The 56,049-nt window shown below is 61.9% G+C and carries 55 protein-coding genes (2 of these 55 running past the window's edge); 34 read left to right on the top strand and 21 right to left on the bottom strand.

Features of this window, described 5'->3' with window-relative positions:
* Window positions 1–492: the end of an ABC transporter substrate-binding protein gene (locus J2Z31_RS05580; RefSeq protein ID WP_209600863.1), read on the top strand. Its footprint begins 609 nt before the window's first position; only the last 492 of its 1,101 coding nucleotides appear in the window; its start codon lies beyond the left edge, outside the window; its stop codon occupies window positions 490–492.
* A 42-nt stretch (window positions 493–534) separates the two neighbouring features.
* Here J2Z31_RS05580 and J2Z31_RS05575 read toward each other — a convergent pair whose 3' ends face one another.
* Complete coding sequence (locus J2Z31_RS05575) at window positions 535–1,518, bottom strand: LacI family DNA-binding transcriptional regulator (RefSeq protein ID WP_328243216.1); 984 nt, start codon at window positions 1,516–1,518, stop codon at window positions 535–537.
* 181 nt (window positions 1,519–1,699) lie between these two features.
* On the opposite strand from J2Z31_RS05575, the gene J2Z31_RS05570 reads away from it, so the two are divergent.
* The 3 genes from J2Z31_RS05570 to J2Z31_RS05560 are packed head-to-tail and all read left to right on the top strand — an operon-like array spanning window position 1,700 to window position 4,459.
* The gene (locus J2Z31_RS05570; RefSeq protein ID WP_209600861.1) at window positions 1,700–2,188 is read left to right on the top strand and encodes a TRAP transporter small permease; all 489 of its coding nucleotides are present in this window, start codon (window positions 1,700–1,702) and stop codon (window positions 2,186–2,188) included.
* Entirely contained in the window at window positions 2,185–3,465 is a 1,281-nt protein-coding gene (locus tag J2Z31_RS05565; RefSeq protein ID WP_209600860.1) for a TRAP transporter large permease subunit, read from the top strand. The genes J2Z31_RS05570 and J2Z31_RS05565 overlap by 4 nt, the downstream gene beginning before the upstream one ends.
* Before the next feature lie 16 nt (window positions 3,466–3,481).
* Window positions 3,482–4,459: a TRAP transporter substrate-binding protein gene (locus J2Z31_RS05560; protein ID WP_209600859.1), complete on the top strand. Its 978-nt coding sequence runs from the start codon at window positions 3,482–3,484 to the stop codon at window positions 4,457–4,459.
* Between the two features lie 140 nt (window positions 4,460–4,599).
* Here J2Z31_RS05560 and J2Z31_RS05555 read toward each other — a convergent pair whose 3' ends face one another.
* The 5 genes from J2Z31_RS05555 to J2Z31_RS05535 form a co-directional block, all read right to left on the bottom strand.
* Window positions 4,600–5,616 carry a LacI family DNA-binding transcriptional regulator gene (locus tag J2Z31_RS05555; RefSeq protein WP_209600858.1) on the bottom strand — a complete coding sequence of 339 codons (1,017 nt, stop codon included), beginning with the start codon at window positions 5,614–5,616 and terminating at the stop codon, window positions 4,600–4,602.
* Window positions 5,617–5,733: 117 nt separating this feature from the next.
* Window positions 5,734–6,066: a hypothetical protein gene (locus J2Z31_RS05550; protein ID WP_209600857.1), complete on the bottom strand. Its 333-nt coding sequence runs from the start codon at window positions 6,064–6,066 to the stop codon at window positions 5,734–5,736.
* Complete coding sequence (locus tag J2Z31_RS05545; protein WP_209600856.1) at window positions 6,063–6,950, bottom strand: NAD(P)-dependent oxidoreductase; 888 nt, start codon at window positions 6,948–6,950, stop codon at window positions 6,063–6,065. The genes J2Z31_RS05550 and J2Z31_RS05545 overlap by 4 nt, the downstream gene beginning before the upstream one ends.
* Window positions 6,947–7,483, bottom strand: a complete 537-nt coding sequence (locus J2Z31_RS05540; RefSeq protein ID WP_234939255.1) for a gluconokinase — start codon at window positions 7,481–7,483, stop codon at window positions 6,947–6,949. The genes J2Z31_RS05545 and J2Z31_RS05540 overlap by 4 nt, the downstream gene beginning before the upstream one ends.
* The gene (locus tag J2Z31_RS05535; protein ID WP_209600855.1) at window positions 7,452–8,207 is read right to left on the bottom strand and encodes an SDR family oxidoreductase; all 756 of its coding nucleotides are present in this window, start codon (window positions 8,205–8,207) and stop codon (window positions 7,452–7,454) included. Before J2Z31_RS05535 ends, J2Z31_RS05540 begins: the two co-directional genes overlap by 32 nt.
* An 85-nt stretch (window positions 8,208–8,292) precedes the next feature.
* On the opposite strand from J2Z31_RS05535, the gene J2Z31_RS05530 reads away from it, so the two are divergent.
* The 3 genes from J2Z31_RS05530 (at window position 8,293) to J2Z31_RS05520 (ending at window position 11,320) form a co-directional block, all read left to right on the top strand.
* The gene (locus J2Z31_RS05530) at window positions 8,293–9,240 is read left to right on the top strand and encodes a 2-hydroxyacid dehydrogenase (RefSeq protein WP_209600854.1); all 948 of its coding nucleotides are present in this window, start codon (window positions 8,293–8,295) and stop codon (window positions 9,238–9,240) included.
* Window positions 9,241–9,250: 10 nt separating this feature from the next.
* Window positions 9,251–10,282: an L-idonate 5-dehydrogenase gene (locus tag J2Z31_RS05525; RefSeq protein ID WP_209600853.1), complete on the top strand. Its 1,032-nt coding sequence runs from the start codon at window positions 9,251–9,253 to the stop codon at window positions 10,280–10,282.
* A 141-nt stretch (window positions 10,283–10,423) separates the two neighbouring features.
* Entirely contained in the window at window positions 10,424–11,320 is an 897-nt protein-coding gene (locus J2Z31_RS05520) for an SMP-30/gluconolactonase/LRE family protein (RefSeq protein WP_209600852.1), read from the top strand.
* A gap of 8 nt (window positions 11,321–11,328) precedes the next feature.
* Here the strand turns inward: J2Z31_RS05520 and J2Z31_RS05515 are convergent, their stop codons facing one another.
* The gene (locus J2Z31_RS05515) at window positions 11,329–12,228 is read right to left on the bottom strand and encodes a GNAT family N-acetyltransferase (RefSeq protein WP_328243196.1); all 900 of its coding nucleotides are present in this window, start codon (window positions 12,226–12,228) and stop codon (window positions 11,329–11,331) included.
* Window positions 12,229–12,538: 310 nt separating this feature from the next.
* On the opposite strand from J2Z31_RS05515, the gene argE reads away from it, so the two are divergent.
* From argE to J2Z31_RS05475, 8 genes are all read left to right on the top strand, one after another.
* The gene (gene argE, locus J2Z31_RS05510) at window positions 12,539–13,663 is read left to right on the top strand and encodes an acetylornithine deacetylase (protein WP_209600850.1); all 1,125 of its coding nucleotides are present in this window, start codon (window positions 12,539–12,541) and stop codon (window positions 13,661–13,663) included.
* Window positions 13,664–13,681: 18 nt separating this feature from the next.
* Window positions 13,682–14,605 carry a 2-hydroxyacid dehydrogenase gene (locus tag J2Z31_RS05505; RefSeq protein WP_209600849.1) on the top strand — a complete coding sequence of 308 codons (924 nt, stop codon included), beginning with the start codon at window positions 13,682–13,684 and terminating at the stop codon, window positions 14,603–14,605.
* 24 nt (window positions 14,606–14,629) lie between these two features.
* Window positions 14,630–14,983 carry a cupin domain-containing protein gene (locus tag J2Z31_RS05500; RefSeq protein WP_209600848.1) on the top strand — a complete coding sequence of 118 codons (354 nt, stop codon included), beginning with the start codon at window positions 14,630–14,632 and terminating at the stop codon, window positions 14,981–14,983.
* A 255-nt stretch (window positions 14,984–15,238) separates the two neighbouring features.
* Complete coding sequence (gene bfr / locus J2Z31_RS05495) at window positions 15,239–15,724, top strand: bacterioferritin (protein WP_209600847.1); 486 nt, start codon at window positions 15,239–15,241, stop codon at window positions 15,722–15,724.
* Between the two features lie 501 nt (window positions 15,725–16,225).
* Window positions 16,226–17,689, top strand: coding sequence for an aldehyde dehydrogenase family protein (locus tag J2Z31_RS05490; RefSeq protein ID WP_209600846.1), 1,464 nt, complete (start codon window positions 16,226–16,228; stop codon window positions 17,687–17,689).
* 106 nt (window positions 17,690–17,795) lie between these two features.
* Window positions 17,796–18,839 carry a tartrate dehydrogenase gene (locus J2Z31_RS05485; protein WP_209600845.1) on the top strand — a complete coding sequence of 348 codons (1,044 nt, stop codon included), beginning with the start codon at window positions 17,796–17,798 and terminating at the stop codon, window positions 18,837–18,839.
* A 17-nt stretch (window positions 18,840–18,856) separates the two neighbouring features.
* Complete coding sequence (locus J2Z31_RS05480; RefSeq protein ID WP_209600844.1) at window positions 18,857–20,314, top strand: NAD-dependent succinate-semialdehyde dehydrogenase; 1,458 nt, start codon at window positions 18,857–18,859, stop codon at window positions 20,312–20,314.
* A gap of 102 nt (window positions 20,315–20,416) precedes the next feature.
* Window positions 20,417–21,415, top strand: coding sequence for an aldo/keto reductase (locus J2Z31_RS05475; RefSeq protein WP_209600843.1), 999 nt, complete (start codon window positions 20,417–20,419; stop codon window positions 21,413–21,415).
* Window positions 21,416–21,439: 24 nt separating this feature from the next.
* Here the strand turns inward: J2Z31_RS05475 and J2Z31_RS05470 are convergent, their stop codons facing one another.
* Both J2Z31_RS05470 and J2Z31_RS05465 read right to left on the bottom strand, forming a co-directional pair.
* Window positions 21,440–22,714, bottom strand: a complete 1,275-nt coding sequence (locus tag J2Z31_RS05470) for an NAD(P)/FAD-dependent oxidoreductase (protein WP_209600842.1) — start codon at window positions 22,712–22,714, stop codon at window positions 21,440–21,442.
* A gap of 130 nt (window positions 22,715–22,844) precedes the next feature.
* Window positions 22,845–23,513: a haloacid dehalogenase type II gene (locus J2Z31_RS05465; RefSeq protein ID WP_209600841.1), complete on the bottom strand. Its 669-nt coding sequence runs from the start codon at window positions 23,511–23,513 to the stop codon at window positions 22,845–22,847.
* A gap of 312 nt (window positions 23,514–23,825) precedes the next feature.
* Between J2Z31_RS05465 and J2Z31_RS05460 the strand changes: the two genes are divergently transcribed.
* From J2Z31_RS05460 to J2Z31_RS05430, 7 genes are all read left to right on the top strand, one after another.
* Window positions 23,826–24,662: a GNAT family N-acetyltransferase gene (locus J2Z31_RS05460; protein ID WP_209600840.1), complete on the top strand. Its 837-nt coding sequence runs from the start codon at window positions 23,826–23,828 to the stop codon at window positions 24,660–24,662.
* A 13-nt stretch (window positions 24,663–24,675) separates the two neighbouring features.
* Window positions 24,676–26,052, top strand: coding sequence for an aspartate aminotransferase family protein (locus J2Z31_RS05455; RefSeq protein ID WP_209600839.1), 1,377 nt, complete (start codon window positions 24,676–24,678; stop codon window positions 26,050–26,052).
* 231 nt (window positions 26,053–26,283) lie between these two features.
* Window positions 26,284–26,451, top strand: coding sequence for a hypothetical protein (locus tag J2Z31_RS05450; protein ID WP_209600838.1), 168 nt, complete (start codon window positions 26,284–26,286; stop codon window positions 26,449–26,451).
* A 124-nt stretch (window positions 26,452–26,575) separates the two neighbouring features.
* Window positions 26,576–28,186, top strand: coding sequence for an ABC transporter substrate-binding protein (locus tag J2Z31_RS05445; RefSeq protein ID WP_209600837.1), 1,611 nt, complete (start codon window positions 26,576–26,578; stop codon window positions 28,184–28,186).
* A gap of 95 nt (window positions 28,187–28,281) precedes the next feature.
* Window positions 28,282–29,232: an ABC transporter permease gene (locus J2Z31_RS05440; protein WP_209600836.1), complete on the top strand. Its 951-nt coding sequence runs from the start codon at window positions 28,282–28,284 to the stop codon at window positions 29,230–29,232.
* On the top strand, window positions 29,229–30,092 hold the full coding sequence (locus J2Z31_RS05435; protein ID WP_209600835.1) for an ABC transporter permease: 864 nt from the start codon (window positions 29,229–29,231) through the stop codon (window positions 30,090–30,092). Before J2Z31_RS05440 ends, J2Z31_RS05435 begins: the two co-directional genes overlap by 4 nt.
* Complete coding sequence (locus J2Z31_RS05430) at window positions 30,092–31,744, top strand: ABC transporter ATP-binding protein (RefSeq protein ID WP_209600834.1); 1,653 nt, start codon at window positions 30,092–30,094, stop codon at window positions 31,742–31,744. The genes J2Z31_RS05435 and J2Z31_RS05430 overlap by 1 nt, the downstream gene beginning before the upstream one ends.
* Window positions 31,745–31,886: 142 nt before the next feature.
* On the opposite strand, the gene J2Z31_RS05425 is transcribed toward J2Z31_RS05430, so the two are convergent.
* Window positions 31,887–32,483, bottom strand: coding sequence for a TetR/AcrR family transcriptional regulator (locus tag J2Z31_RS05425; RefSeq protein ID WP_209600833.1), 597 nt, complete (start codon window positions 32,481–32,483; stop codon window positions 31,887–31,889).
* A 174-nt stretch (window positions 32,484–32,657) separates the two neighbouring features.
* Here J2Z31_RS05425 and J2Z31_RS05420 point away from each other — a divergent pair, with 174 nt between their 5' ends.
* Window positions 32,658–33,068 (top strand): RidA family protein, encoded by a 411-nt coding sequence (locus tag J2Z31_RS05420; protein WP_209600832.1) that lies wholly within the window; start codon window positions 32,658–32,660, stop codon window positions 33,066–33,068.
* A gap of 174 nt (window positions 33,069–33,242) precedes the next feature.
* On the opposite strand, the gene J2Z31_RS05415 is transcribed toward J2Z31_RS05420, so the two are convergent.
* The gene (locus tag J2Z31_RS05415) at window positions 33,243–33,719 is read right to left on the bottom strand and encodes an Lrp/AsnC family transcriptional regulator (protein ID WP_209600831.1); all 477 of its coding nucleotides are present in this window, start codon (window positions 33,717–33,719) and stop codon (window positions 33,243–33,245) included.
* Between the two features lie 231 nt (window positions 33,720–33,950).
* Here J2Z31_RS05415 and J2Z31_RS05410 point away from each other — a divergent pair, with 231 nt between their 5' ends.
* Complete coding sequence (locus J2Z31_RS05410; RefSeq protein WP_209600830.1) at window positions 33,951–35,276, top strand: NAD(P)/FAD-dependent oxidoreductase; 1,326 nt, start codon at window positions 33,951–33,953, stop codon at window positions 35,274–35,276.
* Window positions 35,277–35,284: 8 nt separating this feature from the next.
* On the opposite strand, the gene J2Z31_RS05405 is transcribed toward J2Z31_RS05410, so the two are convergent.
* The 8 genes from J2Z31_RS05405 to alr all read right to left on the bottom strand — a co-directional run bounded on the left by J2Z31_RS05405 (window position 35,285) and on the right by alr (window position 43,405).
* Window positions 35,285–36,322 (bottom strand): L-idonate 5-dehydrogenase, encoded by a 1,038-nt coding sequence (locus J2Z31_RS05405; protein WP_209600829.1) that lies wholly within the window; start codon window positions 36,320–36,322, stop codon window positions 35,285–35,287.
* A 14-nt stretch (window positions 36,323–36,336) separates the two neighbouring features.
* Window positions 36,337–37,743 carry a TRAP transporter large permease gene (locus J2Z31_RS05400; RefSeq protein WP_209600828.1) on the bottom strand — a complete coding sequence of 469 codons (1,407 nt, stop codon included), beginning with the start codon at window positions 37,741–37,743 and terminating at the stop codon, window positions 36,337–36,339.
* 3 nt (window positions 37,744–37,746) lie between these two features.
* Window positions 37,747–38,319, bottom strand: coding sequence for a TRAP transporter small permease (locus J2Z31_RS05395; protein WP_209600827.1), 573 nt, complete (start codon window positions 38,317–38,319; stop codon window positions 37,747–37,749).
* A gap of 66 nt (window positions 38,320–38,385) precedes the next feature.
* Entirely contained in the window at window positions 38,386–39,360 is a 975-nt protein-coding gene (locus tag J2Z31_RS05390) for a sialic acid TRAP transporter substrate-binding protein SiaP (RefSeq protein ID WP_209600826.1), read from the bottom strand.
* 37 nt (window positions 39,361–39,397) lie between these two features.
* The gene (locus J2Z31_RS05385) at window positions 39,398–40,141 is read right to left on the bottom strand and encodes a FadR/GntR family transcriptional regulator (RefSeq protein WP_209600825.1); all 744 of its coding nucleotides are present in this window, start codon (window positions 40,139–40,141) and stop codon (window positions 39,398–39,400) included.
* Window positions 40,142–40,592: 451 nt separating this feature from the next.
* On the bottom strand, window positions 40,593–40,973 hold the full coding sequence (locus tag J2Z31_RS05380) for a RidA family protein (protein WP_209600824.1): 381 nt from the start codon (window positions 40,971–40,973) through the stop codon (window positions 40,593–40,595).
* A gap of 26 nt (window positions 40,974–40,999) precedes the next feature.
* On the bottom strand, window positions 41,000–42,250 hold the full coding sequence (locus tag J2Z31_RS05375; RefSeq protein WP_209600823.1) for a D-amino acid dehydrogenase: 1,251 nt from the start codon (window positions 42,248–42,250) through the stop codon (window positions 41,000–41,002).
* 21 nt (window positions 42,251–42,271) lie between these two features.
* Window positions 42,272–43,405, bottom strand: coding sequence for an alanine racemase (gene alr / locus J2Z31_RS05370; protein WP_209600822.1), 1,134 nt, complete (start codon window positions 43,403–43,405; stop codon window positions 42,272–42,274).
* A gap of 124 nt (window positions 43,406–43,529) precedes the next feature.
* Between alr and J2Z31_RS05365 the strand changes: the two genes are divergently transcribed.
* A complete protein-coding gene (locus tag J2Z31_RS05365) occupies window positions 43,530–43,994 on the top strand; it encodes an Lrp/AsnC family transcriptional regulator (RefSeq protein ID WP_209601077.1) in 465 nt (154 codons plus the stop codon).
* A gap of 52 nt (window positions 43,995–44,046) precedes the next feature.
* On the opposite strand, the gene J2Z31_RS05360 is transcribed toward J2Z31_RS05365, so the two are convergent.
* The gene (locus tag J2Z31_RS05360; protein ID WP_209601076.1) at window positions 44,047–45,567 is read right to left on the bottom strand and encodes a sulfatase-like hydrolase/transferase; all 1,521 of its coding nucleotides are present in this window, start codon (window positions 45,565–45,567) and stop codon (window positions 44,047–44,049) included.
* Between the two features lie 177 nt (window positions 45,568–45,744).
* Entirely contained in the window at window positions 45,745–46,557 is an 813-nt protein-coding gene (locus tag J2Z31_RS05355) for a glycerophosphodiester phosphodiesterase (RefSeq protein ID WP_209600821.1), read from the bottom strand.
* Between the two features lie 201 nt (window positions 46,558–46,758).
* On the opposite strand from J2Z31_RS05355, the gene J2Z31_RS05350 reads away from it, so the two are divergent.
* From J2Z31_RS05350 to J2Z31_RS05310, 9 genes are all read left to right on the top strand, one after another.
* On the top strand, window positions 46,759–48,132 hold the full coding sequence (locus J2Z31_RS05350; protein WP_209600820.1) for an ABC transporter substrate-binding protein: 1,374 nt from the start codon (window positions 46,759–46,761) through the stop codon (window positions 48,130–48,132).
* 77 nt (window positions 48,133–48,209) lie between these two features.
* Complete coding sequence (locus tag J2Z31_RS05345; RefSeq protein WP_209600819.1) at window positions 48,210–49,160, top strand: carbohydrate ABC transporter permease; 951 nt, start codon at window positions 48,210–48,212, stop codon at window positions 49,158–49,160.
* 1 nt (window position 49,161) lies between these two features.
* Entirely contained in the window at window positions 49,162–50,262 is a 1,101-nt protein-coding gene (locus J2Z31_RS05340; protein WP_209600818.1) for a carbohydrate ABC transporter permease, read from the top strand.
* A gap of 5 nt (window positions 50,263–50,267) precedes the next feature.
* Window positions 50,268–51,332, top strand: coding sequence for an ABC transporter ATP-binding protein (locus J2Z31_RS05335; RefSeq protein ID WP_209600817.1), 1,065 nt, complete (start codon window positions 50,268–50,270; stop codon window positions 51,330–51,332).
* 47 nt (window positions 51,333–51,379) lie between these two features.
* Complete coding sequence (locus J2Z31_RS05330; protein ID WP_408022006.1) at window positions 51,380–52,252, top strand: glycerophosphodiester phosphodiesterase; 873 nt, start codon at window positions 51,380–51,382, stop codon at window positions 52,250–52,252.
* A gap of 82 nt (window positions 52,253–52,334) precedes the next feature.
* Window positions 52,335–53,714: a two-component system sensor histidine kinase MctS gene (gene mctS / locus J2Z31_RS05325; protein WP_209600815.1), complete on the top strand. Its 1,380-nt coding sequence runs from the start codon at window positions 52,335–52,337 to the stop codon at window positions 53,712–53,714.
* Entirely contained in the window at window positions 53,711–54,343 is a 633-nt protein-coding gene (gene mctR, locus J2Z31_RS05320; protein ID WP_209600814.1) for a two-component system response regulator MctR, read from the top strand. The genes mctS and mctR overlap by 4 nt, the downstream gene beginning before the upstream one ends.
* Window positions 54,344–54,471: 128 nt before the next feature.
* Window positions 54,472–55,020 carry a TRAP transporter small permease subunit gene (locus tag J2Z31_RS05315; protein ID WP_209600813.1) on the top strand — a complete coding sequence of 183 codons (549 nt, stop codon included), beginning with the start codon at window positions 54,472–54,474 and terminating at the stop codon, window positions 55,018–55,020.
* A gap of 15 nt (window positions 55,021–55,035) precedes the next feature.
* A protein-coding gene (locus J2Z31_RS05310; RefSeq protein ID WP_209600812.1) for a TRAP transporter large permease crosses the window boundary here: on the top strand, window positions 55,036–56,049 show its 5' portion. The gene runs 537 nt beyond the window's last position; 1,014 of the gene's 1,551 nt are visible here — the first part of the coding sequence; the start codon lies at window positions 55,036–55,038; the stop codon falls past the right edge of the window.

The raw sequence follows: 56,049 nt of genomic DNA, 5'->3' as shown, positions 1-56,049 counted from the left end.
ATGAAGGCGGAGATCGAAGCGCTCGGCGGCACGGTGCTTGAATATGTCGACACACCGATCGCGGAAACCTCGCAGCGCATGCCACAGCTGACCACTTCGCTTCTGCAGAAATACGGCGACCAGTGGACGCATTCGCTGGCGATCAACGACCTTTATTTCGATTTCATGGGACCGTCCTTGGCTGCGGCCGGCAAGGGAGGCACGGATGCGCCGATCAATGTCGCCGCCGGCGACGGCTCGGAATCCGCCTACCAGCGGATCCGCGCCGGCCAGTTCCAAAAGGTGACGGTTGCCGAACCGCTGAACCTGCAAGGCTGGCAGCTCGTCGACGAGTTGAACCGCGCCTTTGCCGGTGAGAAATGGTCCGGCTACCTCTCACCGCTGCACGTAGTGACCGCCGATAATGTCGAATTCGACGGCGGACCTAAGAACGCCTTCGACCCGGACAACGGCTACCGCGACGAATACAGGAAGATCTGGGGCAAGCCGTGATCTCCCGAGCTGGGGCGCCGCGAATGGCGCCCCATTTTTGCGTCAGATCATCACGGTCGTATTGCCCTGAACTACCCGCAACGGCGCCTGCCACCGCCCTTCCACACGCTCGCCCGAGAGCATCTGCAAAAGCGCCCGAGCCGCCACCGATCCGATTTCCATGCGCGGCACATCGACAGTCGTCAGCCGGGTTCGCACCGCATTTGCCAGCGACGTCCCATTGAATCCGACTACGGACACTCTGTCCGGCACTCGAATGCCTATCTCGTGCAGATAGGACAAGCCGCCGAGTGCCATTGCATCGTTCAGGAAATGGATCGCCTCTATCTGCGGATGCGTTTCCATCAGATTGCCGGTCAGGACGCGCCCCGTCTCGGCCTGCCGCGGCATGGATTCGGAGGTCATGCTGATGAGATCGATTCCCTTGGCGCGGAGGGCTGACTGAAGCGCCAGGTGCCGACGGCGAGCGCATAGATCTCGGTTAAGCTCCGCGCCAACATAGGCGATGCGCCGCATGTTCCGTTCAAGAAGATGCTCTGCAACCAGCCTCCCCGCCTCCTCGTGGGAAAGCCCGGCGCTGAAATCGTGCTCTGCATGGTCGCCGTCCCACAGGCGAATTACGGGGCAGTTCCGCCGTTCAAGCAGGCTTTGCGCATCCAGACTGCGCATCATGCCGCCATTGAGGAGAAGACCAGCCGGGCGGAAGGACAGCATCTCCCGCAGAAGATCCGTCTCGATCCCCGGATCAAAAAGCGACTCCCCGATAAAGGTTTGAAAGCCGCAAGGTCGCAACACGGAATTCACGCCGCTCAGCACCTCGGAAAAGACAACGTCAGCGATCGAGGGAATGATGACCGCGACCATGCGGCTCTTGCGTGAGCTGAGCGAGCCGGCGAGGCTGTTGGGCAAATACCCAAGATCGTGCGCGGCCTGCCGGACATTGTGTTGAGTCTTTTCCGAAATGCTCCCGGCGCCACGCATCACCTTGGATGCGGTCATGGTGCTGACGCCCGCTCTCTGAGCCACGTCGCGTAGGGTCACGACCCTTTTACCTTTCCCCTCCACCCCTCCGGTCCTCACTTCCAGATCGTCGCTTGACGACAATCGTTGTTATCGATAACATCGTCCTAGGTTAGCGATAACCCTCGCGCAATGCAACCGCGGCGATGGTTTCCGCAGGGGGAATGTTCATACGGGAGGAATGTCGATGGGACGACTCGTGTCGATCCTATGGGCGTGGATCGATGCGATCATCGCGGCGCTGCTTGCCGCCATGATCGCGCTGGTCTTTGCCAATGTCGTGCTACGATATGGGTTTTCTTCAGGAATTCGCAGTTCTGTCGAATTGTCGCGGCTCGGTTTCGTCTGGGTGGTGATGTTCGGTGCAGCTGTGGCTCTGCGGCGTGGGGAACACCTGGCTGTGACTGAGTTTTCGGCGGCTTTCTTTCCGCGTGCCGTCCCGACGTTGCAAAGGCTTTGCTGGCTCGTCGTCCTCGTGGCGGCTCTGATGCTTGTCTGGGGCGCGGCGCGCCAGACGCTTGCCAACTGGCATAACATCTCCCCGCTGACGGGATTGCCGACGGGGTTGCTGTATTTGCCCGGCGCAATCGCCGGCGTGCTGATGACCGCCACCGCGATCGCTCGCCTGATCCATCCGGTTGAAGCAAATACCGGAGCTATCGGAGAGGGACGATGACGCTGGCGCTATTCCTCTCCGTCCTCATCGTCAGCATTCTTGTCGGCCTGCCGGTCGCCTTCGCACTGCTGTTGGCGGCGATGGCACTGATGCTGCATCTCGACCTCTTCAGCGCCGATGTCCTGGCGCAGGCGCTGATCAACGGCGTCGATAGTTTTCCGCTGCTCGCGGTGCCCTTCTTCCTCGTTGCCGGTGAGGTCATGTCGCAAGGCGGCCTGTCGACGCGGATCGTGAAACTGGCGATGACACTTGTCGGGCATCGCCAGGGCGGCCTTGGCTATGTCGCCATCATCACCTCGGTCCTGCTCGCTGGCCTCTCCGGCTCCGCGGTCGCGGATGCAGCGGCGCTCGTTTCGATCCTCTACCCCATGATGCAGAAGTCCGGCTATCCTGGCGCGCGCTCGCTGGGACTTCTCGCCGCCGGCGGGATCATCGCGCCGGTCATCCCGCCCTCCTTGCCGCTGATCATCATCGGCGTCGCGGGCAATATCTCCATCGCAAAGCTCTTTCTCGGCGGCATCGCGCCTGGGCTGATGATGGGCGCGGCCCTGATGGTTGTCTGGACCATCATGATGCGAAACGAGACGGTGGAAACGACCCCGCGCGCAAGCGCAGGCGAGCGGTTTCAGGCATTGCGCGAAGGCATCTGGGCGCTCCTGCTTCCGATCATCATCATCGGCGGCATCCGTTTCGGCATCTTCACCCCGACCGAGGCCGCCGTGGTCGCGGCCGTCTATGCGATCGTCGTATCCGCCCTCATCTATCGCGAGCTCAGCCTGCACAGCTTCTTCGAAATTCTCGTCAGCAGCGCGCGCTCAACAGCGATGGTGATGTTTCTCGTCGGCGCGGCGATGGTCGCCGCCTGGCTGATCACCGTGGCGCAGTTGCCGCAGCAATTGGCCGAACTGCTCGGACCGCTCGTCGATTATCCGCGCCTGCTAATGGCCGTGATCATGATCATCGTGCTCTTGGTCGGCATGGTCATGGATCTAAGCCCAACGATCCTGATCCTGGTGCCTCTCTTCATGCCGATCGTCAAGCTCGCCGGCATCGACCCGGTCTATTTCGGGCTGATGTTCGTCATCAACACTTCGATCGGCCTGATCACGCCGCCGGTCGGTACCGTGCTGAACGTCGTCTGCGGCGTGGGGAAAAAGCCGATGAGCGCCGTCGTGAGCGGAACCGTCCCTTTCATTATCGCCTACCTCGTGCTTCTCGCACTGTTCGTCGCCTTCCCGGCCTTGATTACAGTGCCCATGCGTTTCTTTGCAGGCTAACCAGGGAGGAATAGCCATGAACACCGTGATGAAAACAATCGGGCTTGCCGCGGCTCTGACGCTTTCGGCCATCCCCGCCTTCGCGGAAAGCGTGCTGAAGCTCGCCCATGCGGCGCCGGAGACAGACCTCCAGCAGACCATGTCGACCTATTTCAAGGAGCAGATCGAGGCCCGCTCGGGCGGCTCGATAAAAGTCAACATCTTCCCGCATGGCCAGCTCGGCAATGACGCGCAAATGATCGACGGCGCCCGCTCAGGCATCATCGACATCGCGATCTCGGGGCTCAACAATTTCACCGGCCTCATCCCCGAAGCAGGCGCCTTCGAACTGCCCTTCATGTTCCCCTCCCGTGACCTTGCCTACAAGATCCTCGATGGCGAGATCGGCCAGGGCGTCGCCGCCAAATTCGAACCGGTTGGCCTCAAGCTGCTCGGCTTTCCCGAAAACGGCTATCGCAACATCACGAACAATCGCGGCCCTGTTCATACACCGGAAGATCTCAGCGGCCTTCAGATGCGCGTGAATAATTCAAAGGCGCTCAATGATATGTTCGCCCTTGTCGGAGCCAATCCGCAGCAGCTTCCCGTAGCGGAACTCTATACCGCACTCGAGACCGGCGTCGTGGATGCCCAAGACCATCCGATCGGCATCGTCGTCTCGTTCAAGTTCAATGAGGTGCAGAAGTATCTGTCGCTCACCCAGCACGCCTATTCCGCGCTTGCCATGGTGATGAATATCGACAAGCTCAAAGGCCTGAGCGATGCAGAGCAGAAGATCATCACGGACGTCGCGGCCGAGGCCGTCGCCAAGCAGCGCGAACTGAGCCTTGCCAAGGAGGAGGAGATGATTACCGAGTTGGAATCCCAAGGCATGACCGTTAACCGTGATGTCGACGCCGCAGCCTTCCAGACTGCCGTCAAGCCGGTCTGGGAAGGCTTCATCGACGAAAACGGCGACAGCCTCGTCAACGCGATCGTTGCCGCCTCGAAGTGACGCAGGAATGGGGCGGACGGTCCAGCGTCCGCCCCGCTTTCATTCGTCAAACAGCCGCGCAAAGCGTTAGAGTAAACAACCGCTTGTAGCGGATTCTTCAGATGGGGGCGGGACGAGCTGGTCACCGCTCTGGCGCGGTATCAGAGGCTGCTTTGCCTGAGGATCAAATCAGGACGGATCGTTACCCGCCCGGGCTCGCCCAGCTTGCCGTCGAGCACGTCGAGGATCAGTTTTGCGGTCTTCCCGCCGATCTCACTGGCGAAGGCGTTGATCGTCGTCAGGCTTGGCACGCAGATGGCGCCGATCTCATAGTCGCCGAAGCCGCCGATGGCGATCTTTTCCGGCACGGCAATTCCGCGCCGTTGGCACTCGGTGATCGCTCCGTAGGCGGAAAGATCGGAAACGCAGATCACCGCATCCGTATCGGGAAAGCGCTCGAGGAGTTGGCCCATCGCATTGGCGCCCTCGCGCATCGAGATCGGCGGCGGCCCCGCCGCGATCAGGCGCGGCGCATCCAGGCCGTGATCCTTCATCGCCGCGATGAAGCCGGCCCTGCGATCGGCGCCGCGTGTATCGCGGGAGGCATCGCCGCCAATGAAGGCGATGTTGCGGTAGCCGACGGCAACGAAATGGTCGACCATCTCGCGCACGGCTTGAGCATTGGAAAAGCCGACAACATGGCCGATCGGCTCTTCTGGCAGATCCCAGGTCTCGATCACCGGAATGCCGGCATTCGTGAGGAGCTTGCGCGTGCGCGGCGTATGTTTTCCACCCGTAACGACGATCGCTTCGGGTTTGCGCCGCAAGAGCTGCTCGACAAGCCGCTCCTCCTCCTGGACATCGTAATTGGTGTAGCCGAGCAGGATCTGCAGGCCACGCTCGGATACGCCATCGGAGAGCGCCCGGACGGTGTCGGCGAAGTTGGCATTGTTGATCGACGGGATCGTGACTGCGATGAAGTCGGTCCGTTGTGAGCGCAGGTTGGAAGCGGTGCTGTCGAAAACATAGCCGAGTTCGTCGGCGGCGCGCAGGACCGCCTCGCGCGTTTCCCGGCTGACCGAGGCCTCACGTTTGAATGCGCGGGAAACCGTCATCGGCGAAACACCAGCGCGGTGCGCGACGTCCGCCATCGTCGGAGGCTTGCGGATGTTGTGCATATTCGTCCATGTTATCGTTACCAGCCAAGTACACCCACATCGAGGGCGGAATGCAAGCCCCTTCTGCGCCGCCGCCGCAAGGAAGAACGCGGCGACAGATACGTCGCCGCAACTCGCCTAGAGCCGGAACTCGTTTGCCTGCGTGATGTGGTGATGAATGCGACCTTCGAAGAAGCGCGCCAGCACTTCCTCGGTGGCAGCCTTCGCCGCGGCCCGGGCCGGGCTCGCCAGGGCCTTTTCGACCGTATCAAGGTCCGGATAATTGATCGCAAGAATCATCGGAATTTCCGGGGCACCCTCGTCGCGGGCGTCGGCAAAGGTGACGCGCACGTCGAGAGCGCCGGGAAAGGCCTTCCATTTGGGCAGGATATTTTCCAGGACGGCAGCCCGGAAGGCGTCGGTCTCGCCTTCCTTCACCTTTCCCTCGAACAGCGCATAACGTGTAATCATCCGAACGTCTCCTTGCTGGGTCCCTTGAAATATTCCATGAGCGCAGCCTGGTCCTCGCCACCGAGGCCGGCGGCGGTCAGCATCCTGTGCACTTCGGCGCAAACGGCGGTCAGCGGCATTGCCGTGTTGGTCCGTCGCGCGAGGTCCTGTGCGCCGTTCAGATCCTTGACCATGTTGTCGATTCGGCCGGTGCGCCGGTAATCCCTGGCGACGAAGCGGGGCATATATTCCTGCAGGATGGCGCTGTCGGCGCGCCCGCCCTTCAGCGCCTGCGGGACCTTGATTGCATCGATGCCGGCGTCGAGCGCGAGCTGGGTGGCCTCGGCCACCGCAAGAAAATTGAGCCCGCAGAGCACCTGATTGATCAGCTTTGTCGTCTGGCCCGCGCCGGACGGACCCATATGGGTGTAGTTGGAGGCGACATGCCTGAGCACCTGATGGGCATCCGCCACATCCTGGTCCTTGCCGCCCGCCATCAGCGTCAACTCTCCGATCAATGCCTTGGGGGCGCCTCCGGAAAGAGGGCTGTCGACCCAGCGCAGGCGCGTTTCCGCGGCTTGCGACGCCATCGCTTTCGTCGATTCCGGGTCGATCGAGGACATGTCGATGATGAGCGTTCCGGGTCTGGCGCCTTCCGCAACTCCGCCCGGGCCGAACACTGCCGCTTGGACGATCTTCGCCGAATTGAGGCTGAGAATCACATAGTCGGAGCGGGAAGCAGCCTCTGCGGCGCTCGCCGCCGCGACGGCGCCCTTGTCCACCAAATGCTGGACTTTGTCGCGATGGAGGTCGAAAACCATGAGCTCGTTGCCGGTTTCGACGAGGCGAGTGCCGATGGCGCCGCCCATGGCACCGGCGCCGATCAAGGCGACTTTATTGCTCATTTTCCCATTCCTCTGAGTTGGCTGGCGATGCTCTCGACGACTGCATCGAGCGGCTGGTCGATATCCACGCTGATGGCATTCTCGTCCGATCCAGGGGGCTCGAGCGCCGCGAACTGGCTTGCAAGCAGCGCAGACGGCATGAAGTGACCTTTGCGGGCGCTCATCCGCTCCTCGATGACCTCAGGCGAGCCGGCGAGGTGGACGAAGGCGACCGGACCTCCGACGATCTGTCGGATATGATCGCGATAGGCGCGCTTCAGCGCCGAACAGCCGATGATCGTTCTTCCCGCGCCGGAGGCAAGCGCCTCGCCGACCCGCGTCAGCCAGGGCCAGCGGTCGTCGTCGCTCAAGGGAATGCCCTTGCTCATCTTGTCTATATTTGCAGGCGGATGCAGATCGTCGCCGTCGAGATAGTCGGCAGCGATGCGTTTGGCGAGCGCGGCGCCGACCGTGGACTTGCCGCAACCGGCAACGCCCATCAGCACCATACGTTGGGGAAGATCAGAGAGAGGCTGTGATACCGCCGTCGACATAGAGCACGTGTCCGTTCACGAAAGAGGATGCATCCGAGGCAAGGAAGATACAGGCGCCGACCAGTTCGTCCACCTTGCCCCAGCGTCCGGCCGGCGTCCGCTTTTCCAGCCAGGCGGAAAAGGCGGGATCGGCTACGAGGGCGGCATTGAGCGGCGTGTCGAAATAGCCGGGGGCGATCGCATTGCATTGGAGCCCGTATTTCGCCCAGTCGGTCGCCATCCCCTTCGTCAGATTGCCGACGGCGCCCTTGGTCGCCGTATAGGGTGCGATGCCTGGTCGGGCGAGCGCCGTCTGCACGCTGGCGATGTTGATGATCTTGCCGGCACCGCGCTTGATCATGTGCCGCGCGACAGCCTGGCCGACATTGAAGACGGTCGAAACATTGGTCCGCAGCAGCTTCTCGAAGGCATCGGCGGGGAACTCCTCAAGCGGGGTGCGGTGCTGCATGCCGGCATTGTTGACGAGAATGTCGATGGCGCCGACCTCCGTCTCGAAGCGGTCAACAGCAGCTCGCACCGCCTGATGGTCGGTGGCGTCGAACGGAAGCTGGCGCGCGCCGGCGATCCGCCCCGCCGCGTCGGCAAGCTTTTCCTCGTCGCGCCCATTGAGGATCACCTCGGCTCCGGCATCGGCAAGCCCGTGGGCCAGAGCGAAGCCTATCCCCTGTGACGAGCCGGTAACGAGCGCCCGCCGCCCTCTGAGATCAAACAGTTCAAGGCTCATTTTTCCTCCCGCATTCATCTCGACAAGCTTGTTTGATCTGTTTATGTTATCGATAACATTGAATGTCAAGGGACGGAGAAACGAATTGAGAAAACCACATATTCTCCAAGTCGGCCCCTATCCGGAGTGGGACGAGGTGCCGCTGAACGAGGCTTTCGCGGTTCATCGCTATTTCGACGCTTCGGACAAGGCGCGCTTCCTCGCTGAGGTCGGCCCACAGGTTCGCGCCATTGCCACACGCGGCGAACTCGGCGCCAGCCGAGCAATGATCGAGGCCTGCCCTGCCCTCGAGGTGGTGTCGGTCTATGGCGTCGGTTTCGACGCGGTCGATCTCGTTGCCTGCCGCGAACGCGGCATCCGCGTGACGAATACGCCGGACGTGCTGACCAATGACGTGGCTGATCTCGGCGTCGCGATGATGCTCTGCCTCTCGCGCGGCATGATCGGGGCGGAAAGTTGGGTCAAGGACGGAAGCTGGGCGAAGAAGGGGCTTTATCCGCTGAGACGCCGCGTCTGGGGCCGCCGCGCCGGCGTGCTCGGCCTGGGGCGGATCGGCTATGAGGTGGCCAAGCGCCTGAAAGGCTTCGACATGGACATCGCCTATTCCGACATTGCGCCAAAGCCCTATGCCGCCGAATGGCAGTTCGTGGCCGACCCCGTGGCCCTCGCGGAGCGGTCAGACTTCCTTTTCGTAACGCTCGCCGCCTCGGCCGCAACCCGCCATATCGTCGGGCGCGAGGTCATCACCGCCCTCGGCGGCGAAGGCATGTTGATCAATATCTCCCGCGCCTCGAATATCGACGAAGAGGCGCTGCTCGAGGCGTTGGAGAACGGCACCCTCGGATGCGCGGCGCTCGACGTTTTCGAAGGCGAGCCGGCTCTGAACCCCCGATTTCTTTCGCTCGACAATGTGCTCCTTCAGCCGCACCATGCGTCCGGCACAGTGGAGACGCGCAAGGCCATGGGGCAATTGGTGCGGGATAATCTGGCCGCGCATTTTGCCGGCGAACCGCTGCTGACGCCGGTTCTTTGAGGAGGCCGAGATGAAAGCAATCGTCGTTCATGGGCCGAAGGACCTGCGCATCGAAGACCGGGCCGAAGACGTGCCCGGCGCAGGCGAAGTGCGGCTTCGCCTCGCCGTTGGCGGGGTCTGCGGAAGCGACCTCCATTATTACAATCACGGCGGCTTCGGCGCCGTCCGACTGCGTGAGCCGATGATCCTAGGCCATGAGGTTTCGGCTCATGTGGAAGTGCTTGGGCCGGGCGTCGAAGGGCTTGCCATCGGAGACCTCGTCGCCGTTTCGCCGTCGCGGCCCTGCCGGTCCTGCCGTTACTGCCAGCAAGGGCTCCACAACCAATGCCTGAACATGCGCTTTTACGGCAGCGCAATGCCCTTCCCCCATATCCAGGGCGCTTTCCGTGAGGTGCTGGTCGCCGATGCCCAGCAATGCGTGCCTGCCGCAGGACTGACGCCAGGCGAAGCGGCCCTGGCCGAGCCGCTCGCCGTGGCGCTCCATGCCACGCGCCGCGCCGGCGAAATGCTGGGGAAGCGGGTGCTGGTGACCGGCTGCGGCCCGATCGGCGTGCTGGCCATCCTTGCAGCGCGCCGCGCCGGCGCAGCTGAGATCATCGCGACCGATCTTTCCGACTTCATGCTCTCATTAGCACGGACCGCCGGGGCCGACCGCGTCATCAACACGAAGGACCAGCCGGACGCTCTCGCTCCCTATTCGGCGGACAAGGGCAGCTTCGACGTGCTTTACGAGTGCTCCGGTGCGGCGCCAGCGCTGGCGGCAGGAATAGCGGCGCTGCGCCCGCGCGGCGTGATCGTGCAACTGGGTCTCGGCGGCGACATGAGCCTGCCGATGATGGCGATCACTGCCAAGGAACTCGAACTGCGGGGATCCTTCCGCTTTCACGAGGAATTCGCAACCGGCGTCGGGCTCATGCAGAGAGGGCTGATCGACGTCAAACCGCTGATTACCCACACCTTGCCGCTTTCGGAAGCCGTTACCGCTTTCGAACTGGCGAACGACCGCGGCCTGGCGATGAAGACGCAGATCGCCTTCTCCTGAACGACAGGCAAAAGATCGGGCGCCGCGGCAAAAGCCACGCCGCTCGTGCAAAGGTGATCGGGGTTGCATTTGCGCTCCCTGCCCTGCAGTGATGCTCTCCGCAAGCAATCGAGATACGATCGGGAACAGGAGGAAGTCCGGATGTCGTTCTTCGAGGTGGTCGACGACCGTTTCCGGTCCTTCGTCATGGGCAATTCGCCCGTCAAGCAGATCGCGACCGGCTTCGATTGGGTCGAGGGACCGGTGTGGTTCGGCGATGCCGGCTGCCTCCTCTTCTCCGACATACCCAATAACCGAATCCTGCGCTGGATTCCGGAAGCCGGCATTTCGACCTACAGGAGCCCCTCGAACTACGCCAATGGCAACACGCGCGACAGGGAGGGCAGGCTCGTCACCTGCGAGCACGGCACGCGGCGAGTGACGCGCACCGAGCATGATGGCTCGATCACCGTTATCGCCGACAGCTATGAGGGGAAGCGGTTGAATTCGCCCAATGACGTGGTGGTGACATCCGATGGCTCCATCTGGTTCACCGATCCGCATTACGGCATCATGACCGATTACGAGGGCTATCGGGCCGAGCAGGAACTCCCCTGCCAGGTCTATCGCGTTCGGCCTTCCGGCGCGATCGAAGCGGTTCTTACCGATTTTGCCTGCCCCAACGGCCTCGCCTTCAGCCCCGACGAGAGCCGGCTTTATGTCGCCGACACCGGACGGATGTTCTCATCCGATCCGCAGCATATCCGCGTCTTTGACGTCCGTGCCGATGGCAGCCTTTCGGGCGGTAAGGTATTCCACATGATCGAACCCGGTTGCGCGGACGGTTTCCGCGTCGACAGCGAGGGCAATCTCTGGTCTTCCGCCGCGGATGGCGTGCATTGCATCGCGCCCGACGGTCACCTGATGGGCAGGATTCGGGTACCGGAGCTCGTTTCCAATCTTTGCTTCGGCGGCCGGGCAAAGCACCAGCTCTTGATCACGGCCTCGACGAGCGTCTACAGGGTCGCGCTCAATCGCAACGGCGTGCAGCGCCCTTAGCCTTGTAGTCAGCCGAGTGCCTGGCTCACCAAACCGTAGGTGACCGTCCCTTCGGTCGCGGCGGCTTTCGCCTCGCCGCCCTCTCGCGCCAGAGACATGGTGAGCACGGTATCGAACACCGCCATTCCCGCGTCGGAGAGAAAGTTGGCAAAGGCGCCACCGACCTGATGCGTATCGATGCGCAGGAAAGTACCCGCGTGATCGAGGACGTGCGGATGGACGACCGCGATCGCGTCGGCGTCGTCTTTTGCGACGACCGGGCCAACCACATGTCCACGGCCAAAGGGGCGGCAGAGTGCAAATGCCGCAAGCGCTCCGTCGCGAAATAGCCCGTAACCAACGGACTGTGGGAAGAGTTTGCCAATCAAGATGTCGCGTGCAACGCCAAAGGCACGTGCATCCATTTCGACCACGGCTGAGAGGTCTTCAGCGTTCAGCCGTCTTACGGTCGGCCTCTCAGGGGCATTGTGGGTTTCCACCGGATGCACGACACCCTGGCACTGATAAACGGTCTTGACCGGATGGAAGCCGAGCGAATCATAGAGACGACGCGCCGCCCGCGTAGAGTTGAGCCGAAGGTCGCGGCCGTGGCAATCGGCAAGAACACGCTGCATCAGCCAATGACCCGTGCCGTTCGTCTGCAACCGGGGCGAAGTGATCACCATGCCGATTGTCGCGAACTCTTCGCCATGCGGGAACCACATGGCCGAGCCGGTCACCCTGCCGATTTCATCGAGCGCGACATAGCCCCGACCGAACTGGCGCAGGAACTGCAGATCTTCCGCGCGCAACGGCCAGCCGACGGAAATCGACAGCGCGTGCAATTGCTCGAGGTCTACGCTGTCGACATCCGCGATATGCAGTTCAAAGCTATCGATGAGTTTGATTTCGGGTGCCTGCCCGCCCACTCTCTGATCTCCCACATATGGCACTAAAAACGAAGGCGCGCCGGAAACGCTTCTTCCGAGATTAACGCGTCGCACCCGACAGATTTCGCTTGAGACGCCGCCGGATACACAACATTCCATCAAATTTATCACGCTTTCGGCACGCAAACCCTGCGGCGGCCCCTAGACTGATTAGGGAAGGTATAGGTCGGGCCGCCATCGCCGGTGATTCTAGAGAGCACGGACGGGTCGCTTCCCGCAAGCCCCGTCGCGAGCGCCCCAAAACTCGCGCTCGCGACGATGCGGACCTGAGCACATTGTGAGGAAATCGATGCAGGCAGCTGAAATCCTTGAGGCATTGGTTGCCTTTCCTTCCGTGGTTGGCACGCCCAATGATAGCATCGTCGCCTGGGTTCGCGACTATCTCCGGCGCCAAGGTATAACCGCCGCCATGCTTCCCGGCCCGGAAGGAGACCGCGCGAACCTGTTCGCCACCGTCGGCCCGAAGGAACTGCCTGGCTATGTTCTCTCGGGTCATATGGATGTCGTTCCGGCAAACGAGGACGGCTGGACGAGCGATCCCTTCCGCCTCCGCGCCGATGCGGGTCGGCTCTATGGCCGAGGAGCGACCGACATGAAGGGCTTTCTTGCCGTCGTCCTCGCCGTCATTCCAAAACTTGCGGCGCTGCCGCTCCGCCGTCCGATCCACATCGCCTTCTCCTATGACGAGGAGGCCGGTTGCCGCGGCGTGCCGCACATGATCGCGCGCTTGCCGGAGCTTTGCGAAAGGCCGCTGGGGGCGATCATCGGCGAGCCTAGCGGAATGCGGGCGATCCGCGCGCACAAAGGAAAGGCGGCCGCGCGGCTGACGGTCAGGGGCCGCTCCGGCCATTCGTCGCGGCCGGACCAGGGCCTGAATGCCGTGCATGCGATGAGCGACGTGCTCGGCCAGGCCGTGGCTGAGGCTGCACGGCTGAGCCGCGGCCCCTTCGAAGCGACGTTCGAGCCGCCCTATTCCTCGCTCCAGATCGGGACGCTGAGGGGTGGTCAAGCGGTCAACATCATTCCTGAGAGCTGCGAGGCGGAATTCGAGGCGCGGGCCATTTCCGGCATCGATCCGGCCGGACTGCTTGAGCCCGTACGGCAAGCGGCCGAAAGGCTGACCGGGCGCGGTTTTGGGGTGGAGTGGCAGGAGCTCAGCGCCTACCCCGCATTGTCGCTGGCCGAAGGCGCGCCGCTCGCGGCTCTCCTCGAGGAGCTAACAGGTGTCGAACCACTTGCCGCTGTCAGCTACGGCACCGAGGCCGGCCTCTTCCAGCAGGCGGGTATCGACGCGATCATATGCGGCCCGGGTGAAATCGGCCGCGCGCACAAGGCGAACGAATACATCCTGGTGGAGGAACTCGAGGCCTGTCGGGCGGTGATCGAGGCACTTGGTGCACATTGTGCGTCCTGAGATGGAGCAACTCCGACTATGACCTTCCTCTTCAACTCCGATGCGAAGCGCGGCGCGATTTTCGCCGAGGCCTTCGCGCGCGAACTGCCTGACATCGCCTTTTCGATGGATCCGGCGAAGGTCGATCCCGATGACGTGCGTTACCTAATCACTTGGACCGTACCAGCGGATCTCGCGCGCTATCGCAACCTTGAAATTCTGTTCTCGATAGGCGCCGGTGTCGACCAGTTCCGCATCGATGCGGTACCGGCGCGCGTAAAGGTCGTGCGTATGGTCGAGGACGGTATCGTGCGGATGATGCAGGAATATGCGACCCTTGCGGTTCTTGCGCTCCACCGTAACCTACCCGCCTATATCGACCAGCAGCGTCGCGGGCTTTGGCAGCCGATCGCCCAGCGGCAGGCGGCGGAGCGCCGCATCGGCGTTCTCGGTCTCGGCATGCTTGGCAGAGCCGTGCTCGAGCGGTTGAAACCGATGGGCTTCCAGCTTTCCGGCTGGAGCCGAAACCCGCGCGAAATCGAAGGCGTAACCTGCCTGAACGGCGAGCATGGCCTCGACACGCTGCTACGATCGACGGACATTCTCATCTGCCTGCTGCCGCTGACGGACGAGACGCGCGGCTTCCTTGGCGCCGATCTTTTTGCCAAGCTGCCGGCCGGAGCGGCACTCGTCCATGTCGGTCGCGGACCGCAGCTCGATCATCACGCGCTTCTTCGGGCCCTGGACAGCGATCATCTCTCGGGCGCCGTAATCGACGTCACCGACCCGGAGCCACTGCCGGATACCCATCCCTTCTGGAGCCATCCGAAGATCCTGCTGACGCCGCACGTGGCGAGCGTCACGCAACCCGAAACGGCCGCGCGCGCTGTGATCGACAACATCAAACGTCACCAAGCGGGACTCGATCCGATCGGGCTCATCGATCGCGACCGCGGCTATTAATTCCATGCTCAGGAAAGGTAAAACATGACCCTATTGAAGACGATCGATACGAACCCCGCCTTCGCCCCGCGCGAATCAACGCCGCTTCCCGAACGCCTCATCACCGGGAACCCGTCGTTCAAGACCTGGGCGCAGGACGTCGCCCGCGGCGAGATGATCCATACCGGCATCTGGGAAGCGACCCCAGGCGAGACGCGCTCGATCAAGGGCGAAACCTTCGAATTCTGCCATATCCTTGCCGGCGTCGTTGAGATCACGCCTGAAGATGGCGACCCGGTCGTCTACAAGGCCGGGGACAGTTTTATCATGAAGCCCGGCTTCGTCGGCGTGTGGAAGACCATCGAGACGGTCCGCAAGATCTACGTTACGGTGATGTGACCGGCGTCGCGCGCGAGACACGCCGTCTTCGCAGCAACGCTCGACGGCTGGCTGCGAGTCCTTTGCCCTGGAGACCGACACTGATGTTCGGAAACGATCTTTGCGCGTCTGAGGAGCCGCACGCGCCTTAGAGCCTTTCCGAGATCCGATTCAGCCTTCCTGTGTACACGTTAGAATCGTTCTAAAAAGCACTCGACAAACGCATTGGTCGAAGCTATTTGCTAGGTGCTCAACCTCGCTAGAAGGACCTATATCATGAAGGGTGATCCCCAAGTCATCGAGCGGCTCAACGAAGCACTATTCCTGGAACTCGGAGCGGTAAACCAATATTGGCTGCATTACCGCCTGCTCGAAGACTGGGGCTATACAAAGCTTGCCAAGAAAGAGCGCGCCGAATCGATCGAAGAAATGCAGCACGCCGACAAGCTGGTCGCGCGCATCATCTTCCTCGAGGGGCATCCGAACCTTCAGACGGTGGCCCCATTGCGTATTGGGCAGAACATCAAGGAAGTCTTGGAGGCCGATCTTGCCGGTGAGTACGACGCACGAACCTCCTACAAAGCTTCGCGTGACATCTGTAATCAGGCCGGTGACTACGTATCGATGAAGCTTTTTGAGGAGTTGCTCGCAGACGAGGAGGGCCACATCGACTTCCTGGAAACGCAGCTAGAGCTCCTTGACAAGCTCGGCGTCGAAAAATACGGCCTGCTCAACGCGGACTCCGCTGAAAGCGCCGAATGATCGAGCCCACTGCATGTCTCTCCGAATCGACCCGATTCAAGGACAAGAGACATGCAGCAAGTCAAAGCGCTCCAGCTATTCTTGCGGGTCTGATCAGACGCGCGACGCTGTAATGGTGCGGCCAACCTGACGACAGGTGGCCGCGCATTTCTCCTGCCTCCGCCACTCGCCGTTCTGACAAGCGCTCCCAAGTCGAACCTCGCATACTGTTCCGCGAGGACCAGCAGGTCTTACCCATTTTGTCGATCAATGCCGGTGGCCTTCCAAACGCTCGCCTCCGTCGCAACAATCCATGGGGCGCTCTTTACCGTCCGCGCCGCCAGGGGCGATATCCGGGCATCACTCCCTCTTCTGATCATGCTTGCCTGGCCGATCCTGCCGAAGATTTGACTGTCGCGTTGCCGAAAACGTAATTTTCCGCCGTCCCGGCATTGCCAGTCGATGCTTGCTGCTCTCAATGCCCGGCTAATATTGCCTCGAGCCCATGCCGAGGACGTACCGATGACACTCAGCTTCGACCCAGACAGAATTCCCCTTCCCATCGGACACTTCATCGGTGACCGGTTGGTGGCCGCCGAAGGCGTCATCGACATGCATCGGCCGTCCGATGGCAAGGCCTATGGGGGCTGTCCGCTTGCAGACGAGGCCCTCGTCGACCGCGCCGTGGAGACCGCCAAGAAGGCGTTGAAGGCGAGCAACTGGGGCGGCGTACGACCGCGCGAACGCACGGTCGCGCTGCAGCGCTGGGCCGACCTCATCGAAAAGGAAGCGGAAACCCTCGCCAAGCTGGAAGCGCTTTCGTCGACCCGCCCCGTTGGTCATCTCGTCGCCGGCGACATCGCCGTCAGCGCCGAGCAGATCCGCTTCTTCGCCGAATTTGCAGACAAGGAAGGCAGCGACCTCGTGCCGACCGACGAGAGCAACCTCGGCATGATCATGACCGAACCCTATGGCGTCGTGGGCGCCATAACGCCCTGGAACTTTCCTGTTTCAATGGCCGCTTGGAAGCTCGGACCGGCGCTTGCCGCGGGCAACGCGGTGGTGCTGAAACCATCGGAAATGACGCCGTTTTCTACCGTTTACCTTGCCGAACTCGCAATCCGCGCCGGCATCCCGGCCGGCCTTATCAATATCGTGCTCGGCGATGGACCGGTGACCGGCAACGCGATCACCGGTCACCCGGACATAGCAAAAGTAAGCTTCACCGGCTCGACCGGCGCCGGCGCCGCGATCATGGCCAATATCGCCCGCACCGGCGTCAAGCCCATGACACTTGAACTCGGCGGAAAGAGCCCGCAACTGGTCTTCGCCGATGCCGACATCGACAAAGCTGCTGCGGCAATCGCCCAGAGCATGCTTTCGAATGCCGGCCAGGCCTGCGTCGCGGGATCGCGGCTGATCGTCGAGGAGAGCGTCGCCGCGCCACTCGCCGAGGCGATCGTTGCGCGCATGAAGACTGCGAAGGCAGGCCCGACCTGGGACGAGACGAGTGAATACTCGCCCATCATCTCGAAGCGGCAGTTGAGCCGGATCCACGGCATCGTCGAGGCGGCCGTGTCGGCAGGCGGCGAATGCCTGCTCGGCGGCCGTCAAATGGATGCGCCGGGCTATTTCTATCAGCCGACGCTGATGGCCGTCCGCGATGCGCGCTCGCCAGCGATCATCGAAGAGATCTTCGGACCGGTGCTCACCATGCAGACCTTCGCCGACGAGGAAGAGGCTTTGGCGCTCGCCGATCATCCGACCTACGGCCTTGCCGCAGGCCTTTTCACCCGAGACCTCTCGCGAGCGGTGCGTCTTACGCGCAAACTCCAGGCCGGCACCGTCTGGGTCAATCGCTACAGCCGCTCGCGCGACCACATCCTGCCGACCGGCGGCTACAAGCGCTCCGGCATCGGAAAGGACCTCGGCCGCGAGGCCTATCATGCCAACCGCAAAAGCAAGAGCGTGCTCATCAGCCTCTAGGGACTTGCGTGGCCTCGTCCACGCTCCGTCCGCTTATGTTTAGTTTTGTCGCAGGTTCTTTCGGTGAGGCGCTGCCCGCCTTCCGAAACCTGCTCGGGGAGATTCAATGACATCCTATTCCATAGCTCTCATCCCTGGCGACGGCGTTGGCCGCGACGTAACCGACGCGGCGTGGCAGGTCCTGTCGACCGTTGCCAGGCATTCCGGATTTACACTCAACGGTACCCCCTTTCCCTGGTCCTGTGCCTTCTACAAGGAGACCGGCGCGATGATGCCGCCGGACGGCATCGAGACACTGCGCCGGTTCGACGCGATCCTGCTCGGGGCTGTCGGCTGGCCCGCCGAGGTACCGGATTCCGTTTCGCTGCACGGGCTGCTGCTGCCAATCCGCAAGGCCTTCGTGCAATATGCGAATATTCGGCCGCACCGGCTGCTGCCGGGCGTGCGCGGACCGCTCAGGGCCGAGAACTTCGACATCCTCTGCATTCGCGAAAACACCGAGGGCGAGTATTCCGGTGCCGGCGGCCGCGTCCATCAGGGAACGACGGACGAGGTGGCGGTCGAGACCTCCATCTTCACCCGCACTGGCGTCGAAAGGATCCTTCGCTTCGGCTTCGAACAGGCGCGGGCGCGCCGGGGCAAGCTCGCTTCGGTGACCAAGTCGAATGCGCAGAAATACTCCATGGTGTTCTGGGACGAGATCACACACAAGCTCGCCGCCGAATACCCTGATGTCGATGTTGCTAGCTACCACATCGATGCCATGGCCGCGCGCATGGTGATGGCGCCGGAAAGCCTCGACGTCGTCGTCGCCTCGAATCTCTTCGGTGACATCTTGACCGATCTCGGCGCAGCCATCCAAGGTGGTCTCGGTTTTGCAGCCTCGGCCAACATCAATCCGGACCGAAGCGCTCCATCGATGTTCGAGCCGGTGCACGGCTCCGCCCCCGACATCGCCCATCTCGGCATTGCCAACCCCATCGCCGCCATCTGGTCTGGCGCGATGATGCTCGAGCATCTCGGAGAAAAGAACGCAGCGCAGACTATCATCGGCGCGCTCGAGAAGACCACCGCCCGTGGCATCGGCACTGTACCCGGCAAGGACAGGACGGAAACCATAGCAGCAGCGGTGCTCGCTGCGCTCGACTGATCATGAGGGAAAATATCATGCAGAGCTTGAAAGATCGCGATCTTTTCCGCCAGTCCGCGCTGATCGACGGCAAATGGATCGACGCAGTGTCGGGCGTGGTCGTTGAAGTCAACGACCCGGCAAGCCAAACGACTCTCGGCACGGTTCCGGACATGGGAACCGCCGAAACGCGCGCCGCGATCGAGGCGGCCAACGCCGCCTTCGGTCCCTGGAAGAAAAGAACGCACGCCGAGCGAGCCGCCCTGCTCGAACGATGGTACGCGCTGATGATCGAGAACCTCGAAGATCTGGCGCTACTCCTCACCCTCGAGCAAGGAAAGCCGCTCGACGAATCGCGCGGCGAGATCCGCTATGGCGCATCCTTCGTCAAATGGTTCGCCGAGGAAGCGCGCCGCATCGGCGGCCACACGATCCCCTCGCCCACACCGGATCGGCGCATCATCGTGCTCAAGGAAGCGGTCGGCGTCTGCGCCATCGTCACACCATGGAATTTCCCGAACGCGATGATCACCCGCAAGGTGGCGCCGGCGCTCGCTGCCGGTTGCACGGTTGTCATTAAGCCCTCGGAGTTCACGCCCTTTTCGGCGCTCGCCCTCGGCGTGCTGGCAGAGCGCGCCGGCATTCCGGCCGGCGTCATCAACATCGTTACCGGCATGCCGACGGCGATCGGTAACGAATTCATGGCGAACGAGACGGTACGCAAGATCTCCTTCACCGGCTCGACGCGCGTCGGGTCGCTGTTGATGCGCGGCGCCGCCGACAGCGTCAAGCGGCTCTCCCTCGAACTCGGCGGCAACGCACCGTTCATCGTCTTCGACGATGCCGATCTCGATCTCGCCGTTGAGGGCGCGATCGCCTCAAAGTTCCGCAATGGCGGCCAGACCTGCGTCTGCGCCAACCGCATCCTGGTGCAGGCCGGCGTTTACGACGCCTTCGCCGAGAAGCTCGGCGCCCGCGTCAACGCCATGAAGGTCGGGCCGGGCACCGAGCCCGGAATTGCGATCGGCCCGATGATCAACGCGGCGGCGATCGAGAAGATCGACCGACATGTCGAGGACGCTCTCGCCAAGGGCGCGAAGGTTGCGGCGCGCGGCAACGCTGTGCCGGACGGCCAGCAGTATACGGCCCCGATCGTCTTGACCGGCGCGACGACGGACATGCTGCTCGCGAGCGAAGAGACCTTCGGCCCCGTCGCCCCCCTCTTCCGCTTCGAAACGGAAGAAGAGGCAATCGCCATTGCCAACGGCACACCGTACGGTCTCGCCGCCTATTTCTTCACGGAGAGCCTGAAGCGTTCCTGGCGCGTTGGGGAAGCGCTCGAGTTCGGCATGATCGGCCTCAACACCGGCGCGATCTCGACCGAAGTCGCGCCCTTCGGCGGCGTCAAGCAGTCGGGGCTCGGGCGCGAGGGCGCACAGGCCGGCATCGAGGAATATCTGGAGATGAAGAGCTTCCACATCGGTGGGCTGGAGTAGGATTTTTCAAATCTGAAAAACACCTTGCGAATTCGAGGGTTCTGATCGCCAAGCGTCCGGTGGCATGTTGGTGAGCATCGCTTCACAACAGAAGAGGATGCCATGCTTGCCACCGACATTTCTGCGACCATCCGCAGGCCGTTGGGTCGTTCGGGGCTTTCGGCCGGGTCAATCGGCTTGGGCTGCTGGGCGATTGGAGGCCATTTCACCCTGCGTGGAAAGCCGGACGGCTGGGGCGACGTCGACGATGCACAGTCGATCCGCGCCATTCACCTGGGCCTCGAAATGGGCGCGTCGCTGATCGACACAGCCGATGCGTACGGAACCGGGCACAGCGAGGATGTTATCGGCCGCGCGCTCAGCGATCGACGAGGCGACGCGATCATCGCAACCAAGTTTGGTTACACCTACGACCGCGCCGCCCGCGCCCTTGTCGGTACCGATGTCAGCCCCGCTTACATCCGAAAGGCCTGCGCCGCGTCGCTCCAGCGTCTGGGCACCGATTACATCGACCTCTACCAGATCCATGTCGGAGAGCTTTCGGATGACGAAGCGGACGCGGCTGGCGAGACGCTCGAAAAATTGGTGGAGAAAGGTGCCATCCGTTTCTGGGGCTGGAGCACGGACAACGCCGTTGCGGCCAGGCGAATGGTGAAATTCCCGCACTTCGTCGCGGTCCAGCAGGAACTGAACGTCTTCATAGACGCCCCGGACATGTTGGTAATGTGCGAGGACAACAATCTCGCCAGCATCATTCGATCGCCGTTGGCGATGGGCTTTCTTACGGGCAAATTCAGTTCTGAAATGCGTTTGCCGGGACATGACGTTCGCGCCGCAGGTCATAGCTGGGTGCGGTTCTTTCAGGACGGGCGCCCGCGAGCCGATTACCTTGAACGCCTATCGCAGATCCGAGAGCTCCTCCGGACCGGCGGCAGGACTTTGGCGCAAGGCGCGCTCGGATGGATTCTTGCCCGTTCGCCCAACACCTTTCCAATACCCGGCTTCAAGACGGAGGCGCAGGTGCGGGAGAATCTAGCCGCTCTGGAAAAGGGAGCCCTGCCATCGGCGACAATGGCGGAAATCGATGCGCTCCTCGCCTAGACCGGAAAGCAGGCAGGGAGCCCCTTACTGGATCCTGTCCAGCATTTTGTAATACATGCCGACCATCGGCAGGAACCACGGTTTACCGAAATGTCCCGGTACGGCCGGCCATTCGAGGCCCTTTAGCGGGTTGCGGTCCGGCCTGCCGAGGATCGCGTCCGCCATCATGATGCCGAGATGGGTCGAAAGCTGCGCACCGTGGCCGGAGTAGCCCATCGCGTACCACACGCCATCGTGATAGCCGGCACGCGGGAAGCGGTCTCTGGTCATGTCGACAAGGCCGCCCCAACAATAATCGATCTCGACATGAGCGAGTTGCGGAAAGATCTCGGCCAGGCTCGCCTTGAGAATCGCCCCGCTTTTCGCATCCGATCGTTGGTCCGAGCTCGCCGAAAAGCGGGCACGGCCGCCGAAGATCAGCCGGTTGTCCGGAGCCAACCGGAAATAGTTGCCGATGTTCATCGAAGTGACGCAGGTGCGGTTGCCCGGCATGGTGGCCGCGACTTCCGCATCCGTCAGCGGCCGGGTGGCAATGAGGAAGCTTCCGACCGCTATGATGCGGCGGCGGAAGTAGCCGAAGTTGGCAGACGTATAGGCACCGGTGGCTACAAGGACTGCATCCGCGCTGGCGCTGCCGCGCGCGGTCTTCAACAGATGGCGACCGCCGCTCTCACGGTGCTCCGTCACTGCCGCGCCCTCGAAGATCGTGGCGCCGTGGCGTTTGGCCGCCTCGCCAAGGCCGACGACATAGCGCCCCATATGCATCATCGCACTCTTTTTCGACAGCATCGCGCCGAAGAAGCGGGAGCCAACCTCTCCTTTAAGGTCATCCGCACGCAAGAGTGCGGTGTCCGGATCAACCTCCGCGTTGACCGCCTCGAAATTGCGGGCAATCGCGGCCAAATGCTGGGGTTTGGAAGCGAGTTTCAACTTCCCGGCGCGGCGGAAGTTGCAGTCGATCCCCTCCTCGGCGATCAGCGCCTCGATTGTGTCGATCGACTCGTCGAGCGCCCGATAGAGAGCGACCGCCCGCTCCTTGCCGAGCTCCGCCTTTGCGGCGAGGTAGCTGTGCGCCAGCCCATTGTTCAAGTGTCCGCCATTGCGGCCGGAGGCACCCCAGCCGACCCGTTCTGCCTCCAGCACGACAACTTTGGCGCCGGCCTTGGCGAGTTGCCGGGCTGCAGCGAGACCGGTGAAGCCGCCGCCGATAACGGCGACATCATAGTGCCCGTCAACCGGGCCCTGCGTTGCCCCGGCGAAGGCCGGGGCGCTGTCGTGCCAATAGGAAACATATTTCATGGCGGACCGCCCCTTTTCCTCATCCGCTCTACAAAGCCGTGCGTTTTTCAGACGCGTATAGGGCACTGCAAGCGTTTAAACCTATCCATCGCGCCGCCCGAAAATCGGACCCGATTTTCGGGCGAATGCGCTAGAGACCGACGACGCCCGGCAGGCCGGAAATATTGGCGATCTCGACATAGCCATAGTAGGGGTTCGCCGGCTCGTGACCGCGGTTCACCCACACCTTGTTCTTGATGCCGAGGTCATGGGCCGACATCAGATCGTAGCGGAAGGAGGAAGAGCAGTGCAGAATGTCTTCCGGGCCGCAACCCAGCATGTCCAGCAAGTATTCGAAGGCCTTGAAGCGCGGCTTGTAGGCCTGAGCCTGTTCGGCGGTATAGACTGCATGGAATGGCGCGCCGAGCTTTTCGACATTGGACATGATCTGTGAATTCATGGCATTCGACAGAATGACCAGCGGAATTTCCTTGGCGACCTTGGCGAGCCCCGCCGGCACGTCCGGATGCGGACCCCAGGTCGGCACGCGCTCATAGACCATCCGAGCTGCCTCCTCGCGGAATTTTATGCCGTTACGCTTACACGTGCGCTCGAGCGAATTGTGCACCACCTCGGCATAGGGCTTCCAGTCGCCCAAAATCTCATCGAGGCGATAGGCGGCGAAATTCTTGATGAACTCCGCCATTCGCGGTTCGTCCAGCTGCTCGCTGTACAGGTCGCGCGCCGCTTCCGCCATCTGGAAGTTGGTCAGCGTGCCGTAGCAGTCGAAGGTGATGTATTTCGGGCGGAAGGTGGTCATGTGCATATCCTTCATGGTCGGGAGCGGATACTAAGATCATAGGCGTCGACCCGCGCCTCGGCTCACCTGATTTCGCGAGTATCGAAGCAGAATCTGCCGTATCGAAAGTCGCGTTTGGCAGAAGGTTGCGAGCTTCGTCCCCCCGCTCGATCCGTCGCAGACTCCGTTCCCCGCGGCCCTCGCGCGTGCCGGCATAAGATGCGGTCGCCTGCGTGCGCAAAGCCATAAGATACCGCGCCGAACCTGACCTTCAGACGATCTGCCGGACCCAGATCCTCCAGACTTCAAGGGCAGAAGCAAGGAAGATTCGCGATGCAGACACGTCAGATCGATCTCATACCCTTCAGCCCCGAACACCTCGACGCAGCAGTCGGCCTATCACGGCAGGCGGGTTGGCCACACCGGCCCGAGGATTGGCAGATGGCGCTCGCCCTCAGCAAAGGCGTCGTGGCAGTCGAGGGCGATCGGACCGTCGGCACTGTGCTCGTCACCTCTTACAAAGAGGACTGTGCGACGATCAATATGGTGATTGTCGACGAGACCATGCGCGGCCGTGGACTCGGGCGCCGGCTGATGGACGCCGCCGTGCACATTGCCGGTAATCGCCCGCTTCGGTTGGTGGCGACGGAGGAGGGCCTGCCGCTTTACGAGAAGTTCGGCTTCCGGGAGACGGGGCGCGTGCTGCAGCATCAGTGCGTCGTTGGAAGAATAGCCGCTCCTGCGGGAGTGGAGCCCGCGAACCCAGCCGATGTTTCAGCCATCGCCGAACTCGACCGTAGCGCCTTCGGCGGAAACCGCGCCAACCTTATCGCCAATATCGCAACGATCGGCGAATTCGCGGTGATCCGCCGCGATGGACGCGTTTGCGGTTACGCGGCCGCCAGACCGTTTGGCCGCGGCGAGGTCATCGGACCGGTCGTTGCCGCTGATCTCGAAGACGCCAAGGCATTGATCACATATCTCATCGCTCGGCGGCCCGGGCAGTTCCTGCGGGTCGATGCGATCGCCGAAACCGGCCTCGGGCCGTGGCTCGCCGAACGCGGCCTTGCCCATGTCGGCGGCGGCATCGTCATGATGACGTCGGTCAACGAACGCGCCGCCGACGTCACCGCCACAACCTTTGCCCTCGCCGCCCAGGCGTTTGGCTGACCCGGAGAGTCCCATGTACAGCAATTCCCTCATCGAACTTGACCGCGCTCATCTCATTCATCCGGTCGCATCCTATCGCAGTCATGAAAAACTCGGTGTGCGCGTGCTCGCCTCGGCGTCAGGCGCAACTGTCACCGATGCTTCGGGCAAGCAACTGATCGACGGCTTTGCCGGCCTCTGGTGCGTCAATGCCGGCTATGGCCATGAGAGCATCGTCGAGGCGGCAACCCGGCAGATGCGCGAACTGCCCTATGCGACCGCCTATTTCGGCCTCGGATCGGAACCTGCAATCCGGCTCGCTTCGGAGCTCGCCGAACGTGCGCCGGGCAATCTGGATCACGTTTATTTCACCCTCGGCGGCTCGGATGCAGTCGACAGCACGATCCGCTTCATCCGCTATTACTGGATCGCGCGCGGCGAGCCGCAGCGCGACCAATTCATCTCCGTCGAGCAGGGCTATCACGGTTCCTCGACGGTCGGTGCGGGACTGACGGCGCTGCCATTGTTCCATGCCGGCTTCGGCATACCGTTCGACTGGCAGCATAAGATTCCGTCCCACTATGCCTATCGCAACCCGGTCGGCGACGATCCGCAGGCAATCATCGACGCCTCGCTTGCCGCTCTGAGGCGGAAGGTCGAAGAGATCGGCCCGGAGCGGGTCGCCGCCTTCTATGCCGAGCCGATCCAGGGTTCTGGCGGAGTGCTGGTGCCGCCCAAAGGTTGGATGAAGGCAATGCGCAAGCTCTGCCACGAACTCGGCATCCTCTTCGTGGCGGACGAGGTGATCACCGGATTCGGCCGCACTGGGCCACTCTTTGCATGCGAGGAGGATGAGATCGTGCCGGACTTCATGACCGTGGCGAAGGGCCTGACCTCCGGCTATGTGCCGATGGGCGCGGTTTTCATGGGCGACCATATCTACCAGACGATCGCAGACAGCGCCGGTGCCGCAGCAATCGGCCACGGCTACACCTACTCGGCCCATCCGGTCAGCGCGGCGGTCGGGCTCGAGGTGCTAAGGCTTTATGAGGGCGGTTTGCTGGACAATGGCCGGAAGGCAGGCGCACGCCTGATGGCCGGCTTGGAAAGCCTCAAGGCTCATCCGCTGGTTGGCGACGTGCGCGGGCGCGGCATGCTCGCCGCCGTGGAGCTTGTCGTCGACAAGGAGAAGAAGACCCCCTTGCCCGCAGCGGCCGAGCCGGCGCGCCGCATCTTCGACCGCGCCTGGGCAAACGGGCTGGTCATCCGCGCCTTTGCCAATGGCGTGCTCGGCTATGCACCGCCGCTTTGCTGCAGTGAAACGGAGATCGATGCCATTGTGGATCGCACCCGCATGACGTTGGACGAGACCTTGGAAGATCCGGATGTCCGCCAGGCTTTGAAGGCCTGACGGACTGCGGGCCGCATATATCGCCGAATGGTCATATTCGGAATCTTGTGCCGCTCCATCCTGTCTTTTCGGACACTTCGGTGCGGCACAAATGCCAAACTTGAAGGAAAGAAGGGGGCGCTCCAGATGCGGACCCTCTTCACCAAGAGCGGAAAGAACCATCCGCTGACGGGAACAGAATAATCTTCTTCACGAAGCGAGGCGCTCGCGAGTGCGCCAGGAAACTGGGAAATGGAGTTGAAGAGCTTACCAAATTGCAGCGGCGACATCCTGCATCTCGCTCGGAGCCACCATCGCGACTTCGGCATCTCGCGGGAGCCTGGGCTTGCCACTTGCTGGATCGAGCGCCGCAATGCGCAGAAAAGTTACGGCGGCATCATCCAGCCGCCCGAGTTTTAATCACTTCGCCTCGATGGCCGCTTCTGCCGATGCCCTGGCAGCGCTGCGCAGGTGAATCATTTCAACGATCGGGGGTCCAAGCTCGCAGGAGAAGGACAACCCGGCAACTGAGAAGGGGAATGACATGACTGACAAGATCACAAATTGGACCAGGTCGGACGACGCCATGGTCGAAGCCGCCATCCGTCGTGGCGCCACGCGCCGCGAACTGTTGCAGATGCTGCTCGCTGGCGGCGTCGCTATGTCGGCCGGCGGCGTCCTGCTCGGTCGGGCCTCTGAAGCGGTCGCCGCAACTCCGGTCACTGGCGGCCACCTCAAGGTGGCGGGCTTCACGTCTTCGACCGCAGACACGCTTGATCCGGCCAAGGCTTCGAATTCCACGGACTATTCGCGGTGCGCGGCGGTCTACAACCGGCTCTCCAATCTCGACAAATCCGGCGCCACGCAGATGGAACTGGCGGAAAGCATCGAGAGTGCCGATGCCAAGGTGTGGACCGTGAAATTGCGCAAGGGCGTCACCTTTCACGACGGGAAGCCGCTGACCTCCGCAGACGTGATCTTCTCGCTCAAGCGCCATCTGAATCCCGATGTCGGTTCCAAGGTCAATGCCATCGCGAAACAGATGACCGATTTCAAGGCGGTCGACGATCTCACCGTCGAAATCACGCTGGCCGATGCCAACGCCGATCTGCCGACAATCCTGGCCCTGCATCACTTCATGATCGTCGCCGACGGCACCGCCGATTTCTCCAAGGGGAACGGCACCGGACCATTCGTTCTCGAAAGCTTCGAGCCGGGTGTGCGCTCGCTCATGCGGAGGAACGATAACTACTGGAGGTCCAAAGGACCATATGTTGACGCCTTTGAATTCTTCGCGATCAGCGACGATAGCTCGCGCGTCAATGCATTGTTGTCCGGAGACGCCCATGTCGCCGCCGCCATCAATCCCCGTTCGGAGCGCCTTGTCGAAAGCCAGCCGGGCTTCGTCCTCTCGAAATCGGCCGCAAACAGCTACACCAACCTCAACATGCGCCTTGACATGGCCCCGGGCCAGAACAAGGACTTCGTGGCCGGCATGAAGCACCTCGTCAATCGCGAGCAGATCCTGAGGGCGGCTCTGCGCGGGCGTGGCGAAATCGGCAACGATCAGCCGGTCTTTCCGGGCAACGTCTACCGCAATGACGATCTGAAGCCGAAGCCTTACGATCCTGAAAAGGCGAAGTTCCATTTCGAGAAGGCCGGCGTTTTCGGCCAGACGATTCCGATGGTCGCTTCCGACGCGGCTACCGGCTCGGTCGACATGGCGATGGTCATCCAGGCCGCCGCTGCCGAGATCGGCCTGAAGCTCGACGTCCAACGCGTGCCTTCGGACGGCTACTGGGACAATTATTGGCTCAAGGCGCCGATGCATTTCGGCAACATCAATTACAGGCCGACGCCAGACATCCTGTTCTCGTTGCTATACGCTTCCGAGGCTCCCTGGAACGAGAGCCAGTACAAATCGGAAAAATTCGACAAGATGCTGATCGAGGCGCGCGGCTCGCTGGACCAGGAGAAGCGCAGGGCGATTTACAACGAGATGCAGGTGATGGTCGCCGAGGAGGCCGGCACGATCATTCCGGCCTACCTGACGGGTATCGACGCCATCACCGACAAGCTCAAAGGCATGGAAACCAACCCGCTCGGAGGCATGATGGGTTATCGCCTGGCCGAGCATGTGTGGTTCGAAGCCTGATTGAGCAACTGGGCTTCTGGGGCTGCAGCTGCAACACTGCGGCCCCTGGCATTATGGTTTGTAACCTATCTTGAAAGCCGAAAGGGGAGCGCGACGTGAAGAACCGGGTCCTATCCCTTGCGCTGAGCCGATTGCTCATCGCCCTGATCACCTTGCTGATCGTCTCATTCGCCGTCTTTTTCGCGACGACGCTCCTACCGGGCGATACCGCGTCGATCTTGCTCGGCCAGGCCGCCACGCCCGAGGCCGTCGAGGGCCTGCGCAAGGCCATGCATCTCGACGAACCGGCAATCTTCCGTTTCCTGCGCTGGATTGTCGGCCTCCTGCAGGGCGACCTCGGTACCTCCTATGCGAACAATATGCTGGTTGCGGATCTGATCGGCGGGCGCTTTATCAACACGTTGAAGCTCGCGGGCGTCACCGCGCTCTTCTCCGTACCGATCGCGCTCACCCTTGGGATTACCGCGGCCATGCTGCGCGGCTCTCTCTATGACCGCGCAGTTACTGTGCTGACGATCGGCGTGATCTCGGTGCCGGAATTCATGATAGCGACCTCCGCCGTGCTGGTCTTCGCGGTATATATGAAATGGCTGCCGGCGCTCTCTTTTGCCAATGAAGTCACGTCGTTCGCCGATCTCCTGCGCATCTATGCCATGCCGGTGATCACGCTGACCTTCGGCGTCTCGGCGCAGATGATCCGGATGACCAGGGCCGCAGTGATCGAGACGCTGAGCACACCCTATGTGGAGATGGCCTTGCTCAAGGGCGCCTCGCGGCCGCGCATGGTGTTCCGGCACGCGCTGCCGAACGCTCTGGGCCCGATTGTGAATGCCGTTGCGCTTTCGCTTTCCTACCTGCTCGGCGGCGTCATCATTGTCGAAACGATCTTCAACTATCCAGGTGTTGCCAAGCTGATGGTCGACGCCGTCGCCACGCGCGACCTGCCGCTCATCCAGAGCTGCGCCATGATCTTCTGTCTCGGCTACCTGCTCCTGACCACGACGGCCGACATCATCGCCATTGTTTCCAACCCGAGGCTTCGATGACAATGACCAGTTCCGAGACCACTTCCGTGCGGATAACCGGATCCCGGTTTGGCTACCGCTTCAACATCGTGGGCATGATCGGTTTTTCGGTCATCCTCTTCTGGGCGATGGTCGCGATCTTCGCACCGCTGATCATACCCTATCCGGTCGGCGAGATTGTCGACTTCGACTACTTCGGCCCGGTAAGCGCCGACTTCTGGTTAGGCTCAGACTATCTCGGGCGTGACATGTTTTCGCGCATTCTGATGGGCGCCCGATATACGGTCGGAATCTCGCTCGCGGCGGTGACGATCGCCTGTTTCAGCGGTGTCGTGCTCGGCATGACCGCGGCGGTCGCAGGTGGCTGGCTGGACACGGTGCTGAGCCGTTTCCTCGACGCGCTCAACTCGATACCGAGCAAGCTCTTCGGTCTCGTGGTGGTCGCCGCCGTCGGCTCTTCCATTCCCGTGCTCATCCTGACCCTTTCGGTGATCTATATTCCTGGCTCCTATCGTTTCGCCCGGGCACTTGCGGTGAACATCAATGCCATGGATTTCGTGACGGTCGCCCGCATCCGCGGCGAGAGCACCTGGTATCTCATTCGCTCGGAGATCCTGCCCAACATCGTCGGGCCGGTCCTGGCGGATCTCGGTATACGCTTCGTGTTCATCGTGCTCCTGCTTTCCGGCCTGTCCTTCCTTGGCCTCGGCGTTCAGCCGCCCTATGCCGACTGGGGAGCCCTCGTGCGGGAAAACATCGGCGGCCTGCCCTTCGGCGCACCGGCGGTGATGGCACCGTCCTTTGCAATCGCCAGCCTCACGATCAGCGTCAATCTGCTGATCGACAACCTGCCCAAGAAGATCCGCGATCGGAGCGAATGATGGCCAAGCTCGTAGAAATTCGTGACCTGAAAGTTGAAGCCACCACCGATTCCGGCCGCCGCGTCGAGATCATCAAGGGCGTCAGCATCGATATTGCCGAGGGTGAGATCGTTGCACTGATCGGCGAAAGCGGCTCGGGCAAGACGACGATCGCGCTGACGCTGATGGGCTATGCCCGCCCGGGCTGCCGCATCGCCGGGGGCAGTGTGTCGCTCGCCGGCAAGGACATGGTGACCCTTTCCGAAAAACAGCGTGCAAAGATCCGCGGCACGGAGGTCGCCTATGTACCGCAATCCGCGGCCGCGGCCTTCAACCCGGCAGCCACGATCATGGACCAGGTGATCGAAGTCACCCGTATCCATGGGCTCATGTCGCCCGACGAGGCACGCGCCCGCGCCGTCGATCTTTTCCGGGCGCTGTCCTTGCCCGAGCCGGAGACGATCGGCAGCCGTTATCCGCACCAGGTCTCCGGCGGGCAATTGCAGCGGCTTTCGGCCGCGATGGCTCTCATCGGCAATCCCAAACTCGTCATCTTCGACGAGCCGACGACCGCGCTTGACGTGACGACCCAGATCGAGGTGTTGCGAGCCTTCAAATCCGTCATGAAGCAGGGCGGCATCGGCGGCGTCTATGTCTCACACGACCTTGCAGTCGTTGCCCAGATCGCCGACCGCATCGTCGTTCTGAAGGGCGGAGAAGTGCAGGAGGTCGGGACCACCGATGATATCCTCACAAACGCCAAACATCCGTACACGCGCGAACTGCTCGCTGCCTTCGAGCCGAAACGACGCCAGGCTGCTCAGGTGGCTGCCGCCCCGGCACCACTTCTTCAGATCGAGGGCCTCATTGCCGGCTATGGACAGATCCAAGCTGACGGTCTCCCGGCCATCCGTGCCGTCGAAAATGTCAGCATCAAGGTTGAGAAGGGCCGCAACCTGGGCATTATCGGCGAGTCCGGCTGTGGCAAGTCGACGCTTGCCCGCGCCATCGCCGGCATTCTGCCCGCCGCCGGAGGCAGCATCATCTTCGACGGGGTGAAGCTCGAACAAAACGCACGCCGACGCAGCCGGGAACAGTTGCGCGAGATGCAGATCGTCTTCCAATACGCCGACACTGCGCTCAACCCCGCAAAGTCCGTCGAGGAGATTCTGGCCCGGCCGCTTGCCTTCTATCATGGCATGGGCGGCAAGGCACGAAGCGGCCGCATCGACCAGTTGCTCGACATGGTGCGCCTGCCGCGCAACCTGCGCCACCGGCGACCAGGCGAACTGTCCGGTGGCCAGAAGCAACGCGTGAACTTCGCCAGAGCGCTCGCCGCCGATCCAAAGCTGATCCTCTGCGACGAGATCACCTCCGCGCTCGACACCGTGGTGGCCGCCGCGGTCATCGAATTGCTGAAGGAGTTGCAGCGCGAACTCGGCCTCTCCTACATCTTCATCAGCCACGATCTTTCCGTGGTGGAGGCGATCTGCGACGAGATCGTCGTGATGTATGGTGGGAAGAAGGTCGAGGAAATCACCCCCGACAAGGTCAAGGCGCCACAGCACCCCTATTCGCAACTGCTTTTCTCGTCCGTACCGAAACTCGACCCCACCTGGCTCGACGGGGTCGAGCAGGACCCGGAGCTCGTGCGGGCCTATTGCCGGCGCTGAAGCCCCGCGGGCGCCTGCCGGCACCCGCTGCGGTCATTCGCCGATGGCGGTGGAACTTCCGGTGTGACCAGTTGCCGACATCAACACGAATACGAGAAAGCTATCTGCCATCCGAACCAGGAAAGGGTCCAGAGCGGCGAGATCATGGTTCTGTCACCGCAAGCAGACCTGAGGCCATTGCCCGGAAAGCATCGATCGCCTTCGGCAGGACTTCCTCCGGATCATCGCTGGCAGCGACCCAAAGGGCCGCGTTCAGCGCTGCACCACTGAGAAGCCTGGCCGCCGCCTCCGGGTCGACCGGCTTGAGGACTTCGCTTTCCAGCAACCGCTCGACTGTCAGCCTAGTCGCATGCAGGCAACTGTTCTGACTGGGCCATGTCGACGGGTCGCCGAGCACGGCAGGTCCATCGAGCAGTACGACCCGCTGCACTTCAGGATCGAGAGCCATCTCGATATAGGCGGTGCCCTCGGCGAGCAGCCCCTGCCAATCGTCTTCGGCTCGCGCGCCGAACTCCTTGGCTCGTGAAGCCATTTCACCGTCAATCTGGTTTACGACCGCTGCCAAAAGTCCGCGCTTGTCTCCGAAGTTGTGGTAGAGCGCGCCTCGCGTCAGGCCGGCATCGGCTGTCAGCTCGTCCATAGATGCCCCGGCAAAACCTTTGTCGGCAAAGGCCTTTCGCGCCGCGGCAATCAGCTTGGCGCGATTCTCTTCCATCATCTCCTGGCGACGTTTTGCCATTCTGGCTCCTGAAGAAATCTCACATACGCTACGTATGTGGCTTGACATACGCAATGTATCCGAGTCAATTAGATACGCGACGTATATCAAATGTGGCGACGCTTGTGAAGTTCTCGTGCAGTCGCGCGATGCTCAAAAGCTTCGACCCACCAGCAATTCAAAGAGGCCAGACAAATGACCAAACGTGATGCAATTTTTCCTCCGAACAAACATGCCCTTTACGAGGCACACGGCTATTCCGCCGCGATCCGGTCTGGCGACCTGTTGTTCGTCTCCGGTCAGGTTGGCAGCCGCGAAGATGGAACGCCCGAACCGGACTTTGGACGTCAGGTCCAACTCGCCTTTGATAATCTTGAAATGACACTGAAAGCGGCAGGTTGCACCTTCGACGATATCGTTGATATCACGACATTCCACACCGATCCCGAAAGCCAGTTCGAGACCGTCATGGGCGTAAAGAACCATATATTCAGCGAGGCTCCCTATCCAAACTGGACGGCGGTCGGTGTAAATTGGCTGGCTGGCTTTGATTTCGAAATCAAGGTTATCGCGCGCGTCCCCGACGCCGTACGATCATTCAGCTAGGGAGTACCTGACCGTTTCATGCCGGTCCTGCGAATTAACTCTGCTGTAAAAGCGCTGGCAAAAAAGTCATTTTGCGAGCGCCTTTAGCAACATGTTTGTGGAAGAAGCCCTCAATGCGCTGCCGCTAGGCGATCCGATCGTAGGCGTTCCCAATTCTTAAATCATCACCGCGGCCTAAACCCGAAACAAACTCGTAAGCGGCATGTGCGCCTTGACGATCGGCGACTTCAAGACGACGAAACTGAAGTATTTGTCAATACCGACGTCCATGTCGGTCAGACGCTCCATGATCGTCTGGTACTCACCGATGCCGGCGGTGACGAATTTCAATAGATAATCGTAGCCGCCCGAGACCAGATGGCACTCTATCACCTGGTCGACCTTGTCGATTGCCGCGAGGAAGCGGGCGAAGTCGATCTGGCGGTGGTTCTTGAGCGTGATTTCTGTAAAGACCGTCAGCGTCTGGCCGAGCTTGCCGACATTGATCTGTGCGGAATAACCCTCGATGTAACCCTCGGACTGCAGCTTTTTCACCCGCATCAGGCACGGGCTCGGCGAGAGGTTGACCAGTTCGGCAAGCTCCACATTGGTGATGCGGCCATTCTTCTGCAATTCGTACAGAATTTTTATGTCGATCCGGTCCAGTTTCATCGCGTGCCTCCGCTTGCCGAGAGGGTAACGGTGCAGCACGTTATGCCAGACTGTTCCCGACAGCGACCTTAACATGTTGGATGCGCCTGTCGATTTCATTTCACGCAATCCACCGAAGCAGAAACCGCCACGCCTTTCTGACAAGCAGAATTTTCTGCCGTCAAGCTCCAGATCTCCGGCAACGCCTTGGATGTGAAAGCGCTAGACTGGTCGCAGAATGGAGACAATGCCATGTCCGCACCGCTGAAACTCTTCGACACCACCCCATCCCTGCCCGCGATCGCCGACGCGGTGGTGATCGGCGGCGGCATCATCGGCGTTTTCACGGCCTATTATCTTGCCCGCCGCGGATTGAAGGTGGCGCTCGTCGAAAAGGGTCGCATTGGCGCGGAGCAGTCCAGCCGCAATTGGGGCTGGTGCAGACAGCAAAACCGCGATGCCCGCGAACTGCCGATGGCGACGAAGAGTCTCGACCTGTGGGAACGCTTCGCGGAAGAGAGCGGCGAAGATACCGGCTTCCGGCGCTGCGGTCTCTTCTATCTGAGCAACAGCGAGGAGGAGCTGTCAGGCTGGGCGCGGTGGCGCGATTTTGCCCGCACGGTCGGCGTCACTACGCACATGCTGGATAGCGCCGAGGCGACCGAGCGCGGCCGTGCGACGGGAAAGCCATGGAAGGGCGGCGTCTTTTCACCGAGCGATGGCACCGCCGATCCGGCAATTGCCGCACCCGCGGTGGCGCGTGCGATCCTGAAGCTCGGCGGCACGGTGCACCAATCCTGCGCCGCCCGCGGCATCGAACTGGAAGGCGGGTGCCTGTCCGCCGTCGTTACCGAACATGGCACCATCCGCACGAAAACCGCCGTGCTCGCCGGCGGCGCCTGGGCCTCCTCCTTCTGCCGCCAGCTCGGTGTCCGCTTCCCGCAGGCGTCGGTCCGCTCGTCGATCCTTTCTGTTTCACCGGGCGCTGCCGGCTTGCCGGACGCGCTTCATACGGCAGGCGTTTCGGTGACGCGTCGCAGCGATGGCGGTTACACGCTGGCAATCAGCGGCCGCGGCCGCGTCGACCCCACGCCGCAGCAGTTGCGCTTCGCACCGCAATTTCTGCCGATGTTCCTCCGTCGCTGGCGCAGCATAGCACCTGGCGGCATCGAAGGCGTTTGCTCCGGACACGAGACCTTGGCTCGCTGGCGACTCGACCAGCCGACGCCGATGGAGCGCATGCGGATTCTCGATCCGGCGGTGGACAAACACACTATACGGCTTACCCACTCGCGTGCACTCGAACTCCTTCCCGCCTTGAAGAACACGCACATCACAGCGGCCTGGGCAGGCTACATCGACAGCACTCCCGACGGTGTCCCCGGCATCGGGGAGATTGCGAGCATACCCGGCTTCATCCTTGCCGCCGGCTTCAGCGGCCATGGCTTCGGCATCGGGCCGGGCGCCGGCCATCTGATCGCCGACATCATCACCGGCGACGAGCCGATCGTCGATCCCCGTCCCTACCATCCGGATCGCTTCGGCAAATCCGCCTGGGGCAAGGTCGCCGACTTCTGACGACCCGTTTAAAAACTCAGTTGCACCTTGCAGGCCGACGACCGATCGCCTGCCTGCTCGAAGGCCGCGATCGCCTGCTCAATTGAAAATTCATGAGAAATTATCGGCCGGACGTCGATTCGGCGCGTGGCGATGAGCTCAACGGCGCGGGCGAATTCGGTGTCGAAGCGCTGCGATCCGACGAGTCGCAATTCCTTGCCGACCAGAGCATTGAGTGGGAGCGTGATATCCCCCGTCACCCCGACCTGCACGATCTGGCCACGCGGCCTAACCGCAGCGATCGCACTCCTGAGCGCCGGTCCCGCCGCGGAGCACTCGAAGGCCAGATCGAACTGGCCTTTCTCAGCTTCGAAGGGAGCGAGCGCCATCGGATCACGCCGAACATTGAGCGCTTTCGTCGCGCCCATTGCGATTGCGCGCTCGAGCGCCGCATCGGCGAGATCGGAGACGACGATCGTCCCGGCGCCCGCATGGCGGGCGGCGGAAACCACCAGCGCGCCGATCGGTCCTGCGCCGGTGACGAGGACATGCTTGCCGTTGAGATCGCTGGCTTGCGCAACGGCGTGGAGGCAGACTGCCAGGGGTTCGGCGCAGGCAGCTTCTCCGGCACTGACCAGGGTACCCGCTGGAAAGCATTGGCTGGCCGGGACGACCAGCCAATCGCGAAACATCCCCTGCGTATGAGGCAGGCGCATGGCACTGCCCATGAAGCGCATATTGAGGCAGTGGATGGCCGCGCCCTCGCGGCAGAACCGGCATTCCCCGCAAGGCTGGCTCGGATTGACCGACACCAATGCGCCGACCGCAATCCCCGATACGTTGGCGCCGAGCGCTGCGACATATCCGGATCCCTCATGGCCGGGAATGATCGGCTCGCGCACCCGTACAGGCCCGAAGCCGCCGTCCAGATAATAATGTAGATCGGAACCGCAGATGCCAGCCGCTGCCATCTTGAGCAGCACCTCGCCCTCCCCTGGCTCGCCAATGTCGGCGACCTCCAGCCGGAGGTCGCCAGGGCCATGGAGCCGCGCCAGACGCGTGCGCATGATCGCTCTCCCCGTCAGCGGATGAGCCCGACGACACCCGGCAGCCAAAGCGTCACCGCCGGAACGAACGTGATCAGCAGCAGGGCGATGAAGAGGGGCAGCAGCCAGGGCAGGATCGCCATCGTCGTCCGTTCGACCGAGAGCTTCGCGACGCGCGAGAGTACGAAGAGGACCATGCCGAGCGGCGGGTGCAGCAGGCCGATCATCAGGTTCAAGGTCATGATCAGGCCGAAATGCACCGGATCGATGCCGAACTGCGTGACCAGCGGCAACAGGATCGGCACGAGTATAGTGATGGCGGCGATCGTATCCAGGAAGCAGCCCACGAAGAGCATCAGCAGGTTCACCAGGATCAGAAAGACCCACTTATTGTCGGTGATCGTCAGGATCGCGCCTGAGAGCATCTGCGCGGCCTGGCTCACCGTCAGCAACCAGGCGAAAATAGAAGCGGCAGTGACGATAAACAGCACCGAAGCGGTCGTCTCGATCGTATCGAAGGTCGCCCGAGCGAGCGTCGACATAGTCATGCTCCGGTAGCGCACGAGCCCGAGAAACAGCGACCAGAGAACCGCGGCGACCGCGGCTTCTGTCGGCGTGAACCAGCCCATCGTCATGCCGCCAATCAGGATGACCGGGGTCATCAGCGCCATGACCGCGGAAAAGTCGAAATACCAGTCGAGCGCGAGAAGCGCGACGAGAGCAAGGCCGACCGCGACGTTCATCGAGAGGCCGGCGGACATCAACAGGTAGATGACGAGTGGCACGGACAGAACGACGACCACCTCGAGAGAAGCCGATAACAGGCGCCTGATCTCGAACGGCGTGTCGGAGCCCCAGCCGCGCCGATAGGCAAAGATGGCGACCGTCAGCATCATCAGCAGGGTCATCACCACGCCCGGCACGATCCCCGCCATGAACAGCGCGCCGATCGAAACATTCGCCATCATGCCGTAGATGACGAACGGTAGCGACGGCGGGAAGATGGGTCCTAGCGTTGCCGAGGCGGCAGTGACGCCGACCGCGGCGTCCACGGGATAGCCGTGATCCTTCATCGCCTTGATCTCGATCGTGCCGATGCCGGCGGCATCCGCCAGTGCCGTGCCCGACATTCCGGAAAAGATCACCGAACCGATGATGTTCACCTGCGCGAGCCCTCCCTTCATCCAGCCGACCAGCGCGACGGCGAAGGAATAGATGCGGCCGGTAACGCCGGCGGAGTTCATCAGGTTGCCGGCGAGAATGAAGAAGGGCACCGCAAGCAGTGGAAAGCTCTCGACGCCTGCAATCATCCGCTGCGCCGCGATGATATCGGGCGCGACATTGTAGAAGAGGAGATAGAGCACCGACGCCACGGCCATGGAGATGGCGACGGGCACGCCGATCAGCATCAGAAGCAGAAAGGAACCGACAAGCAGAAGCATGGATCAGCCCTCGACCTTATGGAATTCCTCGGGCCTTTCGAGAACCGAGTAGCCGCGGCGTTGATTGCCGATAAAGACCTGTATGGAGCGAATCAGCATCAGCACGAAGCCGGCCATGACGCTGTAGAAGACGATGTTGCGCGGCAGGTCGACGGTGACCATGCGCTCGTGGGCAACGATCTCGACGTAACGCCACATCAGCCAGCAGGCATAGGCGAAGAAGCCGATGCGCACGAGATCTACGAAAGTCGCCATGCCGCGAGCGACGGGACGAGGCAGGTAATGATAGAGCACATCGACCTGGATGTGCCGCGAGACGCGCACGCACATGACGGAGCCAAGGAACACCACGCCGATCAGGCAATTCGTGGCGATCTCCTCCGTCCAGGCGTAGGAATCATTGAGGACATAACGGGTGAAGAATTGCAGAAACACACAGCCCGTCATCACCCAGAAAACAGCGAGCGTGACCCAATCCTCGACGGCATAGCTTGAAACATCCGCGGCGGGCGGGGCCTCGTCGAAGGACTGGGCGATTTCCTCCGGCGTCACTTGCAAATGGACTTCCTGTGACATCAGCGATCATCCGGCAAAGAGTGGCGGAATGCCGGCCGCCTCAGCTTGCGGCCGGCAATCTATGGTTCACTTGACGGCGCGGATGGCCTCCCAGTCCTCCTTCCGGTAGCCAAAATCCTCGAGCGCCACCTTTTCCATCACGTTCGACTCGAAGTCAGCCTTGTCGACTTCGGTCACCTCAAGGCCGCGCTCCTTGAAGGTCGCAACGAGGGCCTTTTCACGCTCTTCGATGGTCTTGGTGGCGCGCTCGGCGGCCTGCTGCATCACCTCGGTGAAGATCTGCTTATCCGCATCGGAGAGCTGCGACCAAAGCGATTTCGACACGACCGTGTTCAGGTGGTCGACGATATGCCCCGTCAACACGATGTGCTTCTGGACTTCGAAGAACTTCTTCGCCTCGATCGTTGTCAGCGGGTTTTCCTGCGCCTCGACCGTGCCGTTCTGCAGGGCAAGATAGACCTCCGCGAAGGCGATTGGCGTCGTGTTCGCACCGCAGGCCCGTGGCATCGCCAGATAGGCCGGAACGTCCGGGACCCGCATCTTCAGGCCCTGCATGTCGGCGCATTTGGAAATGGGTCTGTTCGACGTGGTGTGGCGGGTGCCGTAATAGGTGACGGCGGTGATGTGATTGCCGGACGCCTCCTCGTAGCCCTTGGCGAGATTCTTGAAGACGTCGCTTTTGGTATAGGCGATCAGATGGGCGGGGTCGCGAAAGGTGTAGGGAAAATAGGTGACGCCAATCGGCGCATATTCGCGCGCGGCAAAGCTCGAGCCGGAGATGATGATGTCGACCGTGCCGAGCTTCAAGCCCTGGTTGATATCGGCCTCCTTGCCGAGCTGCGACGCAGGAAAGACGTCGATCTTGTAGCGTCCCTCGGTGCGCTTGCCGATCTCTTCGGCGGCCCAGACGGATTCTGTGTGGAACGGCTCGGAAGTCTCATAGACATGAGCCCACTTGAGCGCCGTCTGGGCTTCAGCGGTGATGGCCGAAGCGAGGATGGTGGCAGTCGCACCCAGTAGAGTAAGCAGTCTGAACCTCATCTTCATTCTCCTCCCAAAGTGAGATCTTGCGGCGATGCTATTTTCCCCCGGCACGCCTCCAGGCGGCGTGCATCGTGCTGTCGGTCGTTTCCTCCCCGAAACTTGCCGACAGGCGAAGTTGCGACTGGTCGAGATGCGCCCGCATCGCGGCACGTGCAGCCGCCGGATCGCCGGCGGCGATCGCGTCACGGATCACACGATGCTCTTCCATTGCCGCGCGCCATGTCTCCGTGTTCTCGAAATAGCTGGCGAGTTTCTCGAAATAGGGCGTCATGCGCATATCGTGGATACTGCCGACAAAGCGGTTCAGCGTCTGATTGGCGATGATGCTCGCAACGAGGACATGAAATTCGCGGTCGATCGACAGCGCCATACGGCGATCCTCGATCGACGCCGCCATTCGCGCCAGATTGTCGTCGAGAATGGCGATATGCTCGGGACGCGCCAGCCGGGCGGCCTCCTCGGCAATCGCGCACTCTACGACCGCCCTTGCCCTCAGCAATTCGAACGGACCTTCGAAATCCTCTGGCGGCTCGTCGGACGCGGGCACCTTGCGCGCCGTGATGTAGATGCCGGATCCCATGCGGATGTCGATGAAGCCTTCGACCTCCAGCACGATCAATGCCTCGCGGATCGTCGGCCGGGAAACACCAAACTTCTGTGCCAGATCGCGCTCGGCGGGAAGTCGGGAGCCGGGAGCCAGTTCGCCCCGCACGATCAGGTCCCGCATCTGGTCCGCGACCTGACGATAGAGGCGGCGCGATTCCACGGCAGAGAACATCATCTTCTCCAAAGCGACCTGTGGTTTAGGCCGCCCAGGTGGCCAGGTGGTCATACCAATTTGGTTAGAATACGTGCATTCGCTCCTGAGTCAATCTCTACAATTGTTCAAGCGGCGGTTCACTACCGGAAGTGGCTCCGTCGCACCTTGAATGAGGCGACACCCGGCGTCAAATGTCCGCATTTGCTGCGGCATCAGCCGGGGAGCGGCATGATCGCATCGTGATTGTGTTGCCAGTCCTGGAATGTGAGATGTGTTGACGGCCTAAGGAGGTGTCGAGCCGTCATCAGAAACGGCTCGGTGAATTGCGGCTATCCACCCTTGAGGCGACGGCTGCCCGTCACTTCTGTCCGGCCGGGGAAAACCGCGCGTCGAGTTTCATTCCGTCTGGACAGGGGCGGCGCGCCACCCTCAGTGGTCGGGCGCCGCCCCAGGCGCTGGCTTGCCGCCCCTATGCCAGCGCGATCACGGCTTCGATTTCCACTTGCGCCCCCTTCGGCAGCGCACTCACCTCGTAACAGGCACGTGCCGGATAGGGCTTCTGGAAGAATGTCGCATACTCATTGTTGATGTCAGCGAACTTGGAAAGATCAGTCAGCAGCACCGTCGTCTTGACGGCCCTCTCAATACCGGAACCTGCTGCTTGGGCGATCGCGGCGATGTTCTTCAGGCATTGCCTCGCCTGCTCCACCGGATCGTTGGAAACGAGCTCCCCGGTCGCCGGGTCGATAGGAAGCTGACCCGAGACGAAGAGCAGATCACCTGCCTTTATTGCCTGCGAAAACGGGCCAATGGCGCCCGGTGCTTCAGCGGTTGCAATCGCGTCGATCATAGATTCCTCCGAACTTGGTTTTTGGATCAGCTGTAGCGGACGATCGCCAGATCGGCCGCATCGATTTCCGGCTTCCGGCCGCTCACCAGATCGCTGATGAGCCGCGCCGAACCGCAGCTCATGGTCCAGCCAAGCGTGCCGTGGCCAGTATTCAGGAAAAGGCCTGCAACGTTGGTCGGTCCGATCACCGGCGTTCCATCCGGCGTCATCGGCCTCAGGCCGGACCAGAATGACGCCTCGCGCAAGTCGCCGCCCGGGAACAGGTCGGTGACAGAATGCTCGAGCGTGTGGCGACGCGCACTGCAGAGGTCATTGGTGTAGCCGGAAATCTCCGCCATGCCGCCGACCCGAATCCGGTCACCGAGCCTGGTGATCGCAATCTTGTAGGTTTCATCCATCACGGTCGATTCCGGTGCGCGGGATGCGTCGGTGATGGGGATCGTCAACGAATAGCCTTTGACGGGATAGACCGGCAGCTTGATACCGAGCGGCTTCAGGAGGAGCGGTGAATAGCTGCCGAGCGCCACGACGACAGCATCCGCGCTCAGCCACCCACGATCGGTGGCGACCCCGACAATCCGCCCGCCCTCCTTGCCCAGGCTCTTGATGTTGGTACCGTGGGCGAAGCGGACGCCAAGCTCTGCCGCCTTCGCGGCGAGGGCGTTGGTGAACTTGAAGCAGTCACCGGTCTCGTCGTTCGGCGTCAGCAGCCCGCCGACGATTTTTTCGCGGACATGCTGTAGCGCGGGCTCGGCCCGGATGCAGCCGTCACGGTCAAGCACCTCGTACGGCACCCCATCGGCTGCCAGCGCCTTGACGTCCTTGGCAGAGGCGTCGAGTTGCTGCTGCGTCCGGAAGAGCTGGAGCGTGCCCTGCATTCGCTCGTCGTAGCCGATGCCGGTTTCAGCCCGCACTTCGGCGAGAGATGTCCGGCTGTAATCGGCCAGTCGCAGCATCCGGCTCTTGTTGATCGCGTAGCGCTCGGCCGTGCAGTTTCTCAGCATCTGGAGCATCCAGGTGAGCATCGCGCGGTCGAGCTTGGGGCGCAGGATCAACGGCGCGTGCTGCATCAAAAGCCATTTCAGCGCCTTCACCGGGATGCCCGGGGCCGCCCAGGGCGAGCAATAACCGAATGAGACTTCGCCTGCATTGGCGAAGCTCGTTTCCAGGGCCGCGCCTTCCTGGCGGTCGACGACTGTGACCTCGTGTCCGGCTTTGGCAAGCTGGTAGGCGCTGGTCACGCCGATCACGCCGGCGCCGAGAACGATGACTTTCATGGTTTCCTCAAAAATGTTTGCTCAGCGATACTGACGTTCGTAGCGGTGACCGAGGCCGGTCAGGATTTCGTAGGAGATCGTGCCGGCGGCTTCGGCGACATCCTCAAGCGTCTGGTTCGGCCCGAGGACCTCGACAAGGCTGCCAAGCGAAAGCGTGCCTTCGGGCAGCCCGGTGACATCCACCGTGATGCTATCCATCGAGACACGTCCGACGATCGGCAGGCGAACGCCGCCATAAAAAACCGCGCCTCGATCACTGAGACTGCGAGGAAGGCCATCGGCGTAACCGGCTGCGATGGTAGCGAGCCTCATTTCGGCGGATGTCATGTATGCGCCGCCATATCCGACCCGTGTCCCAGCGGGAACCGTCCTTGTCTGGATGACGGCGACATCGAGCCGGACGATCGGCTCCATGGGATTGGCTCTGCCTGCCGTGGGCGCGCCACCGTAGAGGGCTATTCCCGGGCGAGCCAGAACGCCATGATAGTCGTCGCCGAGAAACACGCCGCCCGAATTGGCAAAAGAGATTTTCACGCCGGGAAACTCGGCGGCGACTTTGCGCATCTCGAGGAGTTGGCCTGCATTCTGCCTGTTGTCCACCTCGTCGGCGGAGGCGAGATGGCTCATAATGAAGAGAACTTCGACCGACGCGCAGCCCTTGAGATCGGCCGCGAGCGCGCTTCTTTCCTCTGGTGGGACGCCCAAGCGCGACATGCCCGTGTCGAACTGCAAGACGGCCGGAAGAACGCGTCCGAGCTTCTGCCCTGCCGACGACCACCGCCTGAATTGCTCGAGTGAGTTCAGCACCGGAATGATGCCAGCGTCGGCGCAGGTGACCTCCGCTCCGGGCTGTAGTCCGTTGAGCACGAATATCTGCGTGTCGTTCGGCAGAAGCGGCCTGAGCTTGATTGCCTCCGCCAGGTGCGCAACGAAGAAATCCCTGCAGCCTTGCGCATGGAGGGCTTTGCAGACCTGCTCCCCACCCAGACCGTAGGCGTTCGCCTTGACCACGGCTCCGGCCGTTGCCGGTGCGACAGCTGCCGAAAGCTTCCGGTAGTTTCGGCGCAGGGCGGCAAGGTCAATGGTCAGGTAGCCGGAAGCCCCCGCACGAGCTTCGGTCTGTCGATCCTGAACCTGTAATGCGTGATGAACCATGTGCAGCCTCCCGTCTGCACCGGAAGATATTGAAATTATCGTTGAATTTCCTGGCTGTTGTCGATCGTTTGTTTCAATGTATGATAACTATTCGAACGATGTTCAAGAAATTGGAACATTCTGCATGACCGCAATTGACGCGATCGACCGTAATATCCTGCGCCTGCTGCGGCTCAACGCGCGCATGAGCAATGCCCGCCTTGCCGCGGAAATCGGCCTGTCACCTTCTGCTTGTTTGCGCCGGATAAAACTGCTCGAGGACGCCGGAGTCATCCGCGGCTACACGGCATTGGTGGAGAGCGGGAGTTCCGAGGACACGATCGCGGTTATCATCAACATCACGCTCGAACGGCAAACCGAGGAGCATCTCGACCGGTTCGAAGCGGCCGTTCGCAAGCATCCGGAAATCCGCGAGTGCTTTCTGATGACCGGCGGATCAGACTATCTGCTGAGGGTGGAAGTGGCAGGCGCGGGCGAGTTCGAGAGAATTCACAAGGAAATCCTCTCGACACTACCGGGGGTGCTGAGAATTCATTCAAGCTTCTCGATTCGAAATGTTCTGGCCACTCGCACCAGGAGGCGACGCTGAATCGAGGTCGCTTCAAAGTGACATGCGGTCATGCTGCGCGCTTTGCGCATCTTCACCAGGTCGCTTCAATCCCAACACGTGTGTAGGCTTCGGGCGGAGCATCGCTGGCGCGCATGAGCTCCTGCATCAGACGTGTCATTGCCTCCTCGATTTCCGGCGCAGCAAGGGGCCTCTCCTGACCTGGATCATCGGCGAGATCGTAGAGCCGGGTGTCGCTCTCGAGGAGCGCGCCAGGACCGTAATTGTCGAACATGGGCGAACGCTCGATCACCGGTATCTTGAGGACCGGCGCTCCGTTTGTGAACGGCATGGGCGGCGCAAGCGTAGCGCCGGCGAGTTCCTCGGGCTTAAACGGCTCCCAGATGTGCGTCGGCATCAGCGTATATTGATAAAGCTCCTGGGAGCGAGGGTCGGGCGGGAAGCGATGATAGGTATAACGTCCGTCCGTGACGTTGATCGCGCCGCCGAAATAGCCGAATAATGCGCCGCTGCGCAGCGAACCATCAGCGTCGAGCAGCGGCAGCAGCGAGCGCCCCTGCATGTCGGCAAGGGTCGGCACGTCGAACAGATCGAGAAAGGTCGGCGCGAGATCGATGGTCTGGGTCAGAGCCGATCGCCGGACGCCGGCGTTGCCCGGCCGCCGATGGTCGTACACGAACAACGGGATGTGCACGATCTCCTCATACATGTTCATCCGGTTCTTCGCCCAGAAATCGTGCTCGCCGAGCAGAAAACCGTGGTCGGTAGTGACGACGAGCGACGTATCGCGCCAGAGGTCGTGCGCATCGAAACAGTCGAGAATCTGGCCGACAAGGAAGTCGCAAAGCGCAATGACGGCGTAGTAGTTGGCGCGAAGTTCCTCGCACTCCTCCGGCAGCTCGTCGACGCGGCCGTATCGCGGCCAGTCGCGAACCGGACCGTTCCAGCCCGTCGTGAATGCCTCGCGAAACCGGTCGGGCGCGGTGAAAGGTTCATGCGGGTCGAACGTTTCGATCTGCAGGAGCCAGTCGTCCGCGGTCCGGTTCCGCTCGATGAACTCCAGTCCGGCGGCGAAACAGCGTACCGAGGGGTACTCGCTCTCGTCCTTGATGAATTCGCGGTTGACGATGTTGCGGCGGAACTTGTCGCGTGCCGATTGGCTGAATTGCCGCTCATGATACATCTGCCGCAAGCGCTCCCATGGTGGCTGGACCATGGCCTTCCAGGGATCACCCTCCTGCCCACGGATGAAGTCGTAGCTGTCATAACGGGTGTGATAGGTGGCGCCGCCATCCTCGAAATAGTGAAAGTGATCGGTGACGAGATGGCTGTAGGAGCCGGCCCGGCAAAGCATTTCGAGAAAGGAATCGTCAAAAGGTTCAAGGGGGCCCCAGCTGCGGTGGAGAAAGCTGAGCCGGCCGGACTGCAGGTCGCGGCGTGCCGGCATGCACGGCAGGCTGCCCACATAGTGGCGCTCGAATGTTGCGGTGCGTTCGGCCAGACGGGCAAAATTTGGCGTCGGCACTCGCCTTCCTCCATAGGGCGAGAGCACGTGTCGGTTGAGCGAATCAAACAGGACGAAGACGACCTTCATCGATCCTTGTCCCTCGTTCAAAGCTGCCAATGCAGTTATCCGGTTCGCCGCTCACTCCGGTCTCTCGTCCGGAAATGCGCGACCGCTCATTTTTCGCCGAAAAGATCGCGGCTGCAAGTGGGCCGGAGCCGAGGCGTTCCCAGCGGTAAGCAGTCACGGCCTGCGGACGATCGGGAGCTATCGGCTGGCGCGGCCGGCGCGCCTGGCGAGCATGGCGATGAACGGCACGTCATCGCCCGAGATCGTGTCGACGAGACCGTCGGCGATCCATTGCACGAGTCGCGGCAAGGGATCGCGTCCGCCGCGCCAATAGCGGGTGAGCACGTCTGGGCGCGGCACGTGTATGCGGTTGCTGAAGCCCGCTTCATGCAAAGCCTTCGCGTCATCGGGGTGGAACATGTCGAGCTCTATCGAGACCGAGTTCGCGCTGCACGCCGTCAGCACGCCGACGAGGTCGGCATGGCGCGCGTGCGTGATGGCTTCGGTCCTGATGTCCGGGTGGCGCTCCACCGCGCGCTTGAGCAGCACATGGTCGAAGCCGATGACCATGACCCGTTCGACGGTACCCGTCGCTCGCAGCAAGGCTGCCACGCGATCGACGGCAATGTCCGGTCGCTCCATCTCCTTGATCTCGAGCAAAACGCCCACGTCATCCGCCTTCGCCCAATCGAGCACCTCCGCCACAGTCGGTACCTTCGTGCCGGCAAAGGCGGGATGGAACCGAGCCCCCGCATCCAGTCTACGGATCTGGTCGAGGCTGAGATCGGCTGCAAAGCCGTGCCCGTCCGTCGTCCTGTCAACGGTCAGATCATGCATTACGACCGGCTCACCATCCGCGGTCAGCACAACGTCGATCTCGACCGTGGTGGCCCCGGCGGCCTTTGCCGCTTCGAATGCCGGCCACGTGTTCTCGGGATAGTGGAGGCTGTAGCCGCGATGCCCGCAGACATGGGCATGGCCCGCTTCGCTGGCAAAGAAACTGAAGGCCATTCGATCTGATCCTCTATCGCGCAGCGCGACTTCTCAGTCGACATTCCTATGACTGTTCGCGAACAATAGCCCGATCCCGCTGGACGGCTAATGCGTATTGATAGTTGGACATTCCCCGAAGCGCATTCATAATGGTGTTGCATCATTGCAATAGTCAATGAAGAACATGGTGACAACCTACCATGGCTGGGAGGAAACAGGATGATTCAGTGGAAAATTGCACCTGCCGCGCTTCTGAGCGCGACATTGGCGGCCGGCACCGCGGTTTTCCTTGCGGCGACGCCTCTGTTGGCACAGGAAACCGTCAAGCTCGAGCTCTGGTCGCGTCAGGATCCCTCGGGACCGCTGCGCGCAGGCAATGTGGTCAAGGCTGCCGAGCGGCTGAACAAGGAGCTTGAGGCCGAAGGCTCGCCGAAGCGAGTTGAGGTTGTCGTGCGCGAAAGCCCCGCCAAGGGCTTCGACGACGATGCCCTGCAACTTCTCAAGGTATTCGGCATCGGCGAAGGCCCCGACATGTTCATCGCCGCGCACGAATGGATCTGCGCCTTCCAGGAGGATGGCTTCGTTCTCAAGCTGGACGACTACATCGCAAAGTATCCTCAGCACTTCGGAACGATCTTCCCCTCGCTCTGGTCATCGGCCAAATGTCCCGACGGCACCTACGCAATTCCGCAGGACGCCGAGGCGAGGATGTTCTTCTACAACAAGCAGCTGCTGCGTGAGGCGGGTTACGACGATGCCTTCATCGACTCCATGCCGGAGCGTACCTTGTCCGGCGATCTGACCATGGACGAGGTGTTGGATATTGCCAAGCAGGTCGTCGAGAAGACAAAAGCCCAATACGGCGTTCTTCACCGGCCGAACAAGGGGCCGGACTACATCATGGCCTTCAACGCCTACGGCAACGACTTCGTCGATCCGAAAACCGGCAATTTGCTCCTCGAGCGCGACAAGCTCGCTGCCGCCTTCGGGTGGTTCGAGCGTGGGGTGAAGGAAGGAGTCATCCCGGCCAACAACACGGCGATGGAATTCGATGCACTGCGCAAGGAATTCTACACCGGCAACGCCGCGTTCTGGATGTACGGCATCTGGGACCTCGGCAGCGTCGCGTTCCCGACCTACGGCTTGCCGCAGGACGAGGAGGCCTTCTTCAAGGATTGGGGGTGGATCCCCGGGCCGGCAGCAGAGAAGGGCGGCTCGCCGGTGAGCCTGACTCACCCGATCGTCTACGTGATCGCCGCCGACACGAAGGAACCGGAACTCGCCGTCCGCCTGCTTGGGCACGCTTCGGCGGCCGACCTCAACACCGATCACGCGGTGACAACGACGCATCTCGGCATCAAGCCCGAACAACTCGAAGACCCACGCTATGCCGAGGCCTGGCCGCTCGCCAGGGCAACCGAACTGCTCAAGATCACCAAGTTCCTGCCCAACAACGCCCAGTTCGGCGAGCTCAACGGCATCATCTATGCCGGCATCCAGGGTGTGGAATCGGGTCGGTTGTCGGCGCAGGAAGCCGCCGATTTCGTCATAGAGGAGGCGTCGTCCGCCCTCGAGGACGTGATCGTCAAATAGGTTCCGATCGGCCTCGCGACCATCGACCCGGCGGCGCTGGGTCGATGGTTGCAAGTCTCCGCGGTGTTAGTCAGACAATGGCGACGATAGCAGACGAACTCATCGAGCGGCGCGGCCATGCGGCGTCGGCGACACGCCGGCGCACCAACTTCGTGATCTTTCTCGGCCCGGCGATCGTGTTGACGGTCCTATTCTTCATCGTGCCCGTGATCATCGATATCGCAGTGTCGTTCACCGATCTCGGCCGGTCGCTCCGCATTACCGCGTTCACCACCGAACAGTACGAAAAGGTCTTTCGAACCGATCGCCGGCTGACACAGGTGATTGGGCTGACCTTCGTCTACGTCTTCGGCACGCTGGCGATCTTCAACGTTACCTTTGGCCTGATCCTCGCAATCACCACCACGGCGATCAGGAACGTGTCCGGCAGCTTCTTTCGAGGTGTTTGGCTGTTGCCGCGGATGAGCCCGTCGGTCCTTTACATCCTGCTCTGGCTATGGGCGGTGAGCCCAACCGAAGCCGGCCTCGTGAACCAGGTGCTCATGCAGGCGTTCGGACTCGATGCGCCGCTCGACCTGCTGACCTCGGCGCCGATCGCGCTTATTATCATCTCCAACGGCTTCATCGGCGCTTCGATGGGCATGATCATCTTCACCGCCGCGATCCGCGGAATCCCGGAGCACCTGTTCCATGCCGCGGCGGTGGACGGCGCCGGAACGTTCGCAACGATCCGTTTCATCACCCTGCCGGCGCTGCGCTGGCCGATCAGCTTTGTGACGATATACCAGACACTTTCGTTGCTGGTCAGCTTCGAATATATCCTGCTCCTCACCAAGGGCGGCCCGTTCTACGATACGACCGTCTATGCGCTTTATGTCTACCGTCGCGCCTTCGAAAGCGGCCAGTACGCCTACGGAGCGGCGCTGGCGCTTTTTCTGATCGTGATCGGCATGGTCGTCGCGCTCATCGGCTGGCGCTTCTTCGACATGGAGCGCCTGCTGCAGCGCCCACGTATCGAGGTGCATTGAGATGGTGACGCAAGCAGCCCCTGCCATGACGATGGCGCCGTCGGAACCGGAGATCGATTGGGACAGTTTGGCATCGCGGGCGCGTCTCGCCCGGCGCACCAGGGCAGTGGTTCTCTATGCCTTCCTGATCGCCGTGTCGCTTCCGATCATCCTCCCCTATTTCTGGCTCGTCACCATCGCCTTCTCGGCCAGGACCGGCGTGGCCGAGACGGCGGTTCTGTGGCGCTCGATGGCTGTGGTCGTGCCGGTCATCGTCGGCTTTTGGCTTGCAGCCGCGCTGGCACGAAACCGGCGGCAGTTGTGGTTCGGTTTTGCCGCAGTCGCAGCGGTCGCCGTGGTCGCATTTGCCCTCTTGGTCGGACCCGACCTGCATCTCGGCAATTTCATCTTTCTGTGGGAACCGGACTTCGCCTCCGTGGTGCGGTCGCGCGTGGGAGAGGTCAAAGGCGCGGTCCAGTTCCCCAATGTCTGGCACGCCTTCGGCAACTCGATCCTGATCGCCGGAGCGCAGACCGCCATCGTCGTCACCGTCGCCTCACTCGCGGCCTACTACCTGTCGCGCTTCCAGTTCCCCGGCCGCTCCTCGATGCTGCGCTCGCTCCTGGTGCTGCACGCGTTCCCCGTGCTGACTCTGATCGTGCCGATGTTCCTGATGCTCTACTGGATCGGTCTGCTCGATACGCTTTTCGGCGTCATACTCGTGCTCGTCGCCTTCGAGCTGCCGTTTGCGATCTTCATCATGAAGGGCTTCTTCGACGCGGTGCCGTGGGACATCGAGATGAGCGCGCTCACCGACGGCGCCTCACGGCGGCAGGCATTCGTGAGCGTGGTGCTGCCGCAGGTGAGGAACGGAATTCTCGCCGTCGCAGTTTTTACGTTCATACGGGGGTGGGAAGAGTACATATTTGTCTTCACGTTTTTGATCAGAAACAGCAATTGGACGATGAGCCTCTACATGTACTGGGTGCGCGATGACGTCATGGGCGTAGACTACGGCGTCGTTTCCGCGGTCGGCGTCTTCTACCTTGTCCCGAGCCTCATTCTCTACATGGCCGCGCAACGCTATCTCATGCAGATGTCGGTCGGTGGCGTGAAGGGCTGACGACGATGGCCAAGATCGAGTTCCGTCACGTGTCGAAACGCTTCGGGGCCGTCGAGGTGATCCCCGACATGGACCTCGTCATCGAGGACGGCGAGTTCGCCGCCCTTCTCGGCCCCTCCGGCTGCGGCAAGTCGACGAGCCTGTTCATGCTCGCCGGCATCTATCTTCCGAGCGGCGGCGAGCTCCTCTTCGACGGCCATCTCGTCAATGAGGTGGAGGCACGCGATCGCAATGTCGGCATCGTCTTTCAATCCTACGCGCTCTATCCGCACATGAGCGTGCGCGACAACATCCTGTTTCCGCTACGCTTCAAGAAAACGCCGCGCGACGAAGCTCTCGCCCGGGTAAAAGCGGCAGCAGACCTCGTCCGGGTCACGGAACTCCTGGACCGCCGCCCGAGTGAGCTTTCCGGCGGACAGCAGCAGCGCGTCGCCCTCGCACGCGCCCTGGTCAAGAAACCGCAATTGCTGCTTCTCGATGAACCGCTCTCCAACCTTGACGCCTCGCTTCGCCTTTCGATGCGGACCGAGATCAAGTCGCTGCACGAACAACTCGGCGTCACGACCGTCCTCGTCACGCACGACCAGATCGAGGCGACGACGATGGCCGACCGCATCATCTGCATGCGTGCCGGTCGGATCGAACAGGTCGGAACACCGGACGACCTCTATCTCAGGCCGTCGAGCCTGTTCGTCGCCGGGTTCATCGGCTCGCCGCCCATCAACCTCGTCGCCGGCAAGGCCGAGGGCGGCACCTTCACCGCGGATGGTACCAGATTTCCGGTGGTGGGCGCGTCGGGCGAGATTACCGTCGGGCTGAGGCCGGAGCACCTCAGGTTCGGTGAGGCCGGCTTTGCCGGCCGCATCACGCAGATCGAGCCGATGGGCCGCGAAATCCTCTACGTCGTCGAAACCGGCATGGGCGCCGTCCGTGTACTCGAACAGGGTTCTTTCGTCGGACACACCATAGGCGAGCAGGTAAAGGTGGCGTTCCGACCCGAGAACTCGCTTGTGTTCGAAACGAAGCGACAGAAGCTCATTGTGGGAGCGCATGTCCGTACACCGGCTTGACCCGATCGGGCGGCAACCGCCCGACTTCATACTGCGGAAAGGAGCGCGTGCCGTTGGCAGCATCTGAGGCGAGCAAGCAAACATCAACGCCGGTGGCGATCGAGGGACCATTTGGCCCGGTCCGGCTGAAATGGCACAAGCTGCGCACCCACCTCTCCGAAGCTCCGTTCAAGCTTTCGAACCTCGCGCTCGGCTGGCAACTCGGCGCGAGCCTCGAGGTCGACATTCTCGCCACCGCCGATAACCGCTTCGCCGTTCTCCACGATCCGACGCTCGGACCCTCTACTACCGGTCGCGGCCGCGTTCCTCTCATGCCGCTGGCATCGATGAGAGGTCATTTCCACCGCGGCGCGGACGGCGCCCCCGACCTCGATGCACCGGTCCTGTCGCTCGCCGAGCTGATGGCCCCGCTTCGCACGCTGCCGAGAGCGCCGTCAGCCAACCTTCAACTCGACCTCAAGCTGCTCGAGGGGCACACGCTTCCGGATTCGGCAATCGCCGACGCGGCAGCGGCCGTTGCCGGGCTGGAGGACGCCATTGTCGTCGGATCGCATTATCTGGATGACGCGCGCCGTCTCGTCGCCGCCATCCCCCAAGCCCGGCTCGGCTACGATCCGATGCTGGCGGTATCCCGCCAGCCGGCTCTGCGGGAGCCGGAGCGGCTCCTGCGCCACATCGAGCGGCGCAAGACCGGAGTGAGCCTCGCCTATCTCAGATTCGATGCCATTGTCGCGGCGGAAAACCAGGGCTTTCCCCTCGTTGCGCGTTTGCTGGACCTCGGCATCGAGACCGATGCCTGGACGGTCAATCCCGGCGCGGACATCGACGACGCCATTCTGCGGACACTCTTGAAGGCGAAAGTGCGCCAGATCACGACCGATGCTCCGAGCGAGATCGCCCGACGGATGCGTTTGTGTTGACGGCCCGCGAAGTTGACTTCGTCATCGCCGTATGCTGCGAAACCTACGGCTCATCCGAATGCCGTGGACCGGAGGAACGCATTTGCATCTTCGTCATCAGATCGTCGCGCTCGCGATCGTGCCGCTGATCGTCGCGATACTCACCATCACCGCCTTCATCACCTGGCAGTCGACAACGCTCGTCCAAAGCAGCATCGACACGTTCGAAAAGAACATGCTTGAGGCGAAGGAAAACGAGCTTCTCAACCTTACCAATCTTGCCCTCTCGGCGATCCACGACGTCTACATGAAAGCCGGGCCCGAGGACGATGCGGCGAAGGAGCGGGTCAAGGCGATCCTGAAGAGCCTCGACTATGGCGAGGACGGCTATTTCTTCGTCTATGACTATGACGGCAACAACCTCGTACATCCCCGGCAGGACTTTCGACCGGGACGCAATTGGCTGGATCTCGTGGATCCCAATGGTGACCGGGTGATCGCCAATCTGATCGCCAAGGCCAAAGAGGGCGGCGGCCTTCACCAGTACAAGTGGGAAAAGCCATCCTCTGGAAAGCTCGCCGACAAGCTCTCGTTCGCCGCCGGGCTCGACAAATGGGGATGGATGATCGGGACCGGCGTCTATCTCGACGACGTCTTCGCACAGACCGACGCAGCCAAGGCGGATCTCCGCGAGAACATCCGCATGACGTTTCTGGTCGTAATCCTTATCGCGGTGCCGGCCGTGCTCCTCGTGTTCGCGACCTGCATGATGATCACGCTGCGCGAGCGCCGCCTGGCAGACAACAGGTTGAAAGAACTTACCCAGCGCGTCATCGACACACAAGAGGAAGAGCGAGCGCGGCTCGCGCGTGAACTGCATGACGGCATCTCGCAAAACCTGGTCGGCGTGCGCTACGCGATCGATCTTGCCAGCCGCCAGGTGAAGAACCGCAGCGAGAACGCCTCAAAGGCTATCGACGTCGGCGTCGAAGCCCTGAACGGCGCTATAAAGGAAGTCCGGCGGCTCTCCCATGAGTTGCGGCCTCGGGTGCTGGACGATCTTGGCCTCACCCCGGCATTGAAGGCACTGAGCGAGAATTTCACCGAACGCACCGGTATAGATGTCGAGCTGGAGGCCGCGTGGCAGGACATGCTAAGACCGGAGGCGAGCACCGCCCTTTATCGCATCGCGCAGGAGGCTCTCAACAATGTGGAGCGCCATTCCGGCGCGACCCGCGTCGAAATCAGACTTTGGAGCGAACGGGGGCGTGTGCGGATGACGATTGCCGACAATGGCAACGGCTTCGAAGAGGACAGGGTGAAGGAGGGCCGAGGCGGGCTTGGCCTGCGCAACATGCAGGAGCGCATGGCGCATTTCGCAGGATTGCTGCTCGTCAAGTCCGGACCGGAAGGCACGCGTCTGACGGCGATGCTGCCTAAATCGGCAAATCGAGCAGCAGAGAGGCGCCCGGAGGCAGCATGACCGAGAAGACCCCCATCAAGGTCCTCCTGATCGACAACCATCCGCTGGTGCTCGACGGCCTCAGGGCGCTCCTCGAGACCTACGGCCATATCGACGTCGTCGGCACGGCGGGGCTTGCGCGTGCTGGACTGGAACTCGCGCTTCGCACGCGACCGGACGTCATCCTGATGGACATCAACATGCCGCAGGTCAATGGTATCGATGCGATCGAGCTCTTCAAGGAGCAACTGCCCGGGACACGCATCCTGATGCTCTCCATGCACGACAGCCGGGAATATATCTCGACCTCCGTCCTGAGGGGTGCCTGGGGCTATATTCTCAAGGATGTCTCGACCGAGGAGATCGTTGCGGCGATCGAGGCGGTTGCCCGTGGCGAGACCTATTTCTCCTCCGGCGTCTCGGATGTTCTCATGCAGCGCCAGCCCGACGAGAACGCAATGCCACTCACCATCCGCGAACAGGAAGTGCTGCGTCTGCTTGCCGCCGGTCAGAGCAATCGAGACATCGCCCAGGCCCTCGGCATTTCCTCCGCAACGGTGGAAACGCACCGCAAGAACCTCAAGAAGAAGCTCGGCATTGCGACAACTGCCGGCCTGACGCGATACGTCATCGAGCACGGGCTCGCCTGAATGGCATACCCACTTCTGGGTATGCCATTGAATTTCTTTAACTTTCCTCCTTGCAGCAGCGAAAGGTCGGGCATACCAATTGCCGACGACCGGTGGCCTCGAGCCGCCCGTCATCGGGAGGATGTTTCATGCCTGTTTTACTGTCGCTGTCGCGCGTCATCGACGCGATGAATACCCATGTGGGCAAGGCGGTGTCGTGGCTGCTCTTGGCCGACGTTCTCATCAGCGCCCTCAATGCGATCTCACGCAAGCTGTTCGACCTGAGCTCCAACGCCTGGCTCGAGGCGCAATGGTACCTCTTCTCGGCCGTCTTCCTGGTTGCGGCCGGTTTCACCCTTCTCAACAACGAACATGTGAAGGTCGACCTCGTTTACGGGCACCTGCCGCGTCGCGCGCAGCTCTGGATCGAAGCGCTGGGGACGGTCTTTTTCCTGTTTCCGTTCTGTCTGATCACGATCTATCTGGCGACCCCGATCTTCTTCGCGAAATTCACGAGCGGCGAGATCTCCAACAACACCGGCGGCTTGGTCCTGTGGCCCGTCTGGATGCTGATCCCGATCGGTTTCGGCCTGCTGGCGCTGCAGGGACTCTCGGAACTGATCAAGCGCATCGCCATCCTTCGCGGCGACCTGCCCGATGCCATCGCGCTCGCCGACGCCGAAGCCAACGCTCTCTAAATCAGGATTCCTCACATGTTCGCTTTCTTCGCGGAAAATCTCGCGCCGATCATGTTCCTGTCGCTGATCGTCGTGCTCTTGATCGGCTATCCGGTCGCCTTCGCCCTCGCCTTCGTCGGTTTCATCTTCGGCTTCGTCGGCATCGAAATGGGCCTTCTGCCGGCCAGCCTCTTCGGGGCAATTCCCGACCGCATCTTCGGCCAGATGTCGAACGAGACCCTGCTTGCCATTCCCTTCTTCACTTTCATGGGCCTCATCCTGGAGCGAAGCGGAATGGCGGAGGATCTTCTCGATACGATCGGGCAGCTCTTCGGGCCGGTTCGGGGCGGCCTCGCCTTCGCCGTGATCTTCGTCGGGGCAATCCTGGCGGCGACCACGGGCGTCGTTGCGGCCTCGGTCATTTCCATGGGGCTGATCTCGCTGCCGATCATGCTGCGCTATGGCTACGACCGCCGCATCGCCGCCGGCACGATCGCCGCCTCGGGGACGCTGGCACAGATCATTCCGCCGAGCCTCGTGCTCATCATCCTCGCCGACCAGCTCGGGCGATCCGTGGGCGACATGTACAAGGGTGCGCTGGTGCCGGGGCTGCTGCTCGTGGCGCTCTATGCGGGCTTCATCATCGCCATGTCGCTGCTGCAGCCGAAGAGCGTGCCGGCACTGCCGCCCGAAGCCCGGTCGCTCCGCGGTTTCAAACTAGCGCGGAAGGTGATGGTCTCGCTCATCCCGCCGCTCGCCCTCATTTTCCTGGTGCTCGGCACCATCTTCATCGGCCTTGCCACGCCGACCGAAGGCGGCGCCATGGGTGCGGTCGGGGCGCTGATCCTCGCCGTATTCAACCGCCGCCTCGACCTGACGATACTCCGTTCGGCACTCTATTCGACGGCCAAGCTCTCGTCCTTCGTGATCTTCATCCTGCTCGGCGCCCGTGTCTTCTCGCTCACCTTCTATGGCGTCAACGGCCATATCTGGGTCGAGCACCTGATGACGGCGATCCCCGGTGGCGAGATCGGCTTCCTGATCGCCGCC

This window comes from Sinorhizobium kostiense (assembly GCF_017874595.1).
Classification (GTDB): domain Bacteria; phylum Pseudomonadota; class Alphaproteobacteria; order Rhizobiales; family Rhizobiaceae; genus Sinorhizobium; species Sinorhizobium kostiense.
Note: the sequence above shows the minus strand (reverse complement) of the source record. Positions and strands in the feature narration are given on the sequence as shown.

What these genes read in the sequence shown, in the direction of transcription:
- J2Z31_RS05420 (WP_209600832.1), top strand. Translation starts at nt 32,658, where the DNA reads ATGACCAAACGTGATGCAATTTTTCCTCCGAACAAACATGCCCTTTAC.
- J2Z31_RS05390 (WP_209600826.1), bottom strand. Translation starts at nt 39,360, where the DNA reads ATGAGGTTCAGACTGCTTACTCTACTGGGTGCGACTGCCACCATCCTC.
- J2Z31_RS05505 (WP_209600849.1), top strand. Translation starts at nt 13,682, where the DNA reads ATGACCTTCCTCTTCAACTCCGATGCGAAGCGCGGCGCGATTTTCGCC.
- J2Z31_RS05315 (WP_209600813.1), top strand. Translation starts at nt 54,472, where the DNA reads ATGCCTGTTTTACTGTCGCTGTCGCGCGTCATCGACGCGATGAATACC.
- J2Z31_RS05340 (WP_209600818.1), top strand. Translation starts at nt 49,162, where the DNA reads ATGGTGACGCAAGCAGCCCCTGCCATGACGATGGCGCCGTCGGAACCG.
- J2Z31_RS05535 (WP_209600855.1), bottom strand. Translation starts at nt 8,207, where the DNA reads ATGAGCCTTGAACTGTTTGATCTCAGAGGGCGGCGGGCGCTCGTTACC.
- argE (WP_209600850.1), top strand. Translation starts at nt 12,539, where the DNA reads ATGCAGGCAGCTGAAATCCTTGAGGCATTGGTTGCCTTTCCTTCCGTG.
- J2Z31_RS05345 (WP_209600819.1), top strand. Translation starts at nt 48,210, where the DNA reads ATGGCGACGATAGCAGACGAACTCATCGAGCGGCGCGGCCATGCGGCG.
- J2Z31_RS05375 (WP_209600823.1), bottom strand. Translation starts at nt 42,250, where the DNA reads ATGAAAGTCATCGTTCTCGGCGCCGGCGTGATCGGCGTGACCAGCGCC.
- J2Z31_RS05350 (WP_209600820.1), top strand. Translation starts at nt 46,759, where the DNA reads ATGATTCAGTGGAAAATTGCACCTGCCGCGCTTCTGAGCGCGACATTG.
- J2Z31_RS05410 (WP_209600830.1), top strand. Translation starts at nt 33,951, where the DNA reads ATGTCCGCACCGCTGAAACTCTTCGACACCACCCCATCCCTGCCCGCG.
- J2Z31_RS05545 (WP_209600856.1), bottom strand. Translation starts at nt 6,950, where the DNA reads ATGAGCAATAAAGTCGCCTTGATCGGCGCCGGTGCCATGGGCGGCGCC.
- J2Z31_RS05430 (WP_209600834.1), top strand. Translation starts at nt 30,092, where the DNA reads ATGGCCAAGCTCGTAGAAATTCGTGACCTGAAAGTTGAAGCCACCACC.
- J2Z31_RS05405 (WP_209600829.1), bottom strand. Translation starts at nt 36,322, where the DNA reads ATGCGCACGCGTCTGGCGCGGCTCCATGGCCCTGGCGACCTCCGGCTG.
- J2Z31_RS05470 (WP_209600842.1), bottom strand. Translation starts at nt 22,714, where the DNA reads ATGAAATATGTTTCCTATTGGCACGACAGCGCCCCGGCCTTCGCCGGG.
- J2Z31_RS05490 (WP_209600846.1), top strand. Translation starts at nt 16,226, where the DNA reads ATGACACTCAGCTTCGACCCAGACAGAATTCCCCTTCCCATCGGACAC.
- J2Z31_RS05460 (WP_209600840.1), top strand. Translation starts at nt 23,826, where the DNA reads ATGCAGACACGTCAGATCGATCTCATACCCTTCAGCCCCGAACACCTC.
- J2Z31_RS05455 (WP_209600839.1), top strand. Translation starts at nt 24,676, where the DNA reads ATGTACAGCAATTCCCTCATCGAACTTGACCGCGCTCATCTCATTCAT.
- J2Z31_RS05445 (WP_209600837.1), top strand. Translation starts at nt 26,576, where the DNA reads ATGACTGACAAGATCACAAATTGGACCAGGTCGGACGACGCCATGGTC.
- alr (WP_209600822.1), bottom strand. Translation starts at nt 43,405, where the DNA reads ATGGTTCATCACGCATTACAGGTTCAGGATCGACAGACCGAAGCTCGT.
- J2Z31_RS05415 (WP_209600831.1), bottom strand. Translation starts at nt 33,719, where the DNA reads ATGAAACTGGACCGGATCGACATAAAAATTCTGTACGAATTGCAGAAG.
- J2Z31_RS05360 (WP_209601076.1), bottom strand. Translation starts at nt 45,567, where the DNA reads ATGAAGGTCGTCTTCGTCCTGTTTGATTCGCTCAACCGACACGTGCTC.
- J2Z31_RS05335 (WP_209600817.1), top strand. Translation starts at nt 50,268, where the DNA reads ATGGCCAAGATCGAGTTCCGTCACGTGTCGAAACGCTTCGGGGCCGTC.
- J2Z31_RS05570 (WP_209600861.1), top strand. Translation starts at nt 1,700, where the DNA reads ATGGGACGACTCGTGTCGATCCTATGGGCGTGGATCGATGCGATCATC.
- J2Z31_RS05400 (WP_209600828.1), bottom strand. Translation starts at nt 37,743, where the DNA reads ATGCTTCTGCTTGTCGGTTCCTTTCTGCTTCTGATGCTGATCGGCGTG.
- J2Z31_RS05555 (WP_209600858.1), bottom strand. Translation starts at nt 5,616, where the DNA reads ATGCACAACATCCGCAAGCCTCCGACGATGGCGGACGTCGCGCACCGC.
- J2Z31_RS05380 (WP_209600824.1), bottom strand. Translation starts at nt 40,973, where the DNA reads ATGATCGACGCGATTGCAACCGCTGAAGCACCGGGCGCCATTGGCCCG.
- J2Z31_RS05435 (WP_209600835.1), top strand. Translation starts at nt 29,229, where the DNA reads ATGACAATGACCAGTTCCGAGACCACTTCCGTGCGGATAACCGGATCC.
- J2Z31_RS05480 (WP_209600844.1), top strand. Translation starts at nt 18,857, where the DNA reads ATGCAGAGCTTGAAAGATCGCGATCTTTTCCGCCAGTCCGCGCTGATC.
- J2Z31_RS05365 (WP_209601077.1), top strand. Translation starts at nt 43,530, where the DNA reads ATGACCGCAATTGACGCGATCGACCGTAATATCCTGCGCCTGCTGCGG.
- J2Z31_RS05355 (WP_209600821.1), bottom strand. Translation starts at nt 46,557, where the DNA reads ATGGCCTTCAGTTTCTTTGCCAGCGAAGCGGGCCATGCCCATGTCTGC.
- J2Z31_RS05385 (WP_209600825.1), bottom strand. Translation starts at nt 40,141, where the DNA reads ATGTTCTCTGCCGTGGAATCGCGCCGCCTCTATCGTCAGGTCGCGGAC.
- J2Z31_RS05425 (WP_209600833.1), bottom strand. Translation starts at nt 32,483, where the DNA reads ATGGCAAAACGTCGCCAGGAGATGATGGAAGAGAATCGCGCCAAGCTG.
- J2Z31_RS05450 (WP_209600838.1), top strand. Translation starts at nt 26,284, where the DNA reads ATGGAGTTGAAGAGCTTACCAAATTGCAGCGGCGACATCCTGCATCTC.
- J2Z31_RS05525 (WP_209600853.1), top strand. Translation starts at nt 9,251, where the DNA reads ATGAAAGCAATCGTCGTTCATGGGCCGAAGGACCTGCGCATCGAAGAC.
- bfr (WP_209600847.1), top strand. Translation starts at nt 15,239, where the DNA reads ATGAAGGGTGATCCCCAAGTCATCGAGCGGCTCAACGAAGCACTATTC.
- J2Z31_RS05540 (WP_234939255.1), bottom strand. Translation starts at nt 7,483, where the DNA reads ATGTCGACGGCGGTATCACAGCCTCTCTCTGATCTTCCCCAACGTATG.
- J2Z31_RS05520 (WP_209600852.1), top strand. Translation starts at nt 10,424, where the DNA reads ATGTCGTTCTTCGAGGTGGTCGACGACCGTTTCCGGTCCTTCGTCATG.
- J2Z31_RS05500 (WP_209600848.1), top strand. Translation starts at nt 14,630, where the DNA reads ATGACCCTATTGAAGACGATCGATACGAACCCCGCCTTCGCCCCGCGC.
- J2Z31_RS05475 (WP_209600843.1), top strand. Translation starts at nt 20,417, where the DNA reads ATGCTTGCCACCGACATTTCTGCGACCATCCGCAGGCCGTTGGGTCGT.
- mctR (WP_209600814.1), top strand. Translation starts at nt 53,711, where the DNA reads ATGACCGAGAAGACCCCCATCAAGGTCCTCCTGATCGACAACCATCCG.
- J2Z31_RS05465 (WP_209600841.1), bottom strand. Translation starts at nt 23,513, where the DNA reads ATGACCACCTTCCGCCCGAAATACATCACCTTCGACTGCTACGGCACG.
- J2Z31_RS05550 (WP_209600857.1), bottom strand. Translation starts at nt 6,066, where the DNA reads ATGATTACACGTTATGCGCTGTTCGAGGGAAAGGTGAAGGAAGGCGAG.
- J2Z31_RS05565 (WP_209600860.1), top strand. Translation starts at nt 2,185, where the DNA reads ATGACGCTGGCGCTATTCCTCTCCGTCCTCATCGTCAGCATTCTTGTC.
- J2Z31_RS05395 (WP_209600827.1), bottom strand. Translation starts at nt 38,319, where the DNA reads ATGTCACAGGAAGTCCATTTGCAAGTGACGCCGGAGGAAATCGCCCAG.
- J2Z31_RS05485 (WP_209600845.1), top strand. Translation starts at nt 17,796, where the DNA reads ATGACATCCTATTCCATAGCTCTCATCCCTGGCGACGGCGTTGGCCGC.
- J2Z31_RS05560 (WP_209600859.1), top strand. Translation starts at nt 3,482, where the DNA reads ATGAACACCGTGATGAAAACAATCGGGCTTGCCGCGGCTCTGACGCTT.